Genomic DNA, 55,103 nt, shown 5'->3' on the forward strand with positions numbered 1-55,103 from the left:
AGCTGAACCCAGTGGAACTGCTGTGGTCCTCGCTCAAGAAGCGTGAACTCGCCAACCTCGCCGGCGACCACCTCGCCGATGTCGCCGACGCCACCCAGCAAGGCATCCACCGCATCAACACCAACCCACAACTCCCCTGGTCATTCCTCACCCACACAGGACTCACCATCCATCCACCACCCCCACCAAACTTACGAAAAGATCAATAGCAGGGCAGGCGACGCACCGATGCAGGCGCCCTGCTTCCCGCGCAGCACGCTCTTGTCGGGCCCGGCGCAGCGCAACTGCCTGCCTCGGTCGCAGCAGCCTGGCGACGGCGCTGGGAGCGGTCCTGCTCGATCGGGGCCAGCGCATTGTCCCGGGCGACGACGGGCGGCTCGGGGAACGCGCGACGGCAGCCGGGCCACCGTTGCCGCTGCGCGACCGCACCGAGTGTCCACGCTCCCGCCGCACAGCCTCACCCGCCCGCTCTCCCGCGCCTCCAGCACCAGCAGATCAGCCCGGCCGGCGTCACCGAACCATTCTTGTGCGTCCAGCCCGGGGCCATCACGGCCTCGAACAACCGCTGCAGCGTCGCGTACTCCTTTTCCGGGAGGTTCAGCGAGTGCCCGACGACATCCTGCGCAGCCCACAGCGGCAGCACCTTGCACTTCAAGCCGTCGTCCTGCTCGTACTCGCCCTCCGCCGTCTCCACGGACACCACGCCCGAGCGGCGCAGGGTCGGCAGCACCTCGGAAGGCGTGTACGACGCGAGTGGGACGTCACCTGGCGCATGGCCTGGGCGCCCGACGCTGAACCCGGCGCCGTGCAGATCATCGTCCTGCGCTCCCAACCCCGACGGTGGCGCGCCCGCTATCTGGGCGGCCTGACAGCCGAAGGCCCGGCAGCCCCGCAGACAAGCGCGGGGGCGCCGGGCCTTCTTGCGTTTCAGGGGCCGGTCCGCCCACTTCCGGGCCTGAAATGCGGATGTAGGGAGCCGATTCTTGTGTCCGACGGAACGCCCGCGCCTCTGATGCGTAGAGATACGGGCCTACGTCGTTGCCTGGGATTCCAGCAGTCAACTACGTGGTGACTGGCCAAGCAGCGACCCGTCGGCGCGTGGCTACATCGTTGAGGAGTTCCACGAGTTTCAGGAACTGCTCGTCGTCCATGCGCTTATCAAGGAAGGCGGCGGCTTGGGCCGCGTTGTCATAGGGGAACTTGACGCCACGGACCACTTCCAGGCTGCTGCCCACCGCAACTAAAAGCTGAGATGTCCGTACTCTGAAAATACGGACACTCGCGCTCCGGCGGACCGCGTGAGGTCAGCCGTCCCAGACGTTGAGGTGATCATCAACAAGGAACTCTGGGTAGCGAAATGCTTCGCCGAGTGCGGTTAGGGCCTCACAGCGCGCTGAGGTGACTTCCACGAAGTACCCTTTCATGGCACGCAGGAATAGTCTGTATCCGAGGTCCGCGCAGGCTTCGATGACCACCGCCTGCAACGCCGGCACCAAGGACGGCACGGCTGCTTTGGAGGCCTCTCGTTCGAGAGCGCCTGCGACGGAGCGTATCTCCCGCAGGACAGCCATCCGCATGACGGGATCTGTCACCGGGTTAGGAGGGGACGGCGTAAACGTTGTCGTACCCCTTCGCCTTATGCTTGTCAACCACGTCTGCTCGATGCGCTGCAGCCAGTCACGCCCGGTCAAGTTGTGGTCAGCCGGATCGAAGTACGCCTGCGTGACGCCGAGCCAGACGGTGCGGAGTGTGCCATCCGTCAGTGGGGATGCCAGCAGCCGCCGTACATCTTCGCCGATCTGCATACTCACGATGCCGTGGGTTTCCGCTACCGCACTGTCGACAATGCTCAGTTGTTCCTCTACCGCGCCGTTTCGGGGTAGGAATCGGTCGGCGTCGGCTGCGGACAGCCAGAGGGGGTGCTGTGACTTGGATGCCATCCAGCTCAACCCGATATCCAGGATGAGCCCCTGGGGTTCCTCCGCTGGGGCGCGTTCGTCATGTTCTGGCATGGTGCTTCCTTACTTCGGGCAGGCCGTGCAGACAACGAACTTTGACGGTTTGTGATTCTTCACGAATTTCAACTGCACGACGACTTTGTTTCCGCCTGCTTCGTCTTGAGGACCATTCTTGACCCGCCTGAACCCCAGGGACGCCTTGCCTCGGAGCTGCCACTCGATTTGCAGAAGGTCGTAGCGCAGATCGAAGCTCGTGCGCTTGGACTGGTCGCTCAGCCACTTGTTGAGTTTCCTATCGTTGCTCGGCTTCGCCTTCAGTCAGGCTGTCACTGCCGCGTTGACCGATTCCGCTGCTGTGGCTTCATCGGTCCACCTTGTTGCGATTCCCTTGCTGATTGCCTCCGCCGACATTGCCTCGTCATCGGGGAGGACGTGGTTGCGCAAGGTATGCGCTCCGCCGACGCCCTCCTCCCCAGGCTTTTCGTCCGCGGGAATGTTGGTGCAGTTATGCATGAGGATGTCATGGGTCTGTGACCTCTGTGAGCGAATGCAGAACGCGTGGAGACCGTTGACAGTGAGGTCGTACACCTCTTGAGCGGCCACATTGGGACGGGCGTGCAGGGCAGTCACCACGTGAGTGGTGCCGTCCGGAGAGTCGCTGGTCGGGCCCGGCCTGTCTGGCCGCGCGCCCGTTACCGGCCGCTGCGGGCAACTCCATCACGACGCGAGGCGTCCATTGCTGTGGATCGATCTGGGCTGATCAGAGCTTCGCTGGCCGCCTGGTCGACTGGACCGCGCAGATCCTCGGCCGCGACCTGGAGTTCGTCCGAAAGGATCTCGGCCAGCGCGGGTTCCAGGTCCAGCCGAAGCGGTGGGCGGTAGAGCGCACGCTGTCGTGCGTCACCGCTCACCGGCGTCTGGTGAAAGACTACGAGGCCAGCCAGGTTAGTCCGGAGAGCGTGATCCGTTGGGCGATGATCGGCATCATGCTTCGGCGGCTCACACGCCAAGGACCGGCGTCACGGCCTGGTCCCCGGCCGCTTACCCGTACCTCTGCGGGATGAACGGACGCGCTGGCTTGCAGCGGAGTTTCAGTCCGCGGCTTCCCCGAGAAGCTTGACCTCCATCGCGAGTAGGTCAGCATTGCTTACGAGCGGAGCAGTCCAGTGGTTGCACCGGGCGTGCTCTACGAACCTCGGGTCAAGCGCCACATGATGGCGCTCGACATAGTGGGCCAGGTCCGAGTACCAGAGCCAATGCCCGTCTGTCAGCAGGTGCAACCCGCCGATCACCGCGTTGTCGGGGCTCAGAACGTCGCGCACGAGCGTGGTCGTGACGGCCAGGACCGTACCGGCACGCAGGTACTCGACCAACTCGCGAGCGTATCTAGGCTCCTGGGTGCGAACGGCGGACCGGAGCGACGGCCCGTCCGGCCTCCCGTGCCCAAGCTCCCTGAACTCACCGACGAAAGGGAACGTCTCATCGATCACCCGCAGAGGGTAGAGCACGTGAGCGCCACGATCGACTGAGATCTCAAACGCGGTCTGATCTTGTTCTTTAACCTGGGGACCTTCTTGTCACTGCCTGGTTCTATCCTCCGCTGAACGTCACGGATGGGCTAGGAGTCAGGCTGTGCAGATCGCAGGGGTAGACCTGTATGTGAATCACCCGGTGATGGCGCTGGGTTCGACCGAGTGGATCCCCACGACGCTGTCCCTCGACGGCGCTCCTGCTGCCGCGTGCGACACGCACGTTATCGTTCGGGTCCAGGCCCAGGTTGTGCTGGTCAAAGTTCGTATCTTCAAGGATCACGGTGACGCGGATGACCAACGAACTGACAGCGAGTCTCTGATCACGGTATTTGACGGGCATCTTCTACTGAGTGACGGTCGGCTAGTAGTGGGGGATGTCATTGGCGAGAGCCGATTCAGCACCACTCTGCCCGGAAAACCAGGCAGGTGGCGGGTTCGGGTCTCGGTTGACGATCCGCAGGGATGGGCTCGCGCCGTTGATGTCGTCATCAGCGCCGAGACAGTTTGACGCAGCCGCGTGTCAGCTCGAATGATCTTCGAACTGGGTGCCTCGCGTATGGATTCACGGGACGTGGGGGCGGCCTTCGTCTGATCATGTGCTCCGACCAAGGTGCACGTGACCAAGAAGAAGGCCGTGATGGTGAGTCTGCTGCCTGACGCTGGCCGGAGGGAAGCGTTCGCGGAAGCGTCACGCTTCCGGGGCGAGTTCTACGAGTGTCTGACCGCGCGCCGCGACGAGTTGTTCGAGCTGGTGGACGCGATGTTGTGTGCAGACGGTGCGGTGAAGTCCCCGGTGGACCTGACGCTGCTGCCCGAGCATCGACGTGGCCACGGAGCGATGCACGGCGGCCTGAACCACGGCAGGATCGACACCGGTCAGCTGCGGATGGTGCTGGCCGGGCTGTCGCTGCCGCGGTTCGACGGCGGGCGCTGGTCCTGGCGGTCGTGTCGCCGTGGCTTCGCTCGGACGCGCCGTGCTCGGCGGACCGGCTGTTCTGCCATGTCTACGGCCGCGCGAAGACAGCGTCCCAGTTCATCCCGGGCTGGCCCTGCTCCTTCGTCGCCGTGCTGGAGCCGGGTGCCACGTCATGGACCGCAATCCTGGACGCGGCCCGGCCCGGCTCGGCCCGGCCGACGACGCGACCGCGGTCACCGCCGCCCAGCTGCGAGGTGTCGTCGAGCGGCTCATCGCTGCGAGCCTGTGGCATACCGGGGACCTGCACATCGTGATCGTCAGCGACGCCGGCTACGACGTCACCCGCCTGGCCTGGGTCCTGCGCGACCTGCCGGTCGAGGTGGTCGGCCGGATCCGCTCCGACCGCGTCATGCGTCTGCCGAAGCCGCTTCGCCAACCGGGGACGAACGGCCGGCCACCCAAGCACGGTCCGGAGTTCCGGTTCACCAAGCCGGAGACCTGGCCCGAGCCCGCGATCACCACGGTCACCGGCACCACCAACTACGGCAAGGCCGAGACCCCCAAGCGTGGGACCGAGCCATCCCCGGCTCACCCACCGCTCTTCCTGGCTCGACCACGATGGCGAACTTCCCTTGTTCGAGGGCACGTTGATCCGATTGAAGGTCGAGCGTCTATCGAAGGACCGGGACGCTCCGCCGGTGTGGTTATGGTCCTCCAAGACCGGCGCCACCCCGGACGACGTGGACCGCTACTGGCAGGCGTTCCTCCGCCGCTTCGACCTGGAGCACACCTTCCGCTTCGCGAAGCAGACCCTCGGCTGGACCACCCCGAAACTCCGCACCCGAAGGCCGCGGACCGCTGGACCTGGCTCCTGATCGTCGCGCACACCCAGCTCAGGCTCGCCCGGCCCCTCGCCGCGGACCTCCGCCGACCGTGGGAGAAACCCACCACCCTCAGCCGACTCACCCCGGCCCGGGTCCGCCGGGGGTTCAGAAACATCCGCGCCAACCTCGCTTGCCCGACCCGTGTTCCCAAACCCCGAGGCGCCGGCCCCGGACGCCCGCCCGGCACCAAGAACAAGCACCGGGCACCCCGCTACGACGTCGGCAAGACTGTCAAACACCCCGAGACCCTCAAGGCCATCGGCAAGACTGGAAGATCTTGGTAGATAAAGAACAAGCTGAGAGGCTGGCTGGTTCAACTACTGGGCGCAAAGCGCACTTTCCCGCTCAATGGTGGAGTCGATGTCTGCGGGCAACAGGGAAGGCAGGGCAAGCGTGTCGGACCACAGCGACCAGGTCACTGAAGAGCAGGTGCAGGAGCGGGCCGCCCAGATCCTGGAGCGCCTGAAGCGCTGGGAGTACCTCGAGGGATTCGACGTGGCGGCAGCACTGGACGTGGAGGCCGCGGCGCGGCGCTCGCTCAAGGCGCGGTCCAGGCCGAAGCCGTCCGCGCACGACCTGTTGACGGCGGTCCGGCCAGACTGGGAGAAGGAGGCGGCGCAGCAGCAACTGACGGGCCAGGCGCTGGAGGCGTTCAAGCGGCAGATTCTGGAATCGGAGACCCCGCAGGTCGCCTGTGACACGGACGGCTTCGCCGACCTCCGCTACCACATCCACCTCAACAAGGCCGCGGTCGAGACGCTCTCCTCGAACGCCGAGATCGTCCTTGATGCGTTTGAGTGGGCTGCGGTGGGCATCCCGGAGATCGATGAGCTGGTATCCCCGATCGAGGCGCTCATCAGGGCCGAGATCTCCGCGATCCAGTCAATCGGCCGGGCCTCAAGCACCGGCCAGGCCCAGCTTGTAGGGATCTATCCCTGTCCCATCCCCATGCCCGAGTACGACGACGACTTCGACTGGGACCTCGCGAGCAAGATCGGAGACATCATCCACCACATGGGCGGCTAGGCCAGCCGAACACCTCGCCGCCGCTGAGCACCGGCCCTCGCGCAGCGCCCGGCGACGGCACCACCGCAGCGCTGATCACCCACTGCCCCCGAAGTCCGGACGCGGCGACTCCACATCACCAACGACAACTCCCGGCTTCCCGAGAGCCCCCTGCCCATGTCGACCTTTTCCAGCCTCGAACGCAGCGAGTGCAGCTCGTGCTCCGCCCCGCCGGTCAGGATCTCCGGACTGCGGACCTGATGGCCGTAGTCGTCGCTCATCGCCGCGCCGCCTTCGGGCCGGCGCCCGTGCTGTTCATCGCGGATCCGGCGACAAGCATCCAGCCAAGGGCGGCGGCGAAGATGTACCACCGGCTGATCACCCTCAGGCTGATGAGGGCCACCAGGAGGGCGACCACGTGCACGCCGATGGCCCCGAAGCGGCGGTGACGGTGCTGTTCGGCATCGACCTTCTGGAAACAGCCGGCCACCGTTCCCACGAAGTGCGGGACCAGCAGGACCAGCCACCAGGGTGTGCGGTTGAGGACGAAGACGAGCGTTGCAGTAGTTCTCGCCGGACGTGGTGGCGAAAACCGGTGGGCGTGCGGGCCCACAGCGCCAGGCCCCGTCCTGAGGGAACACGGCTGGTCCACCGGCGAAAAGCGGGGCCGATGAGGGGCCACCGGGCTGAGCGAGGCGAACGGGCGAGCTTCGTGGCCCCCGTGACCGCCTGGCGTCGACGTGGACGTGGACGTGCCCGAAGGCTGTGTCAGTCCGCGATCCCGGGCACGACCATGCCGGTTTCGTACGCGATCACCACTGCGTGGGTCCGGTTCTGCGCGCCGAGCTTGGTCAAAATGTTGCCGACGTGCGTCTTCACCGTCTCCAGGCTTACCTCGCACGACTGCGCGATGTCCGGATTGGATCGGCCGGTGGCCATCAGACGCAGTACCTCCTCCTCCCGGCTCGTCAGAGCGGCCCGCGGCAGTGCCTCGGCGGACTTCCGGGGGCGAGCCGAGACCATCTGGCGCAGAGCCGTGGGGAAGAGGATCGCCTCGCCCGCCGCGACCACCCGCACCGCCTCAGCGATCTTGGGGACGGGGAGTCGTTTGAGTACGAAGCCGCTGGCTCCGGCGCTGAGCGCGGCCGTGACGTAGTCGTCGTTCTCGAAGGTGGTGATCACCACGACTTTCGGGGGGCTGCCCGGCCCGGCGAGGAGCTCCCGGGTGGCCTCTATGCCATTGCGTCGCGGCATCCGCACGTCCATGAGGACCACGTCCGGCGTCAACTGCCGTGCCCGCTCGACCGCTTCGATGCCGTCGGCGGCTTCCCCGACGACGGTGATCCCGGGCTGCCGTGCGAGCAGCGTGCGCAGACCGCTGCGGGTCACTTCGTCATCGTCCGCGATCAGCAGGGTGGTGCAGCCGGAGGTCCCCGTGGTGTCAGGTGTGATGGACGCGCTCTCGGCGGAGCCGGTCCGGGCCGCTGCGCCCGCTGGTGAGCCGATCATGCGGGCACGCGTGCCGGCAGTCGGACCGCGAGCCGCCAGTGATCCGGTCCGTCCGGACCGGCCTCCATCTCGCCGTGCAGGAGCCGCACCCGCTCCATGAGGCCGGACAGGCCGTGCCCGGACGTCGGGAACGCGTGCGGGCTCACTGCGCGTTCGCCTGCGGTCCGGTTGACCACGTCGAGCTCCAGTGACTCCGGCGCGGCCGTCACCGTGACCCGGATCGGGCCGTCGGCGCCGTGCCGCAGCGCGTTGGTCAGGCCCTCTTGCAGGATCCGGTACGCCGCCCGGGAGAGAGTGCCCCGCACCTGCGCGTGGTCGCCGGACAGTTCCGGCTCGACCACGGCGCCCGCGTGCCGGAGCCGGTCGAACAGTTCCGGCAGGTCGGCCAGGGACCGAGCCGGCGTCGCGCCCGTCTTCTCCTCGCGCAGCATTCCCAGCACGTAGTCCAGGTCTTCCAGGGCGGACCGCGTGGACTCCTCGATGCTGCGCAGGGCGGCCCGCGCCGCCGCCGGGTCGGCGCAGAGCATCTCGCCCGCCACCGCTGCCTGGATCGTGGCGGCCGTCAGGGTGTGCCCGATCGAGTCGTGGAGTTCGTGGGCCAGCCGGTTGCGTTCGGCCAGGCCCCGTTCCCGCTCGGCAGCCAGCGCGAGCCGCTCGGCCGACGACGGACCCAGTAGCCGGAGCGCCAGCCATCGCAGAGTGTGGGTGACCGCCAGGCACAGGACTGCGGCCAGCAGCAGACAGCAGAGCGCCGCCGTCCAGCTCTGCCAGCCGCTCTCGGCGTGCAGTGACCAGCCGTTCACACTCAACCCGGCCTCGGCGCCGGCCCAACCTCCGGGTAGAAGCAGGCCCATGACGAACAGCAGGACACTCAACTGGGCGCCCAGCCACCCCAGCACCACATGCGACAGCAACCACAGCGGAGTCCGCAGTCGATCGGCGCCCGAGACGGTGGACGGAGCTGTCCCGTCATCGGGCGAGCCCGCACGGAGAGGCTGGCTCACGGGGTCCGGCAACGGCACCCCCAGCATCCGCCGGGCGCAAGCGATCAGCACCCGCCGCGTGGTCCGAGCCAGCCCGATCACACCGATCAGTACGGACCAGACCAGCAGGACCAGAGCGAACTGCACCCCTGCGGACGCCGATGACCATGCCATCGCCGGTAGAGCCGCGAAGGGCAGCAGCGGAAGGCTCGCCAACGCGCCGCCATAGGCGAAGAGCGCACCCCAGTACGTGGAGCCGCGCAGCAGCGGCCGGATTCCTCTCAACATAACCGGACAAGTATGACCGGGCGGCTTGTCGGCTCCCTCCCCTGATCGGGGGAGGGAATCCTCCCGCCTTTCCGTGATGTGTGGCGGGGCCTTCGAAATCAGAATCGGGGTCTCACCAGTTGACGGATGAAAGGACAGGCTGATGAACGCTCAGGAGACCAAGACTCCACTGACTGACACGGTGTCTGCCGAGGACCAAGGCATACGGACGCGGACGGCGCCGACCCGGAGGACACCGGGCCGGCCGGCGCCGAAGAACACTCTGGCCGCCACCGCCATGACGCTGGGCATCACCGGCCTGTGCACCTCGGTCGTCTTCATCGGCGGCCCAATCGCCGTGATCGGCCTGATCCTGGGCATCGCCGCGTTGATGACGGCCAAGCGGACCGGTGCGGGCCGGGGCAAAGCAGTCACCGCCGTGGTGACGTCCTCCCTCGCGATCATGGTGTCCGGGCTGATGGCCGTCTTCATGGTCTGGTACGCGAACAACACGCAGGAGTGCTACCAGCCCGACAGCCTCCGCCAGTACGCGCAATGCGTCCGCAAGCACCTGAACGCACGCTGAACGGCCAACGTCGACGGCCAGGACTAGGCGGCCGCCCGCCGCCTTCGGCAACGGCAGCCCGGCCAGGGACCGCCGCAGCCGGGACACAGCCAGGCAGCCCCGGTTGAGAGCGCCATACAACGCGCCGTGACCACGGCGGTGTTCGGGTGCAAGCGCGCGATCGACCAGCGTCCGAACCGGACCGTCACTACACAGCAGGCGTCCGTCAGCTAGAACAAGGCGTCCGCCCGTCCGGTCATCGATGCGTACAGCTCCGCCCGGAAGCGCGACAGCGTCGCGAACGCCTCACATCCCGGCTCCCCACCCAGCAGACTCATCCGCACGCCCCCCACCTGGCTCACGTGCATTCGATAGCCAGAGCACAGATCAGGCAGAGGCCGACCTCACGTCCGGCGAATCCGCGGTGAGGGAACAAGTACGAGACGCCGTTCGAGGCTACGGATTAAACGTCAAGCTGAGTGCGGGGGACATCGATGGTCGTTGTCCATGTGCAGGTGGGTCTCGCGAGCCGCGGTTCGCTGCTGGTGCAGGCCGTGAGCCGTAAGTTGGCCGGTCCGTCGAGCTGGGTGTGGTTGAAGCGTTCGGTACTGCGGTCGGCAGGCGCGGGTGGGTTGCGATGTGTGTGCAGTCCCGCGTCAGTCCAGAAGGCGGATCGCGTAGAGGCTGCCGGCTGGGTCATTTTGGTCGGTCATCGACTTGCCGGTGACAACGAACACTGTGCCGCTCTCCTTGTCCTGACTCGCGCGGTGGATGTATTCGCCGGGAAATGAGGCCGTCCAGGTGATCTCGCCGGTCTCGGGGGCGAGCGCGGCGAATCCGCCTTGGACGCGGGTTCCGGTCAGTATCCAGCGCGGGGTGCCGAGGCCGGCCCCATCTTCGGACCGGGGGGTGGGGACCGGGAAGGTGTCGCGTGTTTTCCAGAGCACGTGGCCATCGCGCGGGTCGAACGCCGCGGTGGCCATCGCGGCGTCCGCGGAGTCGCGGGCGGCGCCGGCTATGAGACGGGTGCCAACCGCTGCCGGGTTGTAGTAGCCAGTCTGTTTCCACACGGTTTTGCCGGTGTCGAGTGAGATCCCCGTGAGGGTCCTCTCCGTGAGATCGGCGTATACGCCGATTTTGACCGCGGGAAAATACAGATCCGGGGCCCCCTCCGCTTCCCATCGCACCGCACCGTCAACGATGTTCAGTACGGACATCCCCGGCTTCCTGTTGTAACCCTCCGTGAACACCTGGCCGTTGTGGACAGCTTCGACTGTGTCGACGGAGCCCTGCCACATCACCCCGCGGGTGAGGGGACTGAGCGCGTAGAGCATGTTGCCGGCAGCGGCCGTAGCTCGAATCAAGATGATTCTGTCGGAGGGTGCGTGCAGCCCGGTGATCGGCGCCTTGGGTGACTTCCATGTCCACAGCACCTCACCCGTTGCGGGATTCAGCGCGGCCACCATGTCGGCCATCGCCGCATAGAGGGCCTTGCCGTCGGCAGAGAAGGTGAGGGAAGCCGTTCGGGAAGCGCTGATGCTGTCGTTAGCCAGCGGCAATGTGTAGCTCCACTGGTTCTTTCCCGAGACGGCGTCCACACGGTTGACCTGACGCCCGCTGCTGGTGTAGAGATCCCCAGCCGCACTGACGGTCCAGTCGTGTTCCTTGTCCTCCGGGGCGTTCGGAAACGCCCACAGCTCCCGGCCGGATCCGATGTCCACGGCGTGCAGGACTTTCTCACCGTCAGCGAGCACCGCCTTCCCACAGCGGGCGACGGGAAGGGGGAGGGCCTTGGCGGACTTCTGCCACATCACCTGCGCCGGAGCGCCTGTGGCTCCAGGGCTCTGCCGGGCAGGGGCTTTGCTGCCCTTGCCGTCCGTTCCACCACCGCTCGGGGGGTCTCGAAGCACCGTGACAGCGACTACGCCGCCGGTCACCACGGTGAGCAGCGCGCCGACGAGCAGCGTACGGCGCTTCATCATCTGGCCGGCAGGTGGCACCGGCTGCGGGTGCTCTGCCTCCGCGGTTTCCGGGCCGGGCGAAGCGGGTGCCGGGGCATCGATGTCCCCTTCCGTCGGCAGTCCGACCGTGCCGCTGCCCTCCCCCGAGGCGGGTAACTGTCGCGTGCCCTCCGTGGGCTGAACCGCTACTCGCTCCGCGTCGGGAATTTTGCCGAGCGCGGCGCCGATCACCTGGAGCCTGTCCGCGACATCCAGGGCGGAAGCGGGCCGACTGCCCGGCTCTTTCGCCAGCAGGTCGAGCACCAGCCGGTCGAGTTCGTCAGGTACGCCCGCGCGTCGGGCGCTCGGACGGTCAGGGGTCTCCATCGCGTGCGCCAGGAGCTGACCCACAGCGTCCCGTTGCCCGAACGGGGTCCGTCCGGTGAGCAGTTGGTGGAGCAGGCAGCCCACGGAGTAGAGGTCCGACCGGTGGTCCACGGAGCCGCCCCGGCCCTGTTCGGGAGACATCCAGGGCGCACTGCCCAGGACCGCGTGACTGCGGCTGAGCCGCTCCAGACCCAGCGCGGGGTCGAACCAAGCGATCCCGAAGTCCACCACCTTCACCTTGCCACCAGAACCGATCATCACGTTGGCCGGCTTGATGTCGCGGTGCACCACACCCTTCGCGTGGGCGGCGGCGAGCGCAAGACACACTTGACGCGTCCAGTCGACAGCCTGCCCCAGGCCGAGCAGCCCCGCCTCACGCAGAACCGCGTCGAGAGCGCGACCGTCGGCCAGCTCCATCACCACGTAGACCGTGTTGCCGTCACGGCCGTAGTCGTGAACGGTCACCACATGATCGTCGGAGATCCTGGCGGCGGCCCGAGCCTCGCGCTCCAGCCGATCCGCAGCCTGGTTGTCCGCTGCAAAACCAGGCAGGACCTTGACCGCCACGGTCCGGTGCAGGACTCGGTCTCAGCCCCGCCACACCTCCCCCATCCCACCCGAGCCAAGACGATCCGACAGTTCGTAGCGCCCGGCCAATAACCGCATCACAACAGCCTCTCTCCACCGACCCCCGGGATCACAGTTCTACGCGGTGGACTTGGTAGGCACCAGTGGCCGGGATGGTCGAGCTGACCAGTCACCCGGACGGTACGCGCAGCATGGTGCGCCGCGAGCAGCCACACCCCGGAGCCCGACTCTCGCTGCTCGCCCAGGACGAGGACACGCGGCACCTGGTGTTCCTGCCTTGAAGGAGGCTGATGCGTCAGCGGCCGGCTCGCCGGGGTGGGGCGGCCGGTCCTCGCAGCGCGGGCAGTCCCGGCCGGAGTCGAGCAGCGCGCCCTCGTCGCACCGGGACTGCGCGCACAGCCGGCGCTGCGGAAGGGCCCGGCCGATCAGCCAGCCCACCGGGTCCTGGATCGGCTTGCCCAGACGCATCTGCTCGTCCAGGCGCCGGGCAAGCCGGTCGGCGAGGACCTGCGGCGCCTGCGTGCGACCGGCGAAACCGATCACCCGCTCCAGCTCGCTGCCCACCGCGGCCTCCACCAGCTCCCGGGCGACCGGACGGTCCAGGCGCGCCCAGACCAGGTCGACCGGGGCCAGGACTACCCGCAGGGCATTCGACGGCAGAGGCACCCTCCCCCGGTGCTGCCCGCCCTGATCCGCACCGTCCACGGTCCGCACCGGAGCACCGGTCACCGTCCCTCAGCCCGGCTCCTTGCTGCTGATCAACGGAAACTTCGAGATGCTGACTGGGACGGTCTTCCCCACCCGGACACCGGCGCCGACGGAGTCCTGGTCCCCGCACTGTCGACCGACTTCGGTTTCCACATCTTCCTCAGCCGCAGCCCGCGGACACCCGGCTGGAGCGTGGTGATGCACGACCGCGACGAAGGCGGCTACTGGGAACACGCCATGGGCTTCGCCGAGTGGCTCTACCGCCACCTCATCGGCGAAGAGGTCATCCATCCCCATGGAACGTACTTCTACCCCGGCCCGGTCGAGCTCCAGTACTTGCCCATGAACCCAGAGGAACGCCCCGTTCCCCGGTTCGGCCCTGACCGCGGGATGTGACCTCGATCGAGGCATTCCGAGGCTTCCAATAACCGACTCCACCATCAGCGATCTACCCGGAGGACGTGATCTCCCATCACCAGGCCTTCATCGCTCGCCGCAGAGCCGAGCGGCCCAGTGAGGAGTACCGCGAACTCACCGCCACCGAGCGGAACGAGTTCCTGGCCCACTTCGAACTCCGCAAGGCCGCCCTGGGGACCTGCGGCCGCGACTACCCGACCCCGTGCCGGCATGAAAACGCATGCTTCTCTGAAGCAGTAACTACGGTCCGTTGAGGCAGTCGGCAAACCTGTGGCACATGAGTACCGTCCCGGGTCAGGATGCGGCTATGCGTGATGTCCAGAGCGATCCCGAGTTGCAGGATCTGGTTCGGCGGTTCGTCACGCCTGATCGGCGATACCTTCGGTTGGGCGGGAGCGTTTTCCGATTGAGCCCGGTCGAGCGCTCCGCGTTTGTGCGGGATCTGGCTCACGCTGCGTACGAAATCACTCCGGCGGAGCTCGGCGTCCTCTTCGAGGGTGGATGGCGCGAGCGCAAGACTGCCGCCTGGCTGGTTGCTGTGGCCCACAGGTCCGAGTTCCGCGAGCTCATAGGCCAGCTCCTGCTGGCCAGCGAGGGGCCGTATGCGGGCGCTGCATACTGCGTCGCCCTTGCGAAGTTCGGTACTGCAGCGGATGCCGAACTGCTCAGCGCATACCTTGATCGCTACTTGTCGCGTCCCGACCTCGACTACGACCAGGCAATCGTCCTTGGGACGCTTCTGTACCTCGATGAGATTCTCGGCTCCGAGTACACGACACGGTTCCTTGCCCCGGCCGGTCCCTGGGACCGATGGCTCGAAGTCCGGGCCGTGGCGGCTCTCGACCCGTAAGACTGTCGGCAGGCCGTGCAGCAACGGTGCGTTTTCGTCGACGAGACCGCTGAGGTCTTCGCCTCGCTGGCCTGCGGAAGCTGATCATGACCGAGCGGGACATCATCCTCAACGAACTCGCCCAAGGACTGCGCGCGATGTCACAGGGCATCGAGTGGTTCGACACCCACAGCCCGGAGGAGCAGGCCGAGATACTCCTGTTCCTGCGCCACCACTGCGTGCAGGCGCGCGCCGTCACCGAAGACGGACCGGAGAGCATCCGACGTGCCGGGCTGCGCCCGACGCACACCCCGGCGGTCTTGATCACCTGCGGCCCGATCGACCAGCAACTGGGGAAGATCGCCGGCCTCACCCCGGTCGACGAACGACGCAAGGCGTTCCGGCTACTGGTCGAGGTCCTCGCGGTCGCAGACGAACGGCGCCGCGAACGCTTCTGCTCCGGCGGATGCGGTCACTGGTGGCACAACCTGCCCGTCGCCGACGGGTGAGGGCGAGTCCCCCCGCCGCTGGCCTCCGCGCCCCTGGGCTCCATGTGCGGCAAGACGGACTGACGGCAGTGTTCATGCGCTCGTGTCGTCGTCGGCGGCGGAGCCGATCACCGCGTTCAGGGCCTGCAAGGCGTCATCGTAGTAGTGGCGGTCGAACTGAAACGGACCGAATGCCACGTAGTCGCGGGTCTTGCGGTGGGGTTGCTCGAAGGCGTCCCAAGTTACGAGATCCGCTGTCGCGGTGATGCGGGCCATGAGCGGCCAGCACCCCCACTCACCGCATTCACAACCGAGGACGGGGGTCTTCGGCCCCATCGCGCTAGGCCCTGTCTGACAAAGGGCTCGATCCGTTCCCATGCGGCGTCCGTCAACTCACCTCGTCCTGCCGCAAGATCAACTAAAAGCCACGACCTAGAGGCTCATTCGATCTTGTGGCAAGATCGCCGGATGCTGCGACTCACCGATTTCATCATCGACTGCCCGGACACGATGAAGCTGGCCGCCTTCTACTCCGAGGTGACGGCGCTCCCGGTCAAGGAGGGCAGCAACGGGCACTGGGCCGGCATCCAGTTCGGTGAGATCGAATTGGCCTTCATCCAGGTGGAGGACTACCGCGCCCCGCAGTGGCCCGACAGCGAGCACCCCAAGCAGTTCCACCTGGACTTCGAAGTCGACGACATCGAGGCCGAACAGTCCCGCGTCCTGACCCTCGGTGCGACCCTGCAGCGGGACCGCATCGGCCCCGAGGGCTACGGCTTCCGCGTCTACACCGACCCCATTGGCCACCCCTTCTGCCTCTGCCGCAACAAGGGCGTCGTCTGGACTGATCAGGGCCCCACCTGGCCACAGCGCGACTAGGCCAGCCTGATAATTGATCTTGTGGCAGGTCGAGGTGAGTTGACGGACGTGGAGTGGGAGCGCATCGAGCCCCTGTTGCCGCGGGTGGACGGGCGTGGTCGTCCGTGGCGGGATCATCGGCAGGTGGTCAACGGTGTGCTGTGGCGGTTGCGGACAGGGGCTCCGTGGCGTGATCTGCCTGAGCGGTACGGGCCGTGGCAGACAGTCTACGAGCGGTTCGCCCGCTGGGAAGCGGACGGCACCTGGGCGAAACTGCTGGAGCAGGTCCAGGTCCGTGACGACGCAGTGGGTCGGGTCGAGTGGACCGTCGCTGTCGACTCCACGGTCAACCGGGCCCATCAACACGCCTCCGGCGCCCGCAAAAAGGGGAGCCGGGCGGGGACGAACTGGACGATCCGGGCCGCTCGCAGGCGCATCAGGCCCTCGGCCGGTCCCGAGGCGGGCTGACCACCAAGGTCCACCTCGCCGTCGACGGCCGGGGCCTGCCCCTGTCGATCGTGCTCACCCCCGGCAACAGAAACGACGCCACCGCGTTCGCCCAGGTCCTCGACGGCATCCGCGTTCCCCGCCCAACTACGGGACGCCCGCGCACGGCACCCCAGCGGTTGCTGGGCGACAAGGCCTACTCCAGCCGGGCGATCCGGCACCTGCTGCGGCGCCGGGGCATCGCCGCCACGATCCCCGAACGCCGCGACCAAGCGTCCAACCGCCGCCGCCGAGGGCGCCTCGGCGGCCGGCCGCCCGCCTTCGATAAGGAGGCCTACCGCGCCCGCAACGTCGTCGAACGATGCTTCGCACGCCTCAAGCAGTTCCGTGCGATCGCAACCAGATTCGACAAGCTCGCCGACCGCTACCGCGCCGCAGTCGTCCTGGCCTCCCTGATCCTCTGGCTCCGCGAACCAACCAGGTGATCATTTGTCAGACACCCTCTAGTGGACAGTCCGAGGAAATGGTCCTGCATCGGGCCGAACCGGAAGAACTCCGGAATCAGACCACCGTAGGCATCACCTGCAGGCTGCATCCCGGCCGCGATCTCGTACTCATCGATCAGCTCGGTGAGTGGTGCTCCGTCGATGTGAGGGACGACCACGAGCGGACCCCTGTCGCCACGGTGCTGGCAATCGAACCGGATCTCATTGCTGATCATCGCGCGATTGTCTCAGCGACTCTGCTCCCTCCTTTTGGGCGGGGTGAGCCGGGGCCTTGCGCGACGTGCCGAGGTTGATCGCCACGCTGCCGGGCGCGGAAGCGATCTGGTCGATTCTGGATTCGGCGCCGGCGAGGCTGACGCGCAGGCCCTCGATTTCGCCGAGCCAACCCTCTTTCTCGGCTTCGGCGCTCCGGTCGGGGAGGTTGTCGCGGATCTCCCCCAGGCGGCCGCGCTGGGCGGGGCCGGGGCGCAGGAGGGAGTAGCGGACAGAGTCAGGAGCGCCCGTGCTCGCGGTTGAACTCGTGGTAGCCGCGGAAGTCGAAGAACCGCAGGCCGTCGATCACCGTTCCAGACAGGATTTCCGGCAGGGTCCAAGGGTGGGGGGTGTAGTCGTCCGTAGCCACGCCTCCATGCTCAAGCAGCAGCGCGATCATTCGGTGAACCTCTGCGGTGCCGTCGATCCGCCCGGAGATGTCGATCTGCACCGCCCAAGTGGGGTGATGTCCGACGGCCGCTTCGAGGATCGCCACATCCTCGGGATCCCAATCGGAGAAGAGGTAGCCGGTCTGCTCATCATCGATGTCGATGTAGAGGTTGCCGTCCAGAGTCCAAGGATTGCGCTGCTCGGGCAGATGCCGATTGAGCGAGGCGACGGTCGCAGCTCGCTCATTTGCGGAAAACACGAAGACAGTTCGCATGGGTCGGAGCGTAGGCAGTTCAGCTTCGTGGCAGCCATGGATTTCAGGGACGGTGCTGGTCCGTCGACGTAGTGGTGGTGCGGATGGCGACGTCGGCGAAGGTCGGCATGCCGAGATCGACTGCGGAGGGTCGGCGGGCTGCTTCGGCATCGAGCTGGTCCAGCTTGCCTTGCGCGCCGGTGAGGCCGACCTGGAGGCCCTCGACTTCGTCCAGCCATCCTTCCCGCTCCGCCTCAGCGATCCGGGCGATCAGGTTGTCACGGATGTCAGTTAGCCGTGAGCGTTGGGCTGGATCAGGCCAGAGGGGCGAGCATCTGAGACAAGCGTGCTCATGGATGCAAGGGGATCCGAAGGCGCGTGCGCATGTACCGATGGATACCTTCCGCTTCTCGAAGTGAGAGAGGAAGGCGTCCCACTCCTCCTCTGTCGGGATGCGGTACTCCTCCCCGGGGCGGGAGGCTCGTCGGCGGGCGATGAAGGCTCGGTGGGCCTCGATCGTCTCGGTAGAGTAGACCGCCTTGTATCCGCTTGCTTTCTCACGGACGTCGTAGGCGGCCACCAGCGGAACCATCCCGCTGGGGCGACGCAGCCGACTGATGATGGCGCTGAGGACGTCGGCGAGTTCCGGGCTGACCAGCACGAGTCGCTCGGTGTCGGTCTTGGACGGAGCGATCTGCAGCAGCGGGACGACCTCGCCGGTGGACGGGAGCCGGTACTGGGTGACGCTGTGGTGTGTGAGTTCCAGAAGCTCCTCGTTGCGAACACCGGTCAGACGCAGGACTTCGATCACGGCGAACGCCCAGAAGGCCTCCTCTTCTTCGTAGGAGAGATTCCGCCGACGCCCGCTGGGTCTCTCCTCGGCCCAGGTGAGGTGGCCCGCAGCCTTCGGGGCAATGGTTCTGAGCACGCCGAGACTTCGATGCTCGCCCTGCACCGGCTCCAGTCCGCGCTCATGCACGTCAACACCCTGCTGATGCAGCAGGCCCTGGCCGAACCGGCGTGAGCGAAGAAGCTGACCGACGAGGAGCGGCGCGGCCCGACCGCGCTTTTCTGGTCCACCATCAACCCGTACGGCACCTTCCGTCTTGACGTGGACAAGCACCTTAACCTGGCGTCACCCGCACCCACACAGCGGCGGATACGGCCGATCGGTCAGCCACGCAGACCCGATAGCGGAAAACAGTCCGCTGGCGATCCCCGTCGTGGAGTGCTGGAGTCGGCGGCTACGGTTAGGGCGCCTGACAGTGCCGCTGCGCGACTCGGGCACCTCCCGGTTACATCATCCGGTGGAAGTGCCGACGACCAGGGCCTGCGGGCGGGCCGTGGTCGCCAGATGATGTGCTGTCTGATGCGTCGCTAGATTGCGGTGAAACCGCCGTCAGCGGCGACCACGGCTCCCGTGACGAAACTGGAGCGGGGCGAGACGAGGAAGCACAGGACCTCGGCGATCTCCTCGGGCTGAGCCACACGTCCCAGGGGCTGCGCGGCGGCGAAGGACGCCAGGTAGGCGCGGCTGTCGGGGCGGATCGTGTCGAGGAAGTCCGTCTCGATGACGCCCGCGGCCACGAGGTTGGCGCGGATGCCCAGCGGGCCGCCCTCGACGGCGAGCACCTTGGTCAGTTGGGCCAGAGCGCCCTTCGACGCACTGTAGGCGACGCCTTCGGGGAGGGCGACGGTGGAGGCGTACGAGCCGGTGCTGACGATGGCGCCGCCGCCGCGGCTCTTCATGGTCCGGAACGCTTCGCGGGCGCAGAAGAAGGAGCCGCGGGCGTTGACCGCCATCACGGTGTCCCAGTCCTCGGCCGTGGTTTCGGTGACGGGTTTGTTCAGGGTGCGCCCGGCATTGTTCACGAGGATGTCCAGTCCGCCGAAGGCGTCCAGGGCCGTTGCCACCGCGCGGTGGGCGGTCTTCTCCTGGGTGATGTCACCGTTCGTCGCGACGACGCCGGGAAACTCTTCCGCCAGGTTCGTGACGTCGGGGCGGAGGTCGAGGGCGACGACCCGGGCGCCGCCGGCGTGGAGGAGCGCCACGGTCTCCCGGCCCACCCCTCGCGCGGCTCCCGTGACGAGGGCGATCTTCCCAGCGAACTCTGTGGATTGGGATGTTGCGGCGGATGCGGTTGCAGGTGTCATAGTGCGGTCCCTGGAGAAGGTGAGTGCGAGTGCAGGCGCTGGTGCAGGGCATCTGAAATGCTGTGCAGTGGTGCGGTGCGCGGGCCGGGTGGGCCGCGCCATTGACGCATTCACGGCAGGCCCACGTGGACGTCGTACGGCTGGGTCGTTCAGTGCGCGGTGAGCCCGCCGTCGACCACCAGTTCCGCGCCGGTGACGAACGAGGAGTCGTCGCAGGCCAGGAAGAGGATCGCGGGTGCGATCTCGTCGGCGCGGCCGGCTCGGCGCATGGGGGTGCGTTGTATGTCCGGCTGCTGGTCGCCCTGGTCGTCCAGGAGGTCCTGGATCATCGGCGTGGCGATCACCCCGGGATGCACCGAGTTGATCCGTACTCCCTGCCGGGCGTACTCGACCGCGGCGGTCTTGCTCAACAGGCGCACGGCCCCCTTGGACGCCTGGTAGGCCGCAGCCGCACCGCTTCCCACCAGTCCAAGTACTGACGACGTATTGATCACCGACGCGTTGCCGCTCGCGCGCAGGAGCGGCATCGCCGCCTTCATGCCGAGCCATGTGCCTTTCTGGTTCACGTCGATGACGCGGTCCCACACCTCTTCCCGCGTGTCCTCGATACCAGGCCAGTCCAGGATGCCGGCAAGGTTCACGAGCACATCCAGCGTTCCGAACCGGTCGCGTACGATGGTGATCACTTCGTCCCACTCCCGCGCGGAGGAGACATCGAGGCGGGCAGCCACGACGTCCGTGCCGCGTGACCCGATCCGGTGGGACAGGTCCCGCAGGGGGCCTTCGGCGATATCGGTGATCATTAGCCTGGCGCCTTCGCGGGCGAAGAGTTCGGCGGTTGCTGTGCCGAGCCCGCCGGTCGCGCCGGTGATCAGCGCGACCTTGCCGTCAAGCCGCTGTCCTGTCATGGATATGGTCCTTGCTTCTCGTTGATGCTGGCTGGCTGACTGACTGGCTGCCGTGTCGGGACTTCTTGGTCCGCCGACGGGGGATTCGCCCCCGCTGCGGGGCGGCCGCGGCCCGGCCTCCTCTACGAGGACTTCTGCTCCCGGTAGAGCACGAGGTGCTCGTGATAGAGCACTCCGTCCCGGATGTCGCCCGTGACGGTGAACCCGGTGTCGTCGACGTAGTCCAGGTGACTGCCGGTCACCGTGTACCGGCCGGTGTATGCGCTGCGCCGCTCGCCGCGGGCCTCGTCGTAGCGGCCGTCCGGCAACAGCTCCTGACGGATGTGACCATCCGCGGTCACCCACATCCCGACCACGTCGACGTGGTCGCCCTCAACTGCCCCGGCCATGGCGGACTCCTCTCCTCAAATGGTGTGGTCCCTCCCGCTCCACCGAGTCTGGGCAGGTCAGCGGCCATCAGCCAGGACGCGTGCTGCCTGGGTGCGGCACACCCAGGCAGCGCACCGGGCCGCCGCCTAGCCTGCACACATGGACGACAACCACCTGGGAGACTTCCTGCGCGCACGCCGCGCCGGCCTGCGGCCGGAGGACGTCGGTATGGCGAGCTACGGGGCCCGCAGAGTCGCCGGACTGCGACGCGAGGAGGTCGCCGTCCTGGCCGGAGTGAACGCCGACTACTACACCCGCCTGGAACAAGGGCGCGAGCGCAACCCCTCACCCCAGGTAGTCGACGCGCTCAGCCGCGCGCTGCGCCTCGACACGGACGCACGCGCGCACGTGTACCGGCTGGCCGGGGCCACGCCGAACGACCGGCCCTCCGTCCACGCCGCCGAGCAGGTGAGTCCGGCGCTGCGACAGCTGATGGACTGCCACCCGAACACTCCAGCATTCGTCATGAGCCGGACCCTGGACCTCCTCGCCGTCAACGCCCTGGCCGATGCCCTCTACGCCCCGTTCGAGCCGGCGGACAACCTGGCCCGCATGACCTTCCTCGACACTGCGGGCCGCAACTTCTACGTGAATTGGGACCGGGCAGCACAGGCCACCGTCGCCAACCTTCGCGAGGCAACCGGATACGGGCCGGACAACCCACGACTGCGCGAACTCGTCCGCACCCTCACTGAGCACAGCGCTGACTTCACCCGCCTCTGGAACGCCCACACCGTGCGCGGCAAGTCCCAGGACGCCAAACACTTCCTCCACCCGGACGTCGGCCCTCTCACCCTCACCTACCAGGCTTTCGACGTACGCGACGCCCCCGGCCAGCAACTCGTCATCTACCACGCCGAACCTGGCAGCCCCAGTGCCCAGTCCCTCAGTCTGCTCGGTTCCATCCACGCCACCCGGCGCCGGCCCACCCCGCAGCCCCACCGCTGATCAGCCGAGGGACTGTAAAAGAAAGAGTGTTCGGGAACACTGATCGTTGCGTGCTGGCCTCGTCTCTGCGGGGTTTTGCCGCAGCAGTCACGTCAATATGGCTGGACAGCAGCATCGCCGGTGCCCTGCATGACTCCCACGCGAGCTGCCGCATACAGAGGGGGCGGGATGACGCGTACCTCCAGCAGCCGGGCCCCACAATCACCATGGACACCTCGCCCAGGCGCGCCGCCCGCCGAGACGTCTTCCTGCGCGGGGTCAGGGCGTTCAGGTCCAGGACCCGCACGAGGCGGCCATCCCGCCGCTCGAGGGTCGCGGTGGCGACGACAACCCCATCAGACCGCCCGTCGCGGGCCGCGCCGCGTACGGGCGTGGGCCGGCCCCAAGTCGTCTCTCGCACCGTGACGAGGGCGGCGGGCAGGTCCAGGTCCAGGACGGTGATGCCGGGCACCGCCGGAATGCGCTCCGCCGTTCCCGGCCAGGCCCGAGGCCCGAGCCCGGTCCGCCCCGATCAGCGCACACGCCGGCGCATACAGGAACCATTCCGGCTCGGCGGGAGCACGACGAATCAGCCCAGAGCCAGATTGTTGCTCCCCCCGGCCTGGCAATAGCCGCGGCGGCGATGGTGGAAGGGGCTGCCTGGCCCCCGCTTCGCTTCGGCCTGGCGGGCGGTCCGCTGCGCTCCCCCGCCTGGCGGACCATCCGGCTGCTCCGCCGCTTGGGACCCTGAATGTCACCTCAGGCCTGCCTCTTGTGCCCATACAGCGAAGTCACCGCAGGTGGGAGTTGGCTGGCGGGATCGCTCGGAAAGGGTGGCAAGCGAGTGGCGCAGCCCTGTCCGCAAGCGGAGGAGCCAGAGGCCTGAGGGACCGCTCGATAGCTGAGCAGCCGCAGGTAGTTGAGACGGGCCGTTTCCGCTTCCTCGACCGGCTCGGCCGGTGCGGCGGCCACCAGGGCTTCGGCCGCTGTTCTCGCACGGGTCCTGGAAGGAATCTGAAGCCGTGGTCAACCCGGGTGTGCCTGTGAGAGGTTGAGTGCGTGGACAACGACATAGCCGTCGCGCTGATCGGTGCGATCGGTGTGGGCGGCACCATCGTCGGAACCTTCGCCGGTACGGTGCTCGGCGCCCGCATCCAAGCCCGCGGCGGACACGACCAAGCCCAAGCCGCACGCGACGCAGCCACCACCACCGCCACGGCGCGTCAAGCAATGGCCGAACGTCGTTGGGCGATCCTCGCCGAATACCTTCGCGCCGCCGCCCTCCACGAGAGCGCGAATCGGCTCTACGCATTGGGTGCGGACGTCCGTATCGCTGGAAGTCTGATCACCGTGGACGGGCCGGCTCTTGAAGCCGACGTCGAGGAGCGGCGGCATGCTCTCCTCTACGCGTACGCCGAGGCCGAACTCAGCACGCCCGCCGAGATGCGCCCCCTGGTCTCCGATCTAAAGGACAGAGCGTTCTCTCACGTCGAGCAATCCATCAGGGGCAGAGACCTCATCAGCGCACAGACAGCCCTGCGCGGCCTCGCCGCCGCGCAGGGCCACGACTCACCAGCCGGTCGAGCACACCTCACCGTGACGACGCCGTCCGCGCCTCACCCGGTCGAGGACACGACACACGAGGACCTCGCGCGCTGGCGTATTGAAGCCGCGCGGACCTTGGAAGATGTCCGCGAACTGACTTTCGAACAGCGCCATTTGCTCGCCTACCTCCCCGACGAGGACCAGACCCTCATCGTCATCGAGGCCGGGGACCCGTACACAGAAGCATGGGACGCCCTGGTCACCGCTGCACCAGCCCAAAAATGTAACTGAAGAGGTTTTCTCGTGGCTGATAGTCAAGAGTTCGTTGCTCCCGAAGCTCAAAAAATCATAAATGCACTCGGAGTGATGCCGGAGCTTACCGGGGAGAGGCAGTGGAGCGTCCATCTGGCCGAGGTGACGGGTGAAGATGTCGTCTTCTCCTACGACACCCAGTGGCGGTCGGTACGCATTGTATGGAATACCCCTGAAGGGGCACCACGTGTCAAACTTTTCCGGGAGGGGGCAAAGCTGCTCAGAGTTGCAGAAGAACGGGGTGAAACTAGCCTCATCGTCGAGTTCGGCACACGGGATTCGGATGGAACCCTGACCCTCCAGGTGTTCCCCGCGGTCGCCATCAGTGATGAAGTGATGCTCTCGTAAGCGCTCGCTGCTATATCCGGCAAAGGCGCGGTTGTGCATGCAGGGGATGCCGAGCAGGGCGTGGTGAACGCCGTCCCCTTTGAGGCGGCAGTCGCGGAGGATCTACGGCGATCGTGAGGGTGTTGCCGACCGCGGCCTTAGCACCGGATCTTTGGCATGCCTGACAGTCGTTGCGGTTCCCGGCGAGGGCCGGCCGACCACGACGATGAGACGGGTGTCGGCGTCGATGACGACCTGATGGTTGGTGCAGTACCGGTAGTTCTTGGACCGCTCGGCGATGGTGTGGTCGCGGGCGGGGACCAGGGTGCCATCCGAAGAGCACGATGTTCTTGGCGAACCGCTCACGAGGCCGGAGCGCCGACAGGGGGCCGAGGTGGTTGCTGACCCGGCCGGCCGTGGACTTCGAGATGCCGAACAGCGGGGCGAGCTGTCACAGCGTCAGATTGGTGCGCCATTATGCCGCGACCAGCAAAACCCTGTCCTCCAGCGGCAGGCTCCACGGCGGGCCTCGGTGGACCGCATCTGCTCCATCTCGACGCCGCATGGTCAGCAGCTTGCCGGAGCAGCGCGGGCTCAGTTCCGCGAACGGGGCTATCCAGGACGGCTCCAACGCCGTGATCACGCTCGCCGCTTCATGATCATCACCCGAGCTGCCTCCGTGCCGTAGCAGTCCCGCAACTACGCTGACCGAGGCAGTCCATAGTGAGTAAGACCCGGGGGAAACCGTGAACCGACCGCTGCTGTTCCTCGACGTGGACGGGCCCCTCAACCCCTATGCAGCCAAGCCGGAGAGACGTCCCGACGGCTACACCACAATCCGAGTTCCAGGAACGACGCTCACGAGGACGACAAGAGCCTCTCGTTCCGACGACGCCCCCTGCGGGTCTGGCTCAACCCAGAGCATGGGCGAAACCTGCTGCAGCTCGGTTTCGAGCTGTGCTGGGCCACCACATGGATGGACGACGCCAACCGGTGGATAGCACCAGTCCTCGGCCTTCCAGAACTTCCCTTCGTCGACTTCGGCGACGTCCTACTTCAAGAACGTCCCGATGGAGTCCACTGGAAGACCGGACCGCTGCTGGACTACGCAGACGGCCGTTCTTTCGCCTGGGTGGACGACGAGCAGAGCGAGCTGGACCAGGCGTACGCGAGCGCCCACCACCAGGGAACCGGGCTCCTGCACCACGTCAACCCACGGATCGGCCTCCGGGAGAGCGACTTTCACACGCTCGCCGACTTCGCCCGGTCCTTGAGCACCTCGCGAACCAACAGCTGAGCACCCCACCAGCTTTTCAGACCGCTACGCGCCCGCAGCGGTGGTCTTTGCGGAACAGCCCTTAGCCTGTGCTTAATCTTTTGGCGCTCCTGAAGTGGTGCGGGCAAAGAGGGCGGCATGAGAGACAGTTCCGGCTCTGTTCCTGCGGACGTAGACGACCGCCAGACGATGGAGCACTTCCCCGGTCGTCCTTTGAACCAGACATGGCCGACGGGTGCACTGCGACCAGGTAGCCGTGTCGTGGTCGTTCGTGCCCTGGACTGGGATGGTCCTTGGCAGGCCGAGTTTGCCGGAACGGTAGATGCCATGGGTGCACCCGAACCCAACGACGATGCCCAGGCGCTCGAAGGCGAGCTGCTGTACTGGGTCGCCTTCGACACCCCGCAGTACGACAGCGGCGGGAACGGCCCCTATCGCAAGGCCCAGATCTGGGGCCGCTACCTGAGGACCGAGTCGGAGCCCGAGGCATAGACGATCCGCACGTCAGGCTGCCGCGCTCGAACTGTCTGCCGAACTGGGTCGCTCACCTGGGGGTTCGTCGGACGTAGGGGCGGCCTTCGCCTGATCATGTGCTCCGGCCAAAGTGCACATGCCCAGGACGAAGGCCGTGAAGGTGAGTCTGCTGCCGGATGCTCTCCGGAGGAGAGCGTCCGCGGAAGCGTCACGCTTCCGGGGCGAGTTTCACGCGTGCCCGGCCGCCCGGTGCGACGAATTGTGTGCGGACGGTGCGGTGAAGTCCCGGTGGACCTGACACTGCCAGCCGAGCGTCGCCCGCCTCGCCGCCGTGATCGACGCCGCGCTGCTCCCTGTTCCACTGCAGGAGATGCTCTGTACCACCGAACCGCGACAGACCACGGCCTCGGCCATGGCGCCGCCACCCAAGCCGGAGTGCAGCAGGTAGCAGACGGCGGCGGTCGTTTCACCGCCGCTGCCCGCCGCGGACTTGCCCACTCCGCCCGACTGGCCAGCGACATTCCCGCCGCGCTCGCCGCCGCCCAGCACCTGGGCTGGGAAGGACGCCAAACCGGGTGCTAGGGCTGTCCCGTAACTACGGCCGAGAGCTACCCTCGCGTACTTCTGCACCACGCATCTGGGGCCAGTGTCGGCGGGTGTGGCATCGTGGCGATCATGGGTGACTCAAGGGCGTACCCGCTCTTCAGGAGTGCCAGCGCAGCGGACACGCTCACGTTGGCACGGCGTCTGTGCTCGCTGATGGAGAAGCGGGATTCGGTTGTCGAGCTGACCGCTGAGCTGCATACGGCCGAGGACGTGTGGAGGATGGTGGGAGTGCTGCCAAAGGCTGTCTACAACGCACAAGGCGTGCCATTCGACTCATATGAGTGGACTCATGAGTACCGGGCGGACACGTTGCCCAGGGATTCATATGGGCTCGTGACGTTGCTGCCGTTCCGCGTGGACGCCGAGGCGACGGTGGGTGATGAGCTGGAGGATCTCTTCGTCCAGGCCCTGGGCCGTGGTCCCGCCTCGATCTACTGGGACGGCAGTTGGCCAGACGTGCCGGAACTCGATCTTGAGGCGTATGCGAAGTACGAGGCAGTCCAAGTGGTGTTCAACAGCCTCGACATCGACGGGGAGCCTCTCGCCGATGAGCACACGGTGTTCGTGCATCTGTCCAAGTTCGGGGATCTCCCCCGAGCGGAGTGGTTGGCGCGACAGGTCGGTGCGGAGGTACTCGGGGAGTCCGTGCCTGGCAGATGACCGAGGCGACGGACAGACGCGCCGTGGTCAGCAGGCATGATGCGACGATCTGTTTGTGGCTGGTGTGATCACGGCGTCGGATCCGTCCTGGACAGCCCCATTCTCCGGGCTGAGCCCTCGCGCCTTCGGGAAGCTGGTGCCGGTACTGCGACGTGAAGGTGCGGACGCGGTCCGCAAAGGCCGGCCATGGAGCCTCCCACTGGAGGACCGGGCCCTGCTGGTGGCCGCGTACTGGCGCACGAACCTGACCATGCGCCAGCTCGCCCCTCTGTTCGGGGTGTCGAAGTCGGCGGCGGACCGCATCATCGACCACCTCGGCCCGATGCTCGCTCTCCAGCCCCGCAAGCGGTTCGCGAAGGACACCGTGCTCATCGTGGACGGCACCCTGGTTCCCACCCGCGACCACACCATCGCCGAGCGGTCGAAGAACTACCGGTACTCCACCAACCACCAGGTCGTCATCGACGCCGACACCCGGCGTGTCGTCGTGGTCGGCCGACCGCTCGCCGGTAACCGCAACGACTGCAAGGCATGGAAAGAATCAGGGGCCAAAGCCGCCGTCGGCAGGACCCTCGCGATTGCCGACGGCGGCTACCCAGGCACCGGCCTCGTCATCCCACACCGCCGCGGGCGCGGGCAGAGCGAACTACCCGACTGGAAAGATCAACACAACAAGTCCTACAAGCAGGTCCGGGCTCGTGTCGAGCATGTCTTCGCCCGTATGAGGACTTGGAGGATCCTTCGCGTTTGCCGCCTCAAAGGCGACGGCGTCCACCACGCCATGCTTGGCATCGCCCGGATGCACAACCTCGCCCTCGCCGGATAGGCCAGCGGGCTACACGACCACCAAGCCTGCCCGAGGAGACTCGGAGATCATTTACGGGACAGCTCTTAAGCGACCTTTACTGGGTGCAGGGCGACATGAACCGCGCCACCACCTACCGGGCCGCCCGCGACGACACCGAACAGCACCAGCTCTCTGGCGGGCACGCCAACGCCCGGACCTACCTCGCCCTCGCCAGCGCCTTCACCACCCCGAGGTTGCCGGCCAGGAGATCGCTCCGGCCGAGCAGTACCTCACCGGCCTGGCCCTGCGCGTGAACCGCCGCATGTTCGGCATCGCCGCCCGTCTGTGCCCCAGTTCAGGACAGAACGGCATGCTCCAATTGACCCTGCACCAGAGGGCTGGCTGGGGGCATGCGCTACGCCGACTGCGGCTTCCTGCCGACCGCCGTCTTTTTCGCTGCGGTCTTCTTCCCTGTCGTCTTCTTCGCGGCGTTCTTCTTGGCCACCCGTCTTCGCCAGGTCGTGGACGTCGGCGTCCTCGCCGCGGTCGGCACGGGCTTCCTCCACGCTCGCGTCGAGGGTGGCCATGAGGTCGATGACGGTCCCGGTCGGCTCCGTCGCCTCGTCGACCGGGGCGGTCGCGAGCGCGGCGAGGGCCGCAGCGGACGGGCCGCGGCGCTGCGTCGTCGGCTTCGTACAGGAGCAACGTCGGCGGACCCCCGCACGGTGCCCGAGCCGACCACGCTTGCAGCCGGTGCCGTCGGCGGATCCGGTGGGCCCTTCCGGGACTACTCCGCCTCGGCCCCATTTCGGAGACCGGCGGCCTCGGAAGCGGACGTCAACACGCTTCCGCGACGGGTGAGTCGCCGTTCCGCTCGTCGAGAAAACCGCTGCGCGCGATCCGGTAGGCGAGCTGGGCGCGGCTGCGGCTGCCGAACAGGTCGGAGGCCCAGCGCATGTGGTTGGTGACGCTCCGCAGGCTCATGCCGAGGCGAGAGGCGATGACCGCGTCCGTGTGGCCCTCGATCATGAGCTGGAGCACCGCGCGACGGATGTCATTGGTCACCGACGGAGTCACATGGCTCATCGCTTCGGAGTGGATCGGCGAGGCGCGCTGCCAGGTGTGGTGGAAGACGCCCACCAGGTACCGGACGACCCCTGGATGCTCGATGGCGATGGCGAGGTCGCTGCGGCCCGCTTCGGGATCCGGGACGAATGCGATCTCTCGGTCGCAGATGATCAGGCGGTCGAAGACCTCGTCCACCGTGCGGATCTCGCCGCCCGCCTCGCAGATCCGTTCCGCGTAGGCCAGCGTCGGTGAGTGGGACCGGATGGTGTGCTGATAGAGGGTCTTCTGCCGGATTCCGCGGCCCAGGGCGCTGAGGTCGTCGGCGAGGGCCGTCTCCAAGAGCTCCTGCGGGCGTCCCCCGCCGGGCTGGGCGGTGAGCAGCTCCCGTCGGCAGGAACGGACGGCCGCCGAGAGTGTCGTACTGATGGCCTCGGCACCGCGGATCTCACGGATGAGGCGTGCTTTCCCCCAGACCTGGCTGTCCAAATACACACGCTCCGCCTCGAATACCGAGGCCCGCATGGCCTCCAGAGCGCGCTGCTTCTCCTGGATCGCCTCCTCCAGGCGGCCCATCCGGGCCGAGGCCGCCATCCGAGGCGCCAGGGGTGTGTACTCATCGTTCGACAGTCTTCTGACCAGGTCGAACTCCAGCAAACAGTGCGGTGGTTCCCCCTTCGGCGGCGTGTCACCGAGCAGATCTGCGTAGTACCGCAGACCCGTCTCGCAGAGGTCTCCGGGTGAATTTTCATGTTCTGTGCACATATGTCCCCCCTACGTGTTTGCGCATTGCTTGATCATGCTGCCAAATGCAGCTCACTGGCTGGAAACCGCACCTCATGATGGTCGAAGTCCCGAGGGGGGATCCGCTGACAACACGCGGACCGGGGACGACGAAAGCAGAGGTTGACATGTCCAAGCTGTGGCTACGCCTTGCCCTGAGCGCCCAGGCCGCGCTCGTCATCGCCGGTCTCGTCGGTGCGGATACCGGCTCCCCGTCGGTCCCCCTTGCGGGCGACTCACAGTGGGCCGGCCCCGCCCCGGAGGGCTCCCCGTGGGGAGGCGCCGTCCTGCGGGACTCGCGGTGGGGACACGCCGTCCTGCGGGAGTTGCAGGGGGGAAGCCCCGCTCCGGAGGACTCCCAGGGGGAGAGCCCCGCCGTGTGGGACTCGCAGTGGGGGGCGTGATCGAGCACGGCGGTTCGACGGAGCTCTGAAGTCCGTCATGTCGCATGCCATGGCCAACGTCATGGCCACGTAAAAGGGATGGGGGAACAGGCAGTGTGGCGGAGACTCTACGCAGAGGCCGTAGAGCCCGAGGCGCTCTTCGAGGTGTCGCAGGTGCGCACGCTCATGGAACAGGTCGCCGGGCCGGAGCGTGAACAGCGGGACACCGGCACCTCTGATGGGATCCTGAGCGAGGTAGAGGGCCAACGCGAGGACGTGCGGCACGCCGACCAGCTGCGGCTGGCGGCCCACGAGAGCCCCGAGGCCCTCGACCTGGTGATCCGCAGCCTCCTGGTGGAGGCGCTTCCGATGGCGTCCGTGCTTGGCGTCTGCCTTCAGGGGCTGAGCGCGCCGGGCGTCTTCGAGGACGACCTCCAGCTCCAGGCCCTGACGCTGCTCGCCGACGACATCGGTGTCGGAAGGCCGCGGGCCTCCCGGTACGACGAGTACCGGCTGCTCCTGGAGCGCGAGTTGCTCCACGAGCACTCGCTGCCCGCCGAGGAGCTGGCGAGCGTGGCGGACATCGACGACGCGCTCTTCGCCCTCCCCGCCGTCCTGCTCGCGATGAGCCGGCGCAGTGATGCGTTCTTCTTCGAACTCGTCGGCGCGGACCTCGCCTGGCGCTCGTTGGGCCTGCTGCCGGCCTTCGCCGCCCTGCGCCCCTACCGCGAGTCGGCCATCGACTGGTCCCGGCTCGACCCCGGCACCGCTTCGGGACAGACCGGTCTCGACGACCCGAAGGCGTTGTCCGCGCGCCTCGCCGGCCTGTGTGCCGACGAGGTGCCGGGCGCCGGGGAACGCGTCGCCCGTGGCGCGGCATGGATGGCGAGTGCGCTGGACCGCTGGAGCTCCGCGCTGCTCGACCGCTGCGCCGCCGCCCTGGAGCCCGAGCGCGCCCTGGCCGAGCTGATCCGGCGGCGCGCCCGCGAGGCGGCCGTGTACCACCATGACTTCGCGCTCGGCGACCGGACGCTGGCCCAGTGGTTCCGCGAGGCCCAGACGGAACCACTGCCGCTGGTCAGGGCTCTGGCCGGCAGCAAACTCGTGAGGCTGGGCGACCACGCCCGCAGCCCCCTGGTCCGCGGACTGATCGGACCGCGCGGCCGGATGTTCCGCATCTTCACCCCTGAGGACGTCAACGTCATCAAGCGGTGGATCGACAGCCTCCCCGCCGCTCCGGACGACGACACGGCCGACGCTCCGGTCACGGGCTACCCGGCGCCGGCACCCCGCCCGGCCTCCGCCCCGCCCCCCGGGGCGGCCGAGGTGGCGATGGAACTGCGCGAGGCGTATTACCAGCTCCAGGGCCGGGCGCTGTCCCCGTGGAGCCGGGCCTACGCCGTGGACTACGTGCAGGCCTGGCTGCGAGCCAGCCGCGAGAACGTCGACCGCGACGGCCGGGCGCTGCCGGCGGCGTGGCCCCGGGAGGGTCTGCGGGCCTGGCTGCTGGACCAGCACGACCAGCACGACCTCGCCTTCACGGAGTCGGACCCGGGCGCGCTGCCGTCGCGCGAGGACATCGTCGACTCCACCGTGCAGCTCGCTCCGCTCACCCTGATCGACGGTGCCTGGCTGCAGGGGTTCACCGACGTCCACCTGGCATCCTCACGGGTCGGCTTCCCCCTCTTCGAGATCTATTGGGACGAGCTCGGCAACGGAGAGATGCAGCTCAACCACCCGAAGATCTACCGGGACGGGCTGCGGCAGATGGGCGTCGAGCTGCCGCCCACCGGCAGCCGGGAGTTCGCCTACGACGAGCGCGTCCGTGAGGAGTCGCTGCGTCTGCCGGTGTACTGGCTGTCCATCGGCAAGCTGCCCCGGACGTTCCTCCCGGAGATCCTCGGCCTGAACCTGGCCATGGAACTCTCCGGGGTGGGGGCAGCTACCGCAGCGCCCGCCGCTTCCTGAAGCACTACGGCTTCAGCACGCACTTCGTCGACCTCCACAACACCATCGACAACGTGTCGACCGGGCACTCCGCATGGGCCGCCGAGGCCATCGACACCCATCTGCGCCGGATCACAACGGCCGAGCCCGAGCGTCTCCGGGCCGAGTGGGAGCGGGTACGCGTCGGCTACGCCTCCTTGGCCACCGTGCCCCCCGAGGACGGCGGCCCGATGGCCGCGCTGCGGAGCTCCCTCCGACGACTCCGCCCCACCGGTGCAGCCTCCCGGACCGGACAGGGCGTCCCTGCGCCCCGGCCCTCGATGCACCACCCCGCAGTGAAAGTGATCGGATAGATGACCTCGTACATGCTCGGAATTTCGTCCTATTACCACGACAGCGCCGCCGCGCTCGTCAAGGACGGGGTCGTCGTCGCCGCCGCGCAGGAGGAGCGCTTCACCCGGGTGCGGCACGACTCCTCCTTTCCCCGGGAGGCGATCCGGTACTGCCTCGACCACGCCGGAATCGACTTGAGCGACCTCGCCCAGGTCGCGTACTACGAAGACCCCGGCCTCAAGTACGAGCGGGTGCGCTCGTCCTTCCGCAGCTCCGGCCCGGGTGGCTTCCGCGCCTTCACCGCCGTGTATCCGCAGTGGCTGCGCTGGAAGCGGAACGCGCTCGACGAGGTCGAGCGGGAGCTGCTGGCCCTGGGCCGCGGCATCCCGCCCACGCCGCGGGCGTCCCGGCACCACCGCTCTCACGCCGCCTCCGCGTACTTCCCCTCGCCCTTCGAGAGCGCCGCGGTCCTGACCGTCGATGGCGTCGGCGAGTGGCAGACGACCACCCTCTGGCACGGCCGGGGGGACTCTCTCGAACTGGTCAACTCGATCTCGTACCCGCACTCCCTCGGCATGCTGTATTCCGCCTTCACCTACTACTGCGGCTTCAAGGTGGACTCCGGCGAGTACAAGCTGATGGGTCTGGCCCCGTACGGCGAACCCCGCTACGCCGACCTGATCCGACGCGAACTGATCAACCTGCGCCCGGACGGCTCCTTCACGCTGAACCTGAAGTACTTCGAGTACCTCAAGGGTCGGCGCATGGTCGGCGCCGCCTTCGAGAAGCTCTTCGGCGGGCCGGTCCGCGAGCCCGAGGGACCGCTGACCCAGCGCGAGTGCGACCTGGCCGCCTCCGTGCAGGTCGTCACCGAGGAGGCCGTCCTCGGCCTCGCCCGGCGGGCGGCGGAGCTCACCGGCGAACGGCGGCTGTGCCTGGCCGGCGGCGTCGCGCTCAACTGCGTGTCCAACGGCAAGCTCAGCGAGTCCGGCCTGTTCGACGAGATCTGGGTGCAGCCCGCCGCCGGTGACGCCGGCTGCGCGCTCGGCGCGGCCCTCGACGCGGCCGTTCCCCTCTCGGGCCGCCCACACCTGGGCGTTTTGCGCGACGGGATGAGCGGATCACTGCTCGGGCCGGGTTACGAGGACGAGGAGATCCGCGACTTCCTCACCGGGAACGGCTACCCGTTCACCGAGCTCACCGACGACCCCGAGTCGGCCGCGAGCGTGTACGCGGCCACGGCCGGGCACCTCTCCGAAGGCGCCGTGGTCGGCTGGTTCCAGGACCGCATGGAGTACGGGCCGCGGGCCCTCGGCGCCCGGTCCATCATCGGCGACCCGCGGAACGCCGGGATGCAGAAGACCATGAACCTCAAGATCAAGTTCCGTGAGTCCTTCCGGCCCTTCGCGCCGGCGGTGCTCAGCGAGGACGTGGAGGAGTACTTCGACCTCCGGATGGAGAGTCCGTACATGCTCATGGTCTCCCGGGTCTCGGGCCACATCGCCGTGCACCGGGGCGAGGACGCGGCACGCCCGGGCCTCGGCAGCATCAGCGAGGTGCGCTCCGACCTGCCGGCCATCACCCACGTCGACCTCTCGGCCCGGGTCCAGAGCGTGGACGAGGACCGCAACCCCGAGTTCACCAGGCTCCTGCGCGCCTTCAAGAAGGAGACCGGGTGCTCCGTCCTGGTCAACACCTCGTTCAACGTGCGTGGTGAACCGATCGTCCGGACGCCGCAGGAGGCGTACCAGTGCTTCATGCGCACGGGCATCGACGTCCTCGTCCTCGGCCGCTTCCTGCTCGTGAAGGCGGACCAGCCGGAGTTCGTCGAGGCCGTCGACTGGCGCGAACTGGTCCCGCTCGACTGATCCGGTCCCGCGCCACCGCCGGCTCCCGCCCTCGGCCGGCCCCCACCGTTCGCGATCCAGGAAGAGATCCGAGATGTTCCTGCGCCTCTACGCAGCCCTCGTGTTCGTCACCGTCTGCCTGCCCGCCGCGCTCCTGCGCAAGGTGACCGGCACGTCCCGATTCAGCCCCCGCGCGCACCGCGCCCCGACCGCTTGGGAAATGTAGTGTCCAGCGTCCTGTACAAGAACATCGGCAAGCAGCCCGTCTGGGCCGACAGCGGCCACGGCGTCTGGCTGGAGGACCGCGAGGGCCGGCGCTACCTCGACACCTGCGGCGGCGTGGCCGTCTCCAGCCTCGGCCACCGCCACCCCCGCATCGCCGAGGCCCTGGAGCGGCACTCCCGGGACCTGTCCTGGGTCCACGCCGGCAGCTTCACCACCTCCCCCGCGGAGGAGCTCGCCGAGCTGCTGGTCGGCCAGTCCGGGGGGCTGTCCCACGCGCAGTTCCTCTCCGGCGGCTCCGAGGCGATGGAACTCGCCATGAAGATCGCCTACCAGTACCACTGCGAGCGCGGCGAGAGCGACCGGCAGGTCTTCATCGCGCGCCGCCAGAGCTTCCACGGCAGCTCGCTGAGCACCCTCGCGATCTCCGGCAACCGCCAGCGCCGCTCGGTCTTCGAACCCCTCCTCGGCCCGGCCGAGTTCGTCTCGCCCTGTTACGCCTACCGCGACCAGGCGGAGGGGGAGACCGACGCGGACTACGCCCAGCGGCTCGCCGACGAACTCGACGCGCGGATCCGGCAGACCGGCCCGGGCCGGGTGGCCGCCTTCGTCATGGAGACGGTGGTCGGCTCCACCAACGGCGCCGTGCCGCCCGTCACGGACTACCTGGCCAAGGTCGTCGAGGTGTGCCACCGCCACGGCGTGCTGCTGATCCTCGACGAGGTCATGGCGGGCATGGGCCGGACCGGACATCACTACGCCTACCTGGAGGACGGCGCAGTGCCCGACATCGTCGCCGTCGGCAAGGGACTGGCCGCCGGATACCAGCCGATCTCCGCGGTCCTCGTCTCCGCCTCCGTGCACGACGCGCTGGGCAACGGCTCGGGCGTGCTCCAGAACGGCCAGACGCACGTCAACCACCCGCTGGCCTGCGCCATCGCCCTCGAGGTGCAGCGGACCATCGTCGACGAGGACCTGCTGCCCCAGGTACGGGCTCGCGGCGAGCAGCTCCGCAAGGGACTCCTGGCGCGGTTCGCCGACCACCCGCACGTCGGTGACGTCCGCGGCCGCGGCCTCTTCACCGGGGTGGAGTTCGTCCAGGACCGGGAGAGCCGCGCCCCCCTGCTCGGCGGGGCGGGACTCGTCGCACGGATGAAGAAGGAGGGCCTCGACCGCGGCCTCCTCCTCTACCCGGGACACGGCACGGTGGACGGCGTGGCCGGCAACCACGTGCTGTTCGCCCCGCCGTTCGTGGTGACCGAGTCCGACATCGACGCGATGGTCGAGCGCTTCGGCGACGTCGTCGAGGCGTGCCTGTGAACGCCGTCGCGCACACCACCGCCGCCCTGTTCACGGGACTCAGCGCCTTCCCGCTGACCCCCGTCAGGGACGGCGGGCTGGACGAGAAGGCGTACGCCGGTCTGGTGTCCCGGCTGGCTGCCGCGGGCGTCGACTCCGTGGGCGCGCTCGGTTCCACCGGAAGCTACGCCTACCTCGACCGCGCCGAACGCGCCCGCGCCACGAGGATCGCCGTGGACGCCGCGGCCGGCACGCCGGTCATGGTCGGGATAGGTGCCCTGCGCACCTCCGACGTCCTGGCTCTCGCCGAGGACGCGCAGAACGCCGGTGCGAGCGCGGTGCTGTTGGCCCCGATGACGTACCAGGCCCTCTCCGACGACGAGGTCTTCGGCCTCTACGAGGACGTCACGCGGGAGCTGTCGGTACCGCTGTGCGTGTACGACAACCCCGGCACCACCCACGTGGACTTCTCCCTGGAGCTGTACGGCCGGATCGCTCGCCTGCCGAACGTCGGCTCCCTCAAGATCCCCGGCGTGCCCGCCGGAGCGGACAGGGCCAGGGAGCACGTCGCGGCCATCCGCGAGGTGCTCCCCGGCAGCGTCACCATCGGCGTGAGCGGCGACTGGGAGGCCGCCGCCGGTCTGAACGCCGGCTGCGACGGCTGGTACTCGGTCGTCGGCGGACTCCTGCCCGAGGCGGCCCTGGCCCTCACCCGTGCCGCGGCCGCCGGCGACGCGGAGCGCGCCACCCGGCTGTCCGACGGACTGGAGCCGCTCTGGGCCCTGTTTCGCGAGCACGGCAGCCTGCGCGTGATGTCGGCCGCCGCCGAGCAGTTCGGGCTGGTGTCCGAGGAGAACCTGCCCCGCCCGGTCCAGAGGCTCACCCCCGCGGTACGGCGGGAGGTCGCCGCCGCGCTCGAAGCCGTCGGCCACGCCCGCCCCGCGACGGCCGGCCCACTGAACCCCACCGAGACATTCTGAACAACCCAAGGATGATGACCGTCATGTCCGCGCGAGCCCGACTCACGCCACAGATGCAGGACTACGAGGCCAAGTTCACCGACGGCGGGGACGTCCGCTGGCTTCCGTACCTCATGTACTTCCACCCCGCCGGCCACCGCTCCACGACCGTGAACACCGACTCCGTCGGCTTCCGCTACGCGACCACCGCCGACGGCCGGCCCGTCTCCGTGGCCGACCACGACGGCATCGACTCCGTCCGCCTCGTCGCGGGCAGTTCCACCGTCTTCGGCATCGGAGCCACCGGCGACGACTGGACCCTGCCGTCGCGTCTGACCGCCCGCGACCCCCGCCCGGAGCCCTGGCTGAACTTCGGCGGCCGCAGTTTCAACTCCACCCAGGAGCTGCTGCTGCTCACCCTCTACCGGCACCTGCTGCCCAAGGTCGAGGAGATCGTCCTCTTCTCGGGATTCAACAACCTCGGTCTGGCGCGCCAGCCGCAGTCGCGGCGCGGCGACCACGGGGCCTTCTTCAACGCCGGCCAGTTCTTCGACGCGCTGCCCGCCGAGGTCGCCGGCTCCCCCTCGGTGTTCCAGCGGCTGCGCGGCATCGGCCCCTCCCGCCCGGCGCAGGTCGAGCCCGTCCCGTCGATGGAAGAACAGCTCGACTACGCCACCGACCTGACCCTGCGCCACCTCAGGCAGTGGCAGACGGTCGCGAAGGACCTGGGCGCCAAGCTCACCTACGTCCTCCAGCCGCTCGCGGGCTGGGTCCGCCCGACGGGCTCCCCCGAAGAGGAGGAGATCTTCGCCGAGCTCGACGCCATCGGCGGGTTCACCGCGACCTACGGCGACATCCTGCGGACCGAGGTCAACCTCGACTACGCCGCCCGCATCGAGACCGGTGCGAAGGAGATGGGCGTCGGCTTCGTCAACCTCAGCCCCCTGCTCGCCGACGCGATCACCGACGACCAGTGGCTGTTCGTCGACCGGATCCACTTCAACGACGAGGGTCACGACGTCGTCGCCAGGAAGCTGCTCCAGCTCCTCTAGGCAGACCGGTCCCCGCGCCCTCGCCACGCCCCCACGCAGCCCACGGAGTCACACCTCATGACATCCCTCCTGTCCTTCTTCCGGCGGATCTTCGGCTCGTCCAAGAAGACCAAGCCGGATTCCTCGATCTACCCCATGTTCTAGGAGACGCCCCGACATGACCCACGTAGTCTTCGTCGACAGCACCGGCCCGACCCTCCCCGCCCTCGAATCCGCCAAGGGCATGGGCCACTTCGTGACCTTCGTCCAGCCCGGGGACGCCTCCGCCCTCAAGCTCGGCAAGATGCCCGAGGAGCGCCTGCGGGCGGCACTCGCCCACGCCGACCAGGTCGTCGCCATCGACCACCTGGAGGCGGACCTCCTCGACGCCCTGAAGAAGATCCACGCCGACCGTCGGATCGACGCCGTCCTCACCACCTCCGAGCCGGCCGTCGTCCCCACCGTCAAGGCCGCCGAGGCCCTCGGCATCCGGACGACGTCCGTACGGTCCATGGAGACGGCCGTCACCAAGGACCGGTGCCGGGACGCCCTGAAGGCCGCCGGCATCCGCTCGGCCCGCCACCTCCGTGTGGAGACCCGCGAGGAGGCCCTCGCCGCCGCCCGCGACCTGGGTCTGCCGGTCGTCATCAAGCCGAGCCGCAGCGCCGGCAAGGAGGGCGTGGCCATCGCCCGTACCGAGGACGAGGTCACCGCGTACTTCGAGGAGCTGCCGGCCTCGCGCGAGGCGCTGAACCGCACACTGTCCACCCTGGTCAGCACCGAGCTGCTCATGGAGGAGTACGTCCAGGGCGTCCTGCACTCGGCGGAGATCGTCGCCAACGGCGGCGAGGTCGAGATCTTCATGATTGCCCGCCGGGAGCAGGCCACGCACAACGCCCTGTACGAGGTCGCGGCGGTCCTGCCGGCCGGTCTGAACAGCGCGGAACAGGCCGATGTCAAGGACTACATGCAGGCGGTGTTCACCGAACTCGGCCTGACCGTCGGCCTCTACCACGTCGAGTTCATCATGAGCGCGGACGGCCCGGTCCTGGTCGAGGTCAACGGCCGGATCATGGGCGGCATGGCGCCGTTCGTCTACCGCCACATCACGGGGGACGACCCGTTCCGCCTGCTGGTCCAGGAGCACCTGGGCGAGGAATTCACCGTCCAGCAGCCGCCGTTCGGCTCCGCCGGCATCTCCATCGCCCTCGGCAGCGTGACCGGCGGCGTGCTCCCCGAGGGCGTGGAGGAGCGGATCGAGCGGATCAAGGAGAAGCACGGGCCGATCGCGTACTCCCTGAACCTCATCAGCGGACAGCACATCCCCAAGCAGATGGGCAACTTCACGGTCTTCGGCTTCTGCTGCCTCTCGGCGGAGACCACTGAGCAGGCGAGAGCCCGCGGTCTGGAACTGATCGCTGACCTGGAGGAAGCCCTCGGGTTCGAGATCGCGAAGTACGCGCTGTAGCGCCATCGGCGAGGACACAGGAGAGATTGTGGAAGCAACAGGCATGCCCGGAGCAAACACCTCGGGTGATCAGTGGGAGCGCTTTCCCATGGCGGTACGCGAGGCACTGACCCAGCGCGCGGCGGCCCGGATCGCGGACGTGCACGACGGGATCTCGGGATCCAAGGGCCCGTGGCGGCCCCTTCGGCCGGTCTTCCTCGACCGGGACCATTACGCCGAACTCGGCATAGTGTCGCAGCGCCTGATGCGGCTGGTCCTGGAGGCGTGCCGGCGCCGGGCGGGCACCGTCCGGGAGCTGCTGGAGGTCCTTCGGGTGCCGGCGGAGGACACTCCTCTGCTGCGTCACGACGAAGTCCTGGGCGACGAGCTGCTCGTTTCCGCCCGGCCGGACATCGTCTACTCCGCCGGCGTGCCGCTGTTCGTCGAGTTCAACATCGACGGCGCCATCGGCGGCACGCTCCACGCCGATCTCCTGGCCCGCCGTTTCCACCAGGTCTACCAGTACCAGGACCTGGACGGCGAGGGGACGCCCGTCTTCAGTGCCCCCGACTCCGCTGTCGACGCGCGGTCCGCGGTCATCCGCTCGTCCCTCGGACTGCCCGAGGGAGCCCGCGTCGTCATCCCGGCCTTCAGCAAGGGGACGCCGCCCGGTCTGGAGAACGCCGAGGCGTTCATCGCGTGGATGGGCCCGATGTGCGAGAGCGGCCGCCGTCACGGCCTGGACACGGTCGCCTGCGCCATGGACGACCTGACCACCGACGAGACCGGCCGGCTGACGTTCGACGGCAGGCCCGTGGACGCCGTATTCCGGCTCTTCCAGGGGGACCAGCCGCCCAGCCCCGGCCTGGACGCCCTGATCCGCGCCGTACGCGACGACCGGGTCGGGATGCACACCAGCGAGGCGGCGTGGCTGCTCAGCGACAAGACCACGCTGGCCTGGCTCTGGGCCGACGCGGAGCTCCTCGACGCAGCCGACCGGCAGCTCGTCGAGACCCACGTGCCGTGGACGGCGCTGCTGTCCACACCGGGCGTCATGGACGAGGAGCTGCTCGCGCATGCCCGCGAACACCGGGCCGAGCTGGTGCTCAAGCCCACGAGCGGCTACGGGGGCTCCGGGGTCCTGCTCGGTCCGACGGTCTCCGACGCCGAGTGGGAGGCGGGTCTCGCCGAGGCGGCACGGGCGAGCCACCCATACATCATCCAGCGCTTCGCCGAACCCGACCTCATCACCATGGACTTCTCGCACGCCGAGACGGGTGCCGTCGAACGCGCCGAAGTCCCCTTCGTCCTCGGCCCGTTCCTCTTCGGGGGGCGCGCCACCGGCGTCCTCGTCCGGCACGGCGTCCTGGCCGGCGGGCAGGTCCTCAACGCCAACCACGGAGCCCAGATGAGCTCGGTCGTCCTCGTGGACCGGCCGTGCTGACCCTCCTACGGCCCAGCGCCGCACACACCGACAGGAAGCCGCTGGGCAAGGCGTTCCGCATCTACCAGTCCGCCGTCGTCAGCTCCGACCTCGCCGACGGCATCTACCGCATCGCGACGCCCCTGCTCGCGCTCGGCATCACCCGGTCGGCGTTCGCCGTCGCGATGGTCGGCCTGGCGGTCCGGCTGCCGTGGCTGATCGCGACCCTGCCCGCGGGCGTCGTCGCCGACCGCTACGAACCGCGCACGGTCATGCGCTGGGCCTCGGGGCTCCGCCTGGTCCTGATGACGTTGATGTGCCTCCTGGCCGTGTTCGACCGGCTGCCGCTGTGGCTGCTCGCCGTCACCGCCTTCGCGATCGGCTGCGCGGGCACCTTCGTCGATGTCGCCGCGCAGTCGGCGCTGCCCCGGCTGGTCGACAAGGACCAGCTGCCCCGCGCCAACTCCTCGGTGCAGTCCACCCAGATGTTCCTCGCCCAGCTCCTCGGCCCGGCCCTCGGTGGCTTCGTCGTCGCGCTCGGCTCCGGGCAGGGTCTGGCCACCGTGGCCGCGCTGTACGCCGTGACCGTCTGGGCCCTGGGACGCCTCCCCGGCGGAGCCGCGCCGGACCCGGTGACGACCCCGGCGCAGCCCCCCGCCGACGCCACGGGCCCCGTCCAGGGCAAGGTGTCGTTCAAAGCGCTCGTCTCCGAACTGGGCGAAGGGCTCCGCTACTTCCGCGGTCGCCCCGACCTCGGCCGGCTGGCCGTCTCCGCCGCCGCGAACAACCTCTCGTACTCCATGTGCCTGACCCTCCTGCCCCTGTGGGCGGTGGCCCCCGGCCGGCTCGGGCTCTCGGAGATGACGTACGGCCTGCTGCTCTCCTGCCTAGCCGTCGGCAGCGTCCTCGCGGGTCCGCTGACGGGCCGCCTGGTCCGGCGCTTCGGGCAGCAGCCGCTCATGCGGTACGGCGGCCCGGTCCTCGGTCTGTGCTTCCTGGCCCTCGCGGTGCCGAGCGTGCCGGTCGTCGCGGCGGGACTGTTCTGCTACGGCCTGGTGGTCATCGTGTGGAACGTGTCGATCGTCTCGTACCGCCAGACGACCATCCCGGCGCCCCTGTTCGGCCGCGTCAACGCCGCCTACCGATGGATCACCTGGGGCGTCTTCCCGCTCGGTTCCCTGATCTCGGGAGCCCTCGCGGCGACCGTCGGCCTCGCCTGGGTCTTCCTCGCGGCCGGAGCGGTGCCGCTCCTCGCAGCAGTGGCATTCCCCGCCAACGCCACGTACGTCGAGAAGGAAACACCGTGATCAGACGGGGTGGGTGAACGACACCAGCTTGCCGACGGCGTGGGCATAATCCACTTCTCTGCTCGTGGACTCGCCGATGTACCCGTCAGGGTTGACGATCAACACCCGATCTGCCAGGTCGATCCTGCGCAGATGAAGGGCGCCCAGCGTCTTCTTCTGCTCGTCGGTGATCGACCCGTCTGCTTCGACCGGTGCGACCACGATGATCCCCTCGAAGGCCAGATCACGACTCACCGCCCGCATCTCCTCCACGAACCGGGCAGATCCGCAGATGCAGACAATCTCAGGCCGGTCAGACACGGCTCACCCCCTCCCCCGGCGGGGCACTACCCACGTGCACGCCGGTACTGTGACGACGGCGAACGCACCGCCGGCTGCTGCGGAGACCGCGGCAATCCCGGCGACGACTCGCCTCCCGTCGAGCAGACCCGCGCGGCCGACCAAATCGCGAAACCAGCGGGTTCGTGACATCTGAAGCTTCACGCGACGGGAACCCGCTGGTGGAGCGCGGATTCTGCGGTGGGGATGCACTTGGATTCGAGCGCGACGTGTCAGGCAGGACGGGGTCTCCAATCGGTTGGGGAGGCCATGGGATGGGCTACACATTGCAGGCAGTGATCGCGGCGGACGAGTTGCTGCGCAGCGCGACGCGCGAGGTCCCCGGAGCCCGCGTGGTGCCGCTCGGCCAAGGCCTGTCACTGATGCCGATGACCGATGAGGTCTTCGACGCCGTCACAAACGGCAGCGACGGAGGAGACCTGGGGTTCTGGCGGCTGCCAGGGGGCTTCGGCACGCTGTTGTCTCAGTGGTCCGCCGCAGGGCCGATCGCCTATGTAGAAGCCGAGTATTTCGGCGGAGTCGGCGAGCAACGGGCCGCCGTCTGGGACGCCGGCTCACTGGCGCTGGGGCCACTGGACACACCCGCAAAAAAGCGGTTCTCGCGGCCGGTCAGCCCCATCTCTCAAGCTCTGCGGCAGCTTGGCGCACAAAAGAGTCCCGGTGCGGACGAGTTCGAGGCCGTGGGACTGGATCGCCATCGCGAGACCGACGACTGGATTTCGTCAAGCACCTCGTAAGCCACGTGGGACGGCAGCTACTTCCTTGAACTCGCCCTGTCTCGCAAGATACGACACCCCACGCCTGCGACGGCCGCCCCGCCAGAGCCACCGTGGTTCCTCATTCGCACCGCATGCCCCGGCCTGGAGGGCACACGTTGCCACAGCCGTGATCGACCGCATCCCATCGACGCGGTGGCTGGTCGCGAAGGACCGCGCTCGCCCTTTGCCACGCGCTCAGCTGTGCCGGATCACTTCCCGGGACGGCGGGCCTGTTCGTGCCGCGCGCGGCGCCGCGCTCGACGGCTGGCTACTCCGAGGACGCCTCGTCACGAGCGACCTGTGTCAGCAAATCTCCCAGATCCGCGTGAGGGCGTGCGGGCTTGCTGCGCAGCGCGTCGCAGGTGACACAGATCGGCTTCACACACCCATCCTCGCGGGAGCGCCGGGGCTCCGGGGCGGCGCGGCGGCTTCGCCACCCCGGCCAGCCGCCCAGACTCGGGCCGCGCAGGACTGGAAAACCCACCCGCCACCAGCAGCGCATTGGCAACCAGCACTCCGGCCACCGCACAACGTCTGGGGCATGCTGACGGAAGACCTCGCGGCGCCGACGGGCGCTCTGTCAGTCCTCAACTGCCCCTGCGTCCATCCGTCATCGGCCCTCACGCACGCCCACACAACATCCTGAGGGGGCAGCGGCATGTGCCACTTCACGCACTGCGCCCCCGCCACTCGTCTCGGGGTTGAGGTGCGGGGCCGCAGTTCGCCGCCGGAGCAAGGATCCGACTTCACAGCCCTGCCCCAGTGCCCCCTTCAGCGCGGGACATGCAATGCCGGCGCAACTGATCCGCTCGTTCGTCCTCGGCGCCGGCGGCGGCCGGTGCGCGGCAAGGCGAACTGCGAGCAGCCGGTCATGCACTCGCGGATCCTCTGCGTGATCCGCGGCCGCGCCGCGACACGTACGTGGTGATGGCCCACACGGTGCGCCAGAATGCCTGCCCATGAGCGAGATCTCCGACCTGGTCGCCCTGCTTCACCTGCAACCGCACCCGGAAGGCGGGTGGTTCCGCGAAACGTGGCGCACCGGGCCGAGCGCCGTTCCCGTCGGATATCCGGGCCGGCGGTCCTACGCGACCGGCATCTACTTCCTTCTGCATCCCCATGAGAAGTCCCGGTGGCACCGCGTGCGGTCGGACGAACTCTGGCTGTGGCACCGGGGCAGTCCGGTGACGCTCCGCCTCGGCACAACCGGTGCCACCCCCGAGGAGGAATCCGCCTCGGTCCTCGGACCCGATGTCGCCTCGGGGCAACAGCCCCAGTGCCTTGTACCGGCCGGCACCTGGCAGTGCGCGGAGCCGGCCGGTGACGAGCCGGTCCTGGTCTCGTGCGTTGTCGCCCCGGGCTTCGACTTCGAGGACTTCGAAATGCCGTAAGTGTCGGTACCGGTACGGCGGCCGTGACGAGGCGTTGGGCTCCCCAGTGCTCCGGGCGCGGGCGCTCGACCTGGTCACCGCGAGCGGAGCCGCCGGCACCGCCGACCACACTGGGGCGGTGCAGCACGCCCGCAACATCGCCCAGACCTTCGCCTTCGCCACGCTCGACCTCGCCGATCCGGCCTCCGCCTCCGCCGCCCAGCAACTGCGCGACCATGCCATGGCCGACAACGTCGCGTGGTGGCAGCGGCACACCGGCGCGAAGATGCTGGTGTCGGCGCACAACGGCCACGCCGGCTACGCCTCCACGGACCCCTTCCTGTACCCGAAGCCGCAGGGCCCCCAGCTCCGCGACATCTACGGACACAGCTACGTGGCCGTCGGATTGGCGGTCGGATTCCCCTTCAACAACGGCTCCTTCCTCAGCAACGGCGCGGTGCTCACCGACAACTGGAAGACTGTCACCGCTCCGCCGGCCACCCCGGACATGAAACGAGCACACCCTCGACCGGGCCCGGTACCGGGACTACTACGTGGACCTGCGCACCGTTCCGAAACCGGCGCGTGACTGGCTCGCCCTCAGCCGCCTCACCTACGACGCGGATTCGGTCCATGTGAACGACCCGATGCCGCGGCTCGCGATCGGCCAGGCCCACGACGTCCTCAGCCACCTCAACCAGGTCACCCAGGCCCGCACCTTCTGAAGCCACGTGCGGTCCGGCGGGACCGTTACCCCGTGAGCGGTCCCGGAGTGGCCCGGGCAGATACTGCCCGGGCCACCACCGGCGCAGCCCGTCCCGGTGTCATGGATCTGCCCGCCGCAAGGCGACCACCCTCCCGTCCGGCCCCAGAGCGTGATCTTCGTGGCTAGGTAGATGCTCGCCGTTCTTCTCGGCCGGTCGGCCAACAGGGCGGGCATGTCAACACGGCTACTCCACGCCCGGGTTCACAACGCGACCACCCACGCTCCTTAGACCAGGGACTCCGTTGTGATCCGTGGCCGCCGCAAGACCGTTGCTCCTCCCGCAACGATGATCAGCGGTGACCTTCCTTGCACGGTGGTCCCGGGCAGGCGCCGGAGGCAGGTCGCGGCCGGGAAATTCGCTTTCGGCCGCCGGAGTTCGGTGATAGACAGCCGCAGTGCGAAAGAATCTTGAACTCCCTGACCTGCTGCGGCTGATCGACGAGCGGGCGACGGCCTTCCGGGCCGCGATCGCCTCCGCGCCCAGCCTGGACGTGCAGGTGCCGACCTGTCCCGAGTGGACGCTGTTCGACCTGGCGCAGCACGTGGGCTCGGGCCGCCCGTTCTGGGCCGCCGTCGTCGAGGCCGGTCCGGCCGACGCCCCGCCGCCCGAGGCCGTAACGGCACGCGCCGAGGCACAGGCGCCCCGGGAGCGCGAGGCGTTGGTGGCCTGGCTGGCCGCGTCGACGCAGGAGCTGCTGGACACCCTGCGGGAGGTCGGCCCGGACGCCGAGTGCTGGACGTGGTGGGGGGCCTCGCAGTCGCCGCGCACCAGCGGTGCCGTTGCCCGGCACCAGCTCCAGGAGATCGCGGTGCACACCTACGACGCCCAGCTCACCGTGGGCGCCCCGCAGCCGCTGCCGGCGGAGGTGGCGCTGGACGGCGTCGAGGACTTCCTGTTCACCTGCTGCGCGTGGTCGGGCACCTGGCCGCACGAGCCGGCCGTCGTCGACTACCACGCCACCGAGGGCCGCTCCTGGCGCTTCACGGTCGAGGCGGACGGCGCCCGCGCCGTCCGCCTCCCGGCTGCCGACGAGGACGAGGCCCAGGCCCCGGCCGACGCCTCCGCCCGGGGCACGGCCGGTGAGCTGGTCCTGTGGTTCCACGGACGTACCCCGCTGGACTCAGTGAAGATCGACGGCGACCCGGTCATCTTCGAGCGGCTTTTCGCCTGGGATCCGGACGCGTAGGGCGCGGTCGACGACGCCGCGGGCCGAGCCGGGTGTGCGGGCCCCTGACGCCTCGGCCCGCTGCTGTCCTTCGTCCTTGCCGGTCATTGCCTGGCTGCCCCCTCGGGACCGGGGAATTGTGCGGCCCCAACCCCCAGGGCAATGACGTAGCCATCCATGACAGTCGCCCGTCCGGCGCCACCTTCATTGATCCGGTGGCCGAGGCACTGCACGGGCCACCGCGTGGCGTGTGCCCGATCAGGCGCCAGGGCGCTTCGAGAGGGCCTCGATGTACTCGTCGAACGTGGCGACCCGGTCCTTGGGCGGGATCTCCGCCTTGAGGCTGGTGCCGTAGGCGGTGTACTCCTCGACGATCGTCTCCTGGCCCTTCTGGCCCGAGCTGACCTCCCGAGACTTGGCCACGAGGTCGTCCTTGCCGACCCACACGTCGATGACGGCCTGCTCCTTGCCGCCCTTGCGCATGGTGTCGACGTACCAGTCGTGGCTCTCCTTGCTCATGGCGGGGCCCTGGTACGCGGCGAGTTGCGCAAAGTTCACCGTGCCCCGGAAGTGGTCGGTCGGGCGGCCGCCGACCTGCTCCGTGCCGACCCACTTGGCTGAGCCCGTGGCATTGAGTGCGCCGAGGAATTCCGTCAGGAGCCCGCGCGAGCGAGAGGTGTCGGTCTGCTTCCCGCCGGACGAGTCGATCTTGAACCAGTCCTTGCCGGGGATCTTGTCGGTCTTCGTGTACGCGCCGTCGGCCGTGTCGACGAGGTACGTCTCGCCAGTCGGGTTGTCCGCGGACTTCGTCCCGTGGATCAGCATCGAGGAGAAGAAGGGCGTCCGCTGCCAGGCCATGTCGCTGGAAGGCTCCGTGGCGGAGCCGCCCGACTGGTGGGTCCGGTAGGAGTTCTGCTCACCGGTCTTCTTGGCGGCAGCCGTCAGGACCGCCGTCGCATCCGTGCGCTGTGACTCGCCCGCCCCGCCCTTCGCGGCGGCGCTGTCACCGGCGCCGCCGCCACCGCAGGCGGTCAGGCCCACGGAGAGTACGAGCGCGCCGGCCACCGGTACGACGCACGCCCTGATCTTGCGGACAACCTTCACGATCCCCACCCTTTACCCATTCCTTAACCAAAACCTGGGGGAGCATATACACACATGTACTGACGACTGGAATCAATTTCCGGTCGGGATGCTGACGCGACGCCCTGCGGCCGGTGGATGCGTTGCGGAACTTGCTTGCTGTGCGCGGCAGTTGGGGCCGTGGCTGGGAAATGCGGCTGAGGCCGGCGCTGGTCGCGTGCCCTGTGGAACAGGGTGGCGGGCCATGGGGCGCCCTTGTCATGCCGGGGAGGGTCACCAGTCCTCCTCGGCGAGTGTCCTGCCGAGGCGCTCGACGATCCGTTTGCGCAGCGGGCCGATGGATCCGCGGGGAATGCCGAGCTTCTCACTGATCCGGTCGTACCCCACCGGCGGATCGGCGAAGAGCAGGGACACCAACTCCTGGTGCAGCGGCGGGATTCGACGCACCGCCGCGCGGACGAGGTCCTGTTCCGCGCGGCTCACCACGCGCTCCTCGGGACCGCCGCCCGGGCCGGACAGATCGTCGAGCTCCCCGCCCACGCCCACCGGGACGTCCCGCCGGGTGCGGCCGAGGTGACGGAGGGCCTCCCGTCTGGCCACCGTGGCCAGCCAGGCGCGCAGCCGGTCCGTCGCCCGCAGGGCGTGCAGGTCCCTGTAGACACGTGCCCACACCTGTTGGCACACGTCTTCCGCGTCGGCCTGCTGGAGCCGGAAGGAGCGCACGATCCGCAGCACCAACGGGCCGCACCTGTCGTGCAGTTCCGCCCACGCTCTCTGATCGCCCGCGCGGCACGCATGGATGAGGTCGCTGAACTCGTCGTGGTGAAGACCTGTCATGGTTGCGCGCCCAGCTTTCGGCTCGGATCCGCCGGCCCGTCGCGGGGGCACCGGGGCACGGCGCATCGCGGCGGGGCGCGGATGGATGAGGACGAGAGGACGTCAGGGGGCCGGGGTCGGTGGCAGGACCCGTCGACGGGGCCCGAGACCTACGGTTTCCACTGCGCCGCGGCTGGCAAGAATGCAACCGAACGCCCCGTGAGGCCCTTCGAAGCACTGGTCGGAAGATGCTCCCTGACGCATTCGAGAATGCCCGTCGCCGCACCTGTGCCGCGTCCCGTCACAGGCTGATTCGACGTCTACGACTGCGGGGGCACGGCATGGCTCCGGGTCCGACCCAGCCCTCACTCACCGCGTCCATACGTCCGTGCCGCGCTCCGGCCCGCTGAGCGCCCAGCCCCCGCTCTCACCTCGCCGCAGAGCCGAAGGCGCAGCCGAAATCCGAGCCGAAGCCGGGTCCGGAACCTGATCCTGGTCCGGAACCCGGCCCGAGCCCCTCGCCGCATGCGCACGCGCACGCGCCTCGTCGACGGGCTTCAACGCGCGCCGACGCCCCGCGCCCCCGCTCCCCCTGGCCCGCCGCGTGACCGGAGTACCGATGCCGTCACAGCACTCCTCCCTCCTCCTGCGCCTGTACCGCGCACCCGCCCCCGCGCGGGACGCCGTGCTCGCCCTCTTCCTGGCGAGCACGGACATGTACCTCTTCTACTGGGAGAATGTCGGCGCCGGGCAGTTGAGCCCGCGTCGGGACCTCGGCGGAATCGCGCTCACGGTCTTCAACATCGGACTGCTCTCCCTGCGGCGCCGCAGACCCGTCGCCGTGTTCATCGTGCTGTGGCTGCAAACCGTGGGCCTGAACTTCCTTCTCATCCACACCGGGTTTCGCTACTCCAGCTACTGCGCGATGCTCGCCGCGCTCTACACGGTCGCCGCGAACCGGCCGATTCGCACCGCCACGGCCGCTCTCGCCGGCCAGTTGCTCTTCACCTCGCAGAGCGTCCACTTCCTCCTCGACTCCCCGGTGGACAACAGGGCCTGGCAGGCGGTCCAGTACTCGCTGATCGTGCTCGAGGTGTGGAGCGTGGGCCGGTGGGTCGGGTTCAGCCATCAGGCGGCGGCGCGCGGCCGGCGCCGGCTCGCCGAGGCGCGGGCCTCGGCGGTCGCCGAACGCACGCGCACCGCACGGGAGTTGCATGATGTGGTCGCCAACGCGGTGACGGTGATGGTGCTCCAGTCGGCGGGTGCGCGACGGATCAACGAGGCGGGGTCCGAGGAGGTGAACGCCTGCCTGGAACGGATCGAGGGGCTGGGCAAGACGGCCATCTCCGAACTGCGCCACATGCTGCTCGTGCTGCGCGCGGGCGCTGCCCCGCCGGAGGGGGACAGCCAGTCCTTCGGGGTGGCCGACCTCGGACCGCTGCTGGCCGCGGTGCGCCACGCCGGGCTGCACACCGAGCTCACCGTGTCCGGCGTACCGGCGCACCTGGACGAGGATGTCGACCTCACCGCATACCGTCTGGTGCAGGAGGCGCTCACCAACTCCGTGAAACACGCGGGTCCCGGTACGCGTGCCGCCGTACGCCTGGCCTGGAGCGAGCGGCTGCACATCGAGGTCAGCGACGACGGCGGCGGCACACCGGTCGCTCCGGGCTCCGCCCTGTCCACCGGCCACGGCCTGCTCGGCATGTGCGAACGCGTGACGCTGAACGGCGGATCGTTCACGGCGGGACCTGCACCCGGCGGCGGCTTCGCTGTGGCCGCGACGCTCCCCGTCGCACTCCCCCGGCCACGCGAGGAGGACGACGGCATCCTGTCCGACACGTCGAACATGCCGAGCTCACCGGCCCTGCCGGCCCCACCGGACAGGCCGGACACTCCACACGCGCCAAGAAGGCCCGAACAGGGCGACGCCGACTCCCAGGGGATGTGCCGGCCATGACCCGGATCCGGGTGCTCCTCGCCGACGACCAGCCCATGGTGCGCTCCGGTCTCGGCATGATCCTGTCCAGCGAGCCCGACATCGACGTGGTGGGCGAGGCGGGCGATGGCGCCGAGGCCGTCGAGCTGGCCCGGGCGCTGCGGCCGACCCTGGTCCTCATGGACGTCCGCATGCCCGGTACCGACGGCGTGGCGGCGACCCGGCAGATCACCGCCGACGCCTTCCCGGCGGAGCACGGCACCGTCGCTCGGGTCCTGATCCTGACGACGTATCACGCCAGCGCGGCGGTGTACGAGGCGTTGCGTGCCGGAGCCTCCGGCTTTCTGCTCAAGGACGCGGCGGGCGACGAACTCGTGCGCGCGGTACGGGCGGTGGCCGCAGGCGATGCCTGGCTGGCCCCCGCGGTGACCGCGGAACTGCTGGCCGAGTTCGCGTCCAGACCCGAACGCCGGCTGCCCGAACCCGCGGAGCTGAACGTTCTGACCTCGCGCGAGCGCGAGGTGCTCGGGCTCGTCGCACACGGCTTCTCCAACCCGGAGATCGCCGATCACCTGGTCATCGGCGAGGCCACCGTGAAGACCCATTTCGGCCGCGTCCTGATGAAGCTGGCCCTGCGCGACCGGGCACAGGCCGTCGCCACGGCCTACCAGTGCGGTCTGGTGGCGCCGGGTACCACGCCACCACCACCGCGGCGGCCCCCTCGCCCGTGAGCCATGAGCCCGCGCACCGGGGAGGAGGCCGCCGGCCGCACCGGGGGCGCGACGGCCTATCCGGGCGCCACCAGCGTGGCCACCCGCCGCGCGTCCTCGGTCGCCCGTGAGGGCCCGCCGGGCGACACGACGTAGTGGTTGTAGTAGCTGGAGCCCTCCCCCAACGGGCCGAGAACGAACAGGTGTTGCTGGACGCGTCCGCCCCGTCCGACGGGCCTTCCGTCCCGGGTGAGGTCGACGCCCAGCGTGAGGGGGCCTGCCCGGCGGGCGCGGATCCGGCCGGCGGCGTACAGCCCCCGGACGACGGGACTGAGGGACGCCGCCGCCTGCGGGGCGGGAGAGAGGGCGGCGACGAGGTGGTCGGCGTGGTCGAGCGTGGGCACCGCGAGCGCGGTGGAGGTCAGACTCCAGCGGCGCCGGGCCGTCTCCCAGACGATGCGCGGCCCGGGCCCGGGGCCCGGCCGGGCGACGCCCGCCGCGAGCAGCGCCAGCAGTTCGGCATTGCGCTGCCGCTGTGGTCCGATGACGGCGCGGTTGACCGCCGGGACGAACGAGCCGAAGAAGTACGCCTCGGACTCCTCGGTGAGGCCGGGCTCGTCCACGGCACGGCGCAGCACCTCGCGGTGATCGCGCATCACTTCCAGGGCGAACTTCAACGGGCTCTGTTCCAGACCCAGTTCGGCCTCATGGAGGTCGTCCTCGATGTACTGCGCGTACCAGGCCCGGTAGTGGTGACGCGAAGCGAGCGCGTCACGCGGTACGCAGGCGTCGACCAGGCCGGTGAGGCTGCCGGGCGGGAGCACCGGCCGTTGCCCCCGGGCGGCGGCGAGTGCGGTGAACCGGTGTCGCATCTCGCGTTCCACCAGTGGCAGCACATCGTGCCGGAAGTCCACCCGCTGTGCCGGGCGCAGCGCACGCGACGCTTCGATCCCCGCGGGGCTCAAGTGGACTGTGCCTCGGGCCCGTTGGGCGCCGGGACGCGGCCGGGCCCGGGCGGGGAGACCCGTGCGGCTGAGCAGGACCAGGGCGGGCTCCTCACCGCTGGGCAGATAGCGCAGGCGGCCCTCCGCGCTCTGCTCGTAACGCCCGCCACGCCCCACGGTGGCGGCGGCCACCACGTCCGCGGCGGTCAGCCCGGCGCCGAGCACACCCAGCGTGTCGCCCGGCGCCACGTGGGCAAGCGTGCCGGGAAGCGGATAGGGGTCGGCGATCCACCGGCCCGGTTCGGCCGCCGGGTCGGGCGACCTCATACCGGGCGTCCCCGAGTGGCCGACGGTGAGGACGGCGTCGGCGACGTCGAGCACTCCGCCCGCGCTCAGGACGACCCGCTCGCCCCTGCCCCCGTCGGCGCGGGTCACCTCGACGGCGGTGTCCCGGTGGCGCACGATCACCAGCCCTTCGGGCGCTGCCGCCACGATCCTGCGCGCCGCCCACTCCAGATAGCTGCCCAGCACCGCGCGCGGCAGATGGTGGGTGGGGCGTACGGGGACGGACTCCCCCGTGTTCTCCCGGACGCGCAGGCCGCGCCGCGCGGCCCACTCGTACAAGGAAGGCCCCTCGATCCCGCCGCCGTCGGTCATGTGCTCGTCGGTGAAGGCCGTCACCTGTTCCGCGATGGTGTTCAGGCGGAGGTAGTCGGGCTGGTCGGGGTGGTGGATGCCCACGCCGAGCGGGCCGGGTTCGATGACGTGGACCGTGCCGGTGAGGCGGCGGGTGCGCGCCCGGTGCACGAGCTGTTCCAGTACGTTCAGGCCGCGTGGCCCGCATCCGATGAGAGCCGTGTTCACCATCGCTGCGTCTCCCCGAAGAAGCCGGGAACGTCCAGGGCCGCGCCGTCGGCGATGGCCTCGCCGAGCACGTGGCGGCCGACGGCGATGTCCAGGACGCCGAGGCCGAACGGCGAGAAGACGGTGGGCCGTCCGGGGTCGAGGGCGACGTCGCCGGCCAGCAGGCCGCCGAGGGTGCCGTTGATGAAGTCCCGGCCACCGGTGAGGAGTTCGGCCAGGTGCGGCGAGGTGCGGGCCTTGAGGCAGTGGTCGATGTCGTCGACGATGTTGTTGGCGGTCAGCAAAAGTTCGGGCGCCAGGTCGCGCAGGGAGATGTTCAGGATCAGCTGCCCCGGCCGGAACTGCGTGTCGGCGGGCACGTACGGCTCGGCGGCCGTGGTCGCGAACACCACCAGGTCGGCCTTGAGCGCCTCGTCGAGCGAGTCCGCCCTGGTGGCCCGGTAGCCGAGACGCTCGCTCGCGTGCCGCACGAGGTGGTCGGCGCTCGCGGGGTCCTGGTCGTGCACCACGAGGTCACCGAGGACGGCACCGGAGTCCGTCAGGTAGTCGAAGACCGTCCTCGCGATGACTCCGGCGCCGACGATGGCGGTACTGGCCCGCCGGTGACCCGCCGGGGTCAGCGCCCGCGCGGCCACGGCGGCGGAGGCCGCGGTGCGGGCGGCACTGATGCCCGCGGCCTCCATGCAGGCGATCGGGTATCCGGTGGCGTAGTCGTTGAGCAGCAGGACGGCGGAGGCACGCGGGCGTCCGTGCCGGACGTTGCCGGGGAAGCTGGCGATCCACTTGATGCCGATGGTGTCGACGTCGCCGCCGAGGTAGGCGGGCAGCGCGATCACGCGGGAGTCCGGCTTCTCGGGGAACGTCAGGAAGTAGCTGTCCGGGTTGATGGTCCGGCCCGCTTCGTGGGTGCGGTAGGCCTCGGCGACCAGTGCCATGACGGTGGGCCGCGAGCCGGCGAGGACCTGCGCGGTGAACGCGCCGGGTACTACATGGAATGCGGACATGGTGGGTTGTCCTCCTGGACGGTCGGTACGGGTGAGAGGGAAGGACGACGAGCGGTGTCGCGGAGCGGGTCAGGCGAGGGAGGGAGCGGGCCCCTAGGGCGCCGCGACGGCCGGTGCGGTGTCCGCCCGGTGGCCGCCGGGAGCGTCGAGGCGCAGGGCCGGGAAGTGGGTGCGCACCCAGGCGTCGCAGAACACGGTCTCCAGATAGCGCTCGCCGAGGTCCGGCGAGATCGCGGCGATGCGCGCACTGTCCGGCAGCAGGTGGGCTGTCCGCCGGACGGCGGCGAGAACGGTACCGGTGGACCCGCCGACCAGCAGCCCGTGCTCCCTGGCGAGCCGGCGGCACATGCGCACCGCGTCGGCCTCGGGCACCACGACCTTCGTGAAATGCCCTTCGTCGCGGAACAGTTCGGGACGCCTGCTGGTGCCGAGGCCGGGAATGTGACGGGCCCCCGCCGGGCCGCCGAAGGTCACCGAGCCCTCGGAGTCGACGGCGTACAGACGGGTGCCGGGAGAGTGGGTGCGGTAGTACTCCACGCATCCCATCGCGGTCCCCGAGGTGCCGACGCCGACGAACAGCGCGTCCAGGTGCGGGAGTTGACGGTGCAGGGCGGCGGCGGTGCGGTCCCGGTGCGCCGCCGGGCCCGCCGGGTTGGCGTACTGGTTGAGCCAGACCAGGCCGGGATCGGCGGCCAGGCGGTCCACGATGAGAGCGATCCGGGTGCCCAGGTAGCCGCCGTTCGCGTCTCGTTCCTGGACTACGACCACGTCGGCGCCCAGGGACTCCATGATCCGCACGGACTGGCGGTTGGCGTTGGGGTCGGTGACCACGGTGAGCGGGATGCGCTTGGCGGCGCATACCTGGGCGAGGGCGATTCCGAGGTTGCCGGACGACGATTCGATGACCCGGGAGCCCGGACCCAACCGCCCCGCCCGCTCGGCACTCTCCACCAGGGCCACCGCGGTCTTGAGCTTGACCGACCCCGCGGGATTGAGCCCTTCCAGTTTGAGGAAGGTGCGAGCGCGGGACAGGAAGCCGGGCAGCTCCAGGACGACGTCGTCGGTCACGATGTCGTGGACGTGTGTGTAGATCATGAGGGACTCCCAGGGAGTACGGGGCGGCGAGGGGACCGGACCAGCAGCGGCAGGGCGCAGCAGGGCACGGCGACCAGGACGGCCAGGGCGAAGGGGCTGCCGGGCGGCCGCAGCCC

Annotated in this window: 58 protein-coding genes and 6 pseudogenes (1 of these 64 running past the window's edge); 38 read left to right on the forward strand and 26 right to left on the reverse strand. The window is 68.9% G+C overall.

Annotated elements, in window-relative coordinates:
- A pseudogene (locus ACGF3I_RS26660) lies at positions 1-209 on the forward strand (transposase); the annotation flags it as partial.
- Positions 210-457: 248 nt separating this feature from the next.
- On the opposite strand, the gene ACGF3I_RS26665 reads toward ACGF3I_RS26660, so the two are convergent.
- The 5 genes from ACGF3I_RS26665 to ACGF3I_RS26685 all read right to left on the reverse strand — a co-directional run bounded on the left by ACGF3I_RS26665 (position 458) and on the right by ACGF3I_RS26685 (position 3,448).
- Positions 458-730 carry a hypothetical protein gene (locus ACGF3I_RS26665; protein ID WP_393136216.1) on the reverse strand — a complete coding sequence of 91 codons (273 nt, stop codon included), beginning with the start codon at positions 728-730 and terminating at the stop codon, positions 458-460.
- A gap of 331 nt (positions 731-1,061) precedes the next feature.
- On the reverse strand, positions 1,062-1,235 hold the full coding sequence (locus ACGF3I_RS26670; protein WP_393136218.1) for a hypothetical protein: 174 nt from the start codon (positions 1,233-1,235) through the stop codon (positions 1,062-1,064).
- 69 nt (positions 1,236-1,304) lie between these two features.
- On the reverse strand, positions 1,305-2,012 hold the full coding sequence (locus ACGF3I_RS26675; protein WP_393136220.1) for a hypothetical protein: 708 nt from the start codon (positions 2,010-2,012) through the stop codon (positions 1,305-1,307).
- Between the two features lie 264 nt (positions 2,013-2,276).
- On the reverse strand, positions 2,277-2,588 hold the full coding sequence (locus ACGF3I_RS26680) for a hypothetical protein (RefSeq protein ID WP_393136222.1): 312 nt from the start codon (positions 2,586-2,588) through the stop codon (positions 2,277-2,279).
- A gap of 461 nt (positions 2,589-3,049) precedes the next feature.
- On the reverse strand, positions 3,050-3,448 hold the full coding sequence (locus tag ACGF3I_RS26685) for a hypothetical protein (protein ID WP_393136224.1): 399 nt from the start codon (positions 3,446-3,448) through the stop codon (positions 3,050-3,052).
- Positions 3,449-3,590: 142 nt separating this feature from the next.
- Here ACGF3I_RS26685 and ACGF3I_RS26690 point away from each other — a divergent pair, with 142 nt between their 5' ends.
- The 4 genes and pseudogenes from ACGF3I_RS26690 (at position 3,591) to ACGF3I_RS26705 (ending at position 6,316) form a co-directional block, all read left to right on the forward strand.
- The gene (locus tag ACGF3I_RS26690) at positions 3,591-3,998 is read left to right on the forward strand and encodes a hypothetical protein (RefSeq protein ID WP_393136226.1); all 408 of its coding nucleotides are present in this window, start codon (positions 3,591-3,593) and stop codon (positions 3,996-3,998) included.
- A gap of 252 nt (positions 3,999-4,250) precedes the next feature.
- A pseudogene (locus tag ACGF3I_RS26695) lies at positions 4,251-4,869 on the forward strand (transposase); the annotation flags it as partial.
- Positions 4,870-5,104: 235 nt separating this feature from the next.
- Positions 5,105-5,281, forward strand: coding sequence for a hypothetical protein (locus ACGF3I_RS26700; RefSeq protein WP_393136390.1), 177 nt, complete (start codon positions 5,105-5,107; stop codon positions 5,279-5,281).
- A 402-nt stretch (positions 5,282-5,683) separates the two neighbouring features.
- Positions 5,684-6,316, forward strand: a complete 633-nt coding sequence (locus ACGF3I_RS26705; protein ID WP_393136228.1) for a hypothetical protein — start codon at positions 5,684-5,686, stop codon at positions 6,314-6,316.
- 256 nt (positions 6,317-6,572) lie between these two features.
- On the opposite strand, the gene ACGF3I_RS26710 is transcribed toward ACGF3I_RS26705, so the two are convergent.
- The 3 genes from ACGF3I_RS26710 to ACGF3I_RS26720 form a co-directional block, all read right to left on the reverse strand.
- Positions 6,573-6,908 (reverse strand): hypothetical protein, encoded by a 336-nt coding sequence (locus ACGF3I_RS26710; protein WP_393136230.1) that lies wholly within the window; start codon positions 6,906-6,908, stop codon positions 6,573-6,575.
- A gap of 155 nt (positions 6,909-7,063) precedes the next feature.
- On the reverse strand, positions 7,064-7,804 hold the full coding sequence (locus tag ACGF3I_RS26715; RefSeq protein ID WP_393136232.1) for a response regulator: 741 nt from the start codon (positions 7,802-7,804) through the stop codon (positions 7,064-7,066).
- Positions 7,801-9,075, reverse strand: coding sequence for a sensor histidine kinase (locus ACGF3I_RS26720; RefSeq protein WP_393136234.1), 1,275 nt, complete (start codon positions 9,073-9,075; stop codon positions 7,801-7,803). The genes ACGF3I_RS26715 and ACGF3I_RS26720 overlap by 4 nt, the downstream gene beginning before the upstream one ends.
- A 142-nt stretch (positions 9,076-9,217) precedes the next feature.
- On the opposite strand from ACGF3I_RS26720, the gene ACGF3I_RS26725 reads away from it, so the two are divergent.
- A complete protein-coding gene (locus ACGF3I_RS26725; protein WP_393136236.1) occupies positions 9,218-9,640 on the forward strand; it encodes a DUF4190 domain-containing protein in 423 nt (140 codons plus the stop codon).
- 6 nt (positions 9,641-9,646) lie between these two features.
- Here the strand turns inward: ACGF3I_RS26725 and ACGF3I_RS26730 are convergent.
- Together ACGF3I_RS26730 and ACGF3I_RS26735 are read right to left on the reverse strand one after the other, a co-directional pair.
- Positions 9,647-9,957, reverse strand: a pseudogene (locus ACGF3I_RS26730) (transposase); the annotation flags it as partial.
- Positions 9,958-10,275: 318 nt separating this feature from the next.
- Positions 10,276-12,513 (reverse strand): PQQ-binding-like beta-propeller repeat protein, encoded by a 2,238-nt coding sequence (locus ACGF3I_RS26735; RefSeq protein WP_393136238.1) that lies wholly within the window; start codon positions 12,511-12,513, stop codon positions 10,276-10,278.
- Between the two features lie 164 nt (positions 12,514-12,677).
- Here ACGF3I_RS26735 and ACGF3I_RS26740 point away from each other — a divergent pair, with 164 nt between their 5' ends.
- From ACGF3I_RS26740 to ACGF3I_RS26755, 4 genes are all read left to right on the forward strand, one after another.
- Positions 12,678-12,815: a hypothetical protein gene (locus ACGF3I_RS26740; protein WP_393136240.1), complete on the forward strand. Its 138-nt coding sequence runs from the start codon at positions 12,678-12,680 to the stop codon at positions 12,813-12,815.
- Positions 12,816-12,849: 34 nt separating this feature from the next.
- Positions 12,850-13,638 (forward strand): hypothetical protein, encoded by a 789-nt coding sequence (locus ACGF3I_RS26745; RefSeq protein ID WP_393136242.1) that lies wholly within the window; start codon positions 12,850-12,852, stop codon positions 13,636-13,638.
- Between the two features lie 328 nt (positions 13,639-13,966).
- Positions 13,967-14,509 (forward strand): DUF6000 family protein, encoded by a 543-nt coding sequence (locus ACGF3I_RS26750; protein ID WP_393136244.1) that lies wholly within the window; start codon positions 13,967-13,969, stop codon positions 14,507-14,509.
- 86 nt (positions 14,510-14,595) lie between these two features.
- Positions 14,596-14,997, forward strand: coding sequence for a DUF5958 family protein (locus ACGF3I_RS26755; protein WP_393136246.1), 402 nt, complete (start codon positions 14,596-14,598; stop codon positions 14,995-14,997).
- Positions 14,998-15,069: 72 nt separating this feature from the next.
- Here the strand turns inward: ACGF3I_RS26755 and ACGF3I_RS26760 are convergent, their stop codons facing one another.
- Positions 15,070-15,252 (reverse strand): hypothetical protein, encoded by a 183-nt coding sequence (locus ACGF3I_RS26760; RefSeq protein ID WP_393136248.1) that lies wholly within the window; start codon positions 15,250-15,252, stop codon positions 15,070-15,072.
- A gap of 192 nt (positions 15,253-15,444) precedes the next feature.
- Here ACGF3I_RS26760 and ACGF3I_RS26765 point away from each other — a divergent pair, with 192 nt between their 5' ends.
- Together ACGF3I_RS26765 and ACGF3I_RS26770 are read left to right on the forward strand one after the other, a co-directional pair.
- Entirely contained in the window at positions 15,445-15,855 is a 411-nt protein-coding gene (locus ACGF3I_RS26765; RefSeq protein ID WP_393136249.1) for a VOC family protein, read from the forward strand.
- Positions 15,856-15,876: 21 nt separating this feature from the next.
- A protein-coding gene (locus ACGF3I_RS26770; protein WP_393136251.1) for an IS5 family transposase occupies positions 15,877-16,766 on the forward strand; the annotation gives its coding sequence in 2 pieces (ribosomal slippage) (positions 15,877-16,228 and positions 16,228-16,766; 891 coding nt in all).
- A 511-nt stretch (positions 16,767-17,277) separates the two neighbouring features.
- Here the strand turns inward: ACGF3I_RS26770 and ACGF3I_RS26775 are convergent.
- From ACGF3I_RS26775 to ACGF3I_RS26795, 5 genes are all read right to left on the reverse strand, one after another.
- Entirely contained in the window at positions 17,278-17,703 is a 426-nt protein-coding gene (locus ACGF3I_RS26775) for a hypothetical protein (RefSeq protein WP_393136253.1), read from the reverse strand.
- A 43-nt stretch (positions 17,704-17,746) separates the two neighbouring features.
- Positions 17,747-18,805, reverse strand: coding sequence for a hypothetical protein (locus ACGF3I_RS26780; protein WP_393136255.1), 1,059 nt, complete (start codon positions 18,803-18,805; stop codon positions 17,747-17,749).
- A 254-nt stretch (positions 18,806-19,059) separates the two neighbouring features.
- Positions 19,060-19,836: an SDR family NAD(P)-dependent oxidoreductase gene (locus ACGF3I_RS26785; RefSeq protein WP_393136257.1), complete on the reverse strand. Its 777-nt coding sequence runs from the start codon at positions 19,834-19,836 to the stop codon at positions 19,060-19,062.
- Between the two features lie 149 nt (positions 19,837-19,985).
- Positions 19,986-20,744: an SDR family NAD(P)-dependent oxidoreductase gene (locus tag ACGF3I_RS26790; RefSeq protein WP_393136259.1), complete on the reverse strand. Its 759-nt coding sequence runs from the start codon at positions 20,742-20,744 to the stop codon at positions 19,986-19,988.
- Positions 20,745-20,866: 122 nt separating this feature from the next.
- Positions 20,867-21,133, reverse strand: a complete 267-nt coding sequence (locus tag ACGF3I_RS26795) for an Atu4866 domain-containing protein (protein ID WP_393136261.1) — start codon at positions 21,131-21,133, stop codon at positions 20,867-20,869.
- A gap of 139 nt (positions 21,134-21,272) precedes the next feature.
- Here ACGF3I_RS26795 and ACGF3I_RS26800 point away from each other — a divergent pair, with 139 nt between their 5' ends.
- Positions 21,273-22,121 carry a helix-turn-helix transcriptional regulator gene (locus ACGF3I_RS26800; RefSeq protein ID WP_393136263.1) on the forward strand — a complete coding sequence of 283 codons (849 nt, stop codon included), beginning with the start codon at positions 21,273-21,275 and terminating at the stop codon, positions 22,119-22,121.
- 268 nt (positions 22,122-22,389) lie between these two features.
- Here ACGF3I_RS26800 and ACGF3I_RS26805 read toward each other — a convergent pair.
- Positions 22,390-22,729: pseudogene (locus tag ACGF3I_RS26805) on the reverse strand (hypothetical protein); the annotation flags it as partial.
- Positions 22,730-23,159: 430 nt separating this feature from the next.
- Here ACGF3I_RS26805 and ACGF3I_RS26810 point away from each other — a divergent pair.
- The gene (locus ACGF3I_RS26810; RefSeq protein WP_393136392.1) at positions 23,160-23,936 is read left to right on the forward strand and encodes a hypothetical protein; all 777 of its coding nucleotides are present in this window, start codon (positions 23,160-23,162) and stop codon (positions 23,934-23,936) included.
- Between the two features lie 12 nt (positions 23,937-23,948).
- Positions 23,949-24,305 carry a hypothetical protein gene (locus ACGF3I_RS26815; protein WP_393136394.1) on the forward strand — a complete coding sequence of 119 codons (357 nt, stop codon included), beginning with the start codon at positions 23,949-23,951 and terminating at the stop codon, positions 24,303-24,305.
- Between the two features lie 15 nt (positions 24,306-24,320).
- On the opposite strand, the pseudogene ACGF3I_RS26820 reads toward ACGF3I_RS26815, so the two are convergent.
- Positions 24,321-24,975, reverse strand: a pseudogene (locus ACGF3I_RS26820) (transposase family protein); the annotation flags it as partial.
- A gap of 55 nt (positions 24,976-25,030) precedes the next feature.
- Between ACGF3I_RS26820 and ACGF3I_RS26825 the strand changes: the two are divergent.
- The 5 genes and pseudogenes from ACGF3I_RS26825 to ACGF3I_RS26845 all read left to right on the forward strand — a co-directional run bounded on the left by ACGF3I_RS26825 (position 25,031) and on the right by ACGF3I_RS26845 (position 28,401).
- Positions 25,031-25,581: pseudogene (locus tag ACGF3I_RS26825) on the forward strand (hypothetical protein).
- 306 nt (positions 25,582-25,887) lie between these two features.
- Positions 25,888-26,052 carry a hypothetical protein gene (locus tag ACGF3I_RS26830; protein WP_393136265.1) on the forward strand — a complete coding sequence of 55 codons (165 nt, stop codon included), beginning with the start codon at positions 25,888-25,890 and terminating at the stop codon, positions 26,050-26,052.
- A gap of 657 nt (positions 26,053-26,709) precedes the next feature.
- Positions 26,710-27,300, forward strand: a complete 591-nt coding sequence (locus ACGF3I_RS26835) for a hypothetical protein (RefSeq protein ID WP_393136267.1) — start codon at positions 26,710-26,712, stop codon at positions 27,298-27,300.
- Positions 27,301-27,355: 55 nt separating this feature from the next.
- Positions 27,356-28,126 (forward strand): transposase, encoded by a 771-nt coding sequence (locus ACGF3I_RS26840; protein WP_393136269.1) that lies wholly within the window; start codon positions 27,356-27,358, stop codon positions 28,124-28,126.
- A gap of 95 nt (positions 28,127-28,221) precedes the next feature.
- Positions 28,222-28,401, forward strand: a complete 180-nt coding sequence (locus tag ACGF3I_RS26845; protein ID WP_393136271.1) for a hypothetical protein — start codon at positions 28,222-28,224, stop codon at positions 28,399-28,401.
- Positions 28,402-28,924: 523 nt separating this feature from the next.
- Here the strand turns inward: ACGF3I_RS26845 and ACGF3I_RS26850 are convergent.
- Positions 28,925-29,746, reverse strand: coding sequence for a LuxR family transcriptional regulator (locus tag ACGF3I_RS26850; RefSeq protein WP_393136273.1), 822 nt, complete (start codon positions 29,744-29,746; stop codon positions 28,925-28,927).
- 317 nt (positions 29,747-30,063) lie between these two features.
- On the opposite strand from ACGF3I_RS26850, the gene ACGF3I_RS26855 reads away from it, so the two are divergent.
- From ACGF3I_RS26855 to ACGF3I_RS26905, 11 genes are all read left to right on the forward strand, one after another.
- Entirely contained in the window at positions 30,064-30,339 is a 276-nt protein-coding gene (locus ACGF3I_RS26855; protein WP_393136275.1) for a hypothetical protein, read from the forward strand.
- A gap of 93 nt (positions 30,340-30,432) precedes the next feature.
- The gene (locus tag ACGF3I_RS26860) at positions 30,433-32,286 is read left to right on the forward strand and encodes an iron-containing redox enzyme family protein (RefSeq protein WP_393136277.1); all 1,854 of its coding nucleotides are present in this window, start codon (positions 30,433-30,435) and stop codon (positions 32,284-32,286) included.
- 53 nt (positions 32,287-32,339) lie between these two features.
- On the forward strand, positions 32,340-32,618 hold the full coding sequence (locus ACGF3I_RS26865; protein ID WP_393136279.1) for a hypothetical protein: 279 nt from the start codon (positions 32,340-32,342) through the stop codon (positions 32,616-32,618).
- A complete protein-coding gene (locus ACGF3I_RS26870; protein WP_393136281.1) occupies positions 32,619-34,466 on the forward strand; it encodes a carbamoyltransferase in 1,848 nt (615 codons plus the stop codon).
- A gap of 73 nt (positions 34,467-34,539) precedes the next feature.
- The gene (locus ACGF3I_RS26875; RefSeq protein WP_260146133.1) at positions 34,540-34,671 is read left to right on the forward strand and encodes a hypothetical protein; all 132 of its coding nucleotides are present in this window, start codon (positions 34,540-34,542) and stop codon (positions 34,669-34,671) included.
- Positions 34,671-35,987 (forward strand): aspartate aminotransferase family protein, encoded by a 1,317-nt coding sequence (locus ACGF3I_RS26880; RefSeq protein WP_393136283.1) that lies wholly within the window; start codon positions 34,671-34,673, stop codon positions 35,985-35,987. Before ACGF3I_RS26875 ends, ACGF3I_RS26880 begins: the two co-directional genes overlap by 1 nt.
- Positions 35,984-36,946, forward strand: a complete 963-nt coding sequence (locus tag ACGF3I_RS26885) for a dihydrodipicolinate synthase family protein (RefSeq protein WP_393136285.1) — start codon at positions 35,984-35,986, stop codon at positions 36,944-36,946. The genes ACGF3I_RS26880 and ACGF3I_RS26885 overlap by 4 nt, the downstream gene beginning before the upstream one ends.
- A gap of 23 nt (positions 36,947-36,969) precedes the next feature.
- A complete protein-coding gene (locus tag ACGF3I_RS26890) occupies positions 36,970-37,977 on the forward strand; it encodes an SGNH/GDSL hydrolase family protein (protein WP_393136287.1) in 1,008 nt (335 codons plus the stop codon).
- A 157-nt stretch (positions 37,978-38,134) separates the two neighbouring features.
- A complete protein-coding gene (locus ACGF3I_RS26895; protein ID WP_393136289.1) occupies positions 38,135-39,424 on the forward strand; it encodes an ATP-grasp domain-containing protein in 1,290 nt (429 codons plus the stop codon).
- A gap of 43 nt (positions 39,425-39,467) precedes the next feature.
- The gene (locus ACGF3I_RS26900; RefSeq protein ID WP_393136291.1) at positions 39,468-40,847 is read left to right on the forward strand and encodes a hypothetical protein; all 1,380 of its coding nucleotides are present in this window, start codon (positions 39,468-39,470) and stop codon (positions 40,845-40,847) included.
- Positions 40,841-42,133 (forward strand): MFS transporter, encoded by a 1,293-nt coding sequence (locus ACGF3I_RS26905; RefSeq protein ID WP_393136293.1) that lies wholly within the window; start codon positions 40,841-40,843, stop codon positions 42,131-42,133. The genes ACGF3I_RS26900 and ACGF3I_RS26905 overlap by 7 nt, the downstream gene beginning before the upstream one ends.
- Here ACGF3I_RS26905 and ACGF3I_RS26910 read toward each other — a convergent pair whose 3' ends face one another.
- Positions 42,134-42,376 carry a hypothetical protein gene (locus ACGF3I_RS26910; protein ID WP_393136384.1) on the reverse strand — a complete coding sequence of 81 codons (243 nt, stop codon included), beginning with the start codon at positions 42,374-42,376 and terminating at the stop codon, positions 42,134-42,136. It abuts the gene before it with no gap.
- A gap of 350 nt (positions 42,377-42,726) precedes the next feature.
- Between ACGF3I_RS26910 and ACGF3I_RS26915 the strand changes: the two genes are divergently transcribed.
- The 5 genes from ACGF3I_RS26915 (at position 42,727) to ACGF3I_RS26935 (ending at position 46,553) form a co-directional block, all read left to right on the forward strand.
- Complete coding sequence (locus ACGF3I_RS26915; protein ID WP_393136295.1) at positions 42,727-43,209, forward strand: hypothetical protein; 483 nt, start codon at positions 42,727-42,729, stop codon at positions 43,207-43,209.
- Positions 43,210-44,189: 980 nt separating this feature from the next.
- Positions 44,190-44,621 carry a cupin domain-containing protein gene (locus tag ACGF3I_RS26920; protein WP_393136297.1) on the forward strand — a complete coding sequence of 144 codons (432 nt, stop codon included), beginning with the start codon at positions 44,190-44,192 and terminating at the stop codon, positions 44,619-44,621.
- 46 nt (positions 44,622-44,667) lie between these two features.
- Entirely contained in the window at positions 44,668-45,189 is a 522-nt protein-coding gene (locus ACGF3I_RS26925; protein WP_393136299.1) for an erythromycin esterase family protein, read from the forward strand.
- Positions 45,155-45,325, forward strand: a complete 171-nt coding sequence (locus ACGF3I_RS26930) for a hypothetical protein (protein WP_393136301.1) — start codon at positions 45,155-45,157, stop codon at positions 45,323-45,325. The genes ACGF3I_RS26925 and ACGF3I_RS26930 overlap by 35 nt, the downstream gene beginning before the upstream one ends.
- A 436-nt stretch (positions 45,326-45,761) precedes the next feature.
- The gene (locus ACGF3I_RS26935; protein WP_393136303.1) at positions 45,762-46,553 is read left to right on the forward strand and encodes a maleylpyruvate isomerase family mycothiol-dependent enzyme; all 792 of its coding nucleotides are present in this window, start codon (positions 45,762-45,764) and stop codon (positions 46,551-46,553) included.
- Positions 46,554-46,790: 237 nt separating this feature from the next.
- On the opposite strand, the gene ACGF3I_RS26940 is transcribed toward ACGF3I_RS26935, so the two are convergent.
- On the reverse strand, positions 46,791-47,636 hold the full coding sequence (locus tag ACGF3I_RS26940) for a hypothetical protein (protein WP_393136305.1): 846 nt from the start codon (positions 47,634-47,636) through the stop codon (positions 46,791-46,793).
- 252 nt (positions 47,637-47,888) lie between these two features.
- Complete coding sequence (locus ACGF3I_RS26945) at positions 47,889-48,452, reverse strand: RNA polymerase sigma factor (protein WP_393136307.1); 564 nt, start codon at positions 48,450-48,452, stop codon at positions 47,889-47,891.
- Between the two features lie 598 nt (positions 48,453-49,050).
- Between ACGF3I_RS26945 and ACGF3I_RS26950 the strand changes: the two genes are divergently transcribed.
- Both ACGF3I_RS26950 and ACGF3I_RS26955 read left to right on the forward strand, forming a co-directional pair.
- Complete coding sequence (locus ACGF3I_RS26950; protein ID WP_393136309.1) at positions 49,051-50,391, forward strand: sensor histidine kinase; 1,341 nt, start codon at positions 49,051-49,053, stop codon at positions 50,389-50,391.
- On the forward strand, positions 50,388-51,101 hold the full coding sequence (locus ACGF3I_RS26955) for a response regulator (protein ID WP_393136311.1): 714 nt from the start codon (positions 50,388-50,390) through the stop codon (positions 51,099-51,101). The genes ACGF3I_RS26950 and ACGF3I_RS26955 overlap by 4 nt, the downstream gene beginning before the upstream one ends.
- Before the next feature lie 56 nt (positions 51,102-51,157).
- Here ACGF3I_RS26955 and ACGF3I_RS26960 read toward each other — a convergent pair whose 3' ends face one another.
- From ACGF3I_RS26960 to ACGF3I_RS26975, 4 genes are all read right to left on the reverse strand, one after another.
- Complete coding sequence (locus ACGF3I_RS26960) at positions 51,158-52,891, reverse strand: FAD/NAD(P)-binding protein (RefSeq protein ID WP_393136313.1); 1,734 nt, start codon at positions 52,889-52,891, stop codon at positions 51,158-51,160.
- Complete coding sequence (gene sbnB / locus ACGF3I_RS26965) at positions 52,885-53,892, reverse strand: 2,3-diaminopropionate biosynthesis protein SbnB (RefSeq protein WP_393136315.1); 1,008 nt, start codon at positions 53,890-53,892, stop codon at positions 52,885-52,887. The genes ACGF3I_RS26960 and sbnB overlap by 7 nt, the downstream gene beginning before the upstream one ends.
- A gap of 93 nt (positions 53,893-53,985) precedes the next feature.
- A complete protein-coding gene (gene sbnA / locus ACGF3I_RS26970) occupies positions 53,986-54,987 on the reverse strand; it encodes a 2,3-diaminopropionate biosynthesis protein SbnA (RefSeq protein WP_393136317.1) in 1,002 nt (333 codons plus the stop codon).
- Positions 54,984-55,103 carry the final stretch of an MFS transporter gene (locus ACGF3I_RS26975; protein WP_393136319.1) on the reverse strand. 1,077 nt of this gene lie beyond the right edge of the window, so only the last 120 of its 1,197 coding nucleotides appear in the window; its start codon lies off the right edge, out of view; its stop codon occupies positions 54,984-54,986. Before ACGF3I_RS26975 ends, sbnA begins: the two co-directional genes overlap by 4 nt.

Origin of the sequence: Streptomyces sp. NPDC048111 (genome assembly GCF_043202815.1) — a bacterium.
In the GTDB taxonomy this organism is placed as follows: Bacteria; Actinomycetota; Actinomycetes; order Streptomycetales; family Streptomycetaceae; genus Streptomyces.

What these genes read in the sequence shown, in the direction of transcription:
- ACGF3I_RS26760 (WP_393136248.1), bottom strand. Translation starts at nt 15,252, where the DNA reads ATGGCCCGCATCACCGCGACAGCGGATCTCGTAACTTGGGACGCCTTC.
- ACGF3I_RS26790 (WP_393136259.1), bottom strand. Translation starts at nt 20,744, where the DNA reads ATGACAGGACAGCGGCTTGACGGCAAGGTCGCGCTGATCACCGGCGCG.
- ACGF3I_RS26870 (WP_393136281.1), top strand. Translation starts at nt 32,619, where the DNA reads ATGACCTCGTACATGCTCGGAATTTCGTCCTATTACCACGACAGCGCC.
- ACGF3I_RS26855 (WP_393136275.1), top strand. Translation starts at nt 30,064, where the DNA reads ATGTCCAAGCTGTGGCTACGCCTTGCCCTGAGCGCCCAGGCCGCGCTC.
- ACGF3I_RS26765 (WP_393136249.1), top strand. Translation starts at nt 15,445, where the DNA reads ATGCTGCGACTCACCGATTTCATCATCGACTGCCCGGACACGATGAAG.
- ACGF3I_RS26795 (WP_393136261.1), bottom strand. Translation starts at nt 21,133, where the DNA reads ATGGCCGGGGCAGTTGAGGGCGACCACGTCGACGTGGTCGGGATGTGG.
- ACGF3I_RS26725 (WP_393136236.1), top strand. Translation starts at nt 9,218, where the DNA reads ATGAACGCTCAGGAGACCAAGACTCCACTGACTGACACGGTGTCTGCC.
- ACGF3I_RS26715 (WP_393136232.1), bottom strand. Translation starts at nt 7,804, where the DNA reads ATGATCGGCTCACCAGCGGGCGCAGCGGCCCGGACCGGCTCCGCCGAG.
- ACGF3I_RS26955 (WP_393136311.1), top strand. Translation starts at nt 50,388, where the DNA reads ATGACCCGGATCCGGGTGCTCCTCGCCGACGACCAGCCCATGGTGCGC.
- sbnB (WP_393136315.1), bottom strand. Translation starts at nt 53,892, where the DNA reads ATGTCCGCATTCCATGTAGTACCCGGCGCGTTCACCGCGCAGGTCCTC.
- ACGF3I_RS26845 (WP_393136271.1), top strand. Translation starts at nt 28,222, where the DNA reads ATGAACCGCGCCACCACCTACCGGGCCGCCCGCGACGACACCGAACAG.
- ACGF3I_RS26915 (WP_393136295.1), top strand. Translation starts at nt 42,727, where the DNA reads ATGGGCTACACATTGCAGGCAGTGATCGCGGCGGACGAGTTGCTGCGC.
- ACGF3I_RS26900 (WP_393136291.1), top strand. Translation starts at nt 39,468, where the DNA reads ATGCCCGGAGCAAACACCTCGGGTGATCAGTGGGAGCGCTTTCCCATG.
- ACGF3I_RS26755 (WP_393136246.1), top strand. Translation starts at nt 14,596, where the DNA reads ATGACCGAGCGGGACATCATCCTCAACGAACTCGCCCAAGGACTGCGC.
- ACGF3I_RS26945 (WP_393136307.1), bottom strand. Translation starts at nt 48,452, where the DNA reads ATGACAGGTCTTCACCACGACGAGTTCAGCGACCTCATCCATGCGTGC.
- ACGF3I_RS26890 (WP_393136287.1), top strand. Translation starts at nt 36,970, where the DNA reads ATGTCCGCGCGAGCCCGACTCACGCCACAGATGCAGGACTACGAGGCC.
- ACGF3I_RS26750 (WP_393136244.1), top strand. Translation starts at nt 13,967, where the DNA reads ATGCGTGATGTCCAGAGCGATCCCGAGTTGCAGGATCTGGTTCGGCGG.
- ACGF3I_RS26895 (WP_393136289.1), top strand. Translation starts at nt 38,135, where the DNA reads ATGACCCACGTAGTCTTCGTCGACAGCACCGGCCCGACCCTCCCCGCC.
- ACGF3I_RS26920 (WP_393136297.1), top strand. Translation starts at nt 44,190, where the DNA reads ATGAGCGAGATCTCCGACCTGGTCGCCCTGCTTCACCTGCAACCGCAC.
- ACGF3I_RS26675 (WP_393136220.1), bottom strand. Translation starts at nt 2,012, where the DNA reads ATGCCAGAACATGACGAACGCGCCCCAGCGGAGGAACCCCAGGGGCTC.
- ACGF3I_RS26910 (WP_393136384.1), bottom strand. Translation starts at nt 42,376, where the DNA reads ATGCGGGCGGTGAGTCGTGATCTGGCCTTCGAGGGGATCATCGTGGTC.
- ACGF3I_RS26950 (WP_393136309.1), top strand. Translation starts at nt 49,051, where the DNA reads ATGCCGTCACAGCACTCCTCCCTCCTCCTGCGCCTGTACCGCGCACCC.
- ACGF3I_RS26830 (WP_393136265.1), top strand. Translation starts at nt 25,888, where the DNA reads ATGGGTGCACCCGAACCCAACGACGATGCCCAGGCGCTCGAAGGCGAG.
- ACGF3I_RS26800 (WP_393136263.1), top strand. Translation starts at nt 21,273, where the DNA reads ATGGACGACAACCACCTGGGAGACTTCCTGCGCGCACGCCGCGCCGGC.
- ACGF3I_RS26960 (WP_393136313.1), bottom strand. Translation starts at nt 52,891, where the DNA reads ATGGTGAACACGGCTCTCATCGGATGCGGGCCACGCGGCCTGAACGTA.
- ACGF3I_RS26720 (WP_393136234.1), bottom strand. Translation starts at nt 9,075, where the DNA reads ATGTTGAGAGGAATCCGGCCGCTGCTGCGCGGCTCCACGTACTGGGGT.
- ACGF3I_RS26785 (WP_393136257.1), bottom strand. Translation starts at nt 19,836, where the DNA reads ATGACACCTGCAACCGCATCCGCCGCAACATCCCAATCCACAGAGTTC.
- ACGF3I_RS26775 (WP_393136253.1), bottom strand. Translation starts at nt 17,703, where the DNA reads ATGCGAACTGTCTTCGTGTTTTCCGCAAATGAGCGAGCTGCGACCGTC.
- ACGF3I_RS26850 (WP_393136273.1), bottom strand. Translation starts at nt 29,746, where the DNA reads ATGGCGGCCTCGGCCCGGATGGGCCGCCTGGAGGAGGCGATCCAGGAG.
- ACGF3I_RS26875 (WP_260146133.1), top strand. Translation starts at nt 34,540, where the DNA reads ATGTTCCTGCGCCTCTACGCAGCCCTCGTGTTCGTCACCGTCTGCCTG.
- ACGF3I_RS26835 (WP_393136267.1), top strand. Translation starts at nt 26,710, where the DNA reads ATGGGTGACTCAAGGGCGTACCCGCTCTTCAGGAGTGCCAGCGCAGCG.
- sbnA (WP_393136317.1), bottom strand. Translation starts at nt 54,987, where the DNA reads ATGATCTACACACACGTCCACGACATCGTGACCGACGACGTCGTCCTG.